This is a genomic window from Streptomyces sp. NPDC059443, assembly GCF_042750105.1.
GTDB lineage: Bacteria > Actinomycetota > Actinomycetes > Streptomycetales > Streptomycetaceae > Streptomyces.
Window position 1 is genome coordinate 12956 of record NZ_JBHYVM010000040.1, and the last position, 53865, is coordinate 66820.

At 70.9% G+C, this 53865-nt stretch carries 59 protein-coding genes and 1 pseudogene (1 of these 60 running past the window's edge); 35 read left to right on the top strand and 25 right to left on the bottom strand.

Going from position 1 to position 53865, the window contains the following annotated elements:
* Window positions 1–170 precede the first annotated feature (170 nt).
* From ACFXDJ_RS30505 to ACFXDJ_RS30530, 6 genes are all read left to right on the top strand, one after another.
* Entirely contained in the window at window positions 171–1988 is a 1818-nt protein-coding gene (locus tag ACFXDJ_RS30505; RefSeq protein ID WP_384850928.1) for a glutamyl-tRNA reductase, read from the top strand.
* Entirely contained in the window at window positions 1985–2953 is a 969-nt protein-coding gene (gene hemC, locus ACFXDJ_RS30510; protein WP_384663820.1) for a hydroxymethylbilane synthase, read from the top strand. Before ACFXDJ_RS30505 ends, hemC begins: the two co-directional genes overlap by 4 nt.
* Window positions 2950–4617, top strand: coding sequence for a uroporphyrinogen-III synthase (locus tag ACFXDJ_RS30515; protein WP_384663821.1), 1668 nt, complete (start codon window positions 2950–2952; stop codon window positions 4615–4617). The genes hemC and ACFXDJ_RS30515 overlap by 4 nt, the downstream gene beginning before the upstream one ends.
* Before the next feature lie 120 nt (window positions 4618–4737).
* Window positions 4738–5121: a hypothetical protein gene (locus ACFXDJ_RS30520; protein WP_384664170.1), complete on the top strand. Its 384-nt coding sequence runs from the start codon at window positions 4738–4740 to the stop codon at window positions 5119–5121.
* A 102-nt stretch (window positions 5122–5223) separates the two neighbouring features.
* Entirely contained in the window at window positions 5224–6225 is a 1002-nt protein-coding gene (gene hemB, locus ACFXDJ_RS30525; protein ID WP_384664168.1) for a porphobilinogen synthase, read from the top strand.
* A gap of 1357 nt (window positions 6226–7582) precedes the next feature.
* On the top strand, window positions 7583–7855 hold the full coding sequence (locus ACFXDJ_RS30530; protein ID WP_384649982.1) for a DUF1876 domain-containing protein: 273 nt from the start codon (window positions 7583–7585) through the stop codon (window positions 7853–7855).
* Here the strand turns inward: ACFXDJ_RS30530 and ACFXDJ_RS30535 are convergent.
* Window positions 7837–8076 carry a DUF397 domain-containing protein gene (locus tag ACFXDJ_RS30535; protein WP_384850930.1) on the bottom strand — a complete coding sequence of 80 codons (240 nt, stop codon included), beginning with the start codon at window positions 8074–8076 and terminating at the stop codon, window positions 7837–7839. The genes ACFXDJ_RS30530 and ACFXDJ_RS30535 overlap by 19 nt on opposite strands.
* The gene (locus ACFXDJ_RS30540) at window positions 8073–8897 is read right to left on the bottom strand and encodes a helix-turn-helix domain-containing protein (RefSeq protein WP_384850932.1); all 825 of its coding nucleotides are present in this window, start codon (window positions 8895–8897) and stop codon (window positions 8073–8075) included. The genes ACFXDJ_RS30535 and ACFXDJ_RS30540 overlap by 4 nt, the downstream gene beginning before the upstream one ends.
* Window positions 8898–9037: 140 nt before the next feature.
* On the opposite strand from ACFXDJ_RS30540, the gene ACFXDJ_RS30545 reads away from it, so the two are divergent.
* Window positions 9038–9400 (top strand): ATP-binding protein, encoded by a 363-nt coding sequence (locus ACFXDJ_RS30545; RefSeq protein ID WP_384650095.1) that lies wholly within the window; start codon window positions 9038–9040, stop codon window positions 9398–9400.
* Between the two features lies 1 nt (window position 9401).
* On the opposite strand, the gene ACFXDJ_RS30550 is transcribed toward ACFXDJ_RS30545, so the two are convergent.
* The 8 genes from ACFXDJ_RS30550 to argS form a co-directional block, all read right to left on the bottom strand.
* Window positions 9402–10907 (bottom strand): hypothetical protein, encoded by a 1506-nt coding sequence (locus ACFXDJ_RS30550; RefSeq protein ID WP_384649988.1) that lies wholly within the window; start codon window positions 10905–10907, stop codon window positions 9402–9404.
* Window positions 10908–11023: 116 nt separating this feature from the next.
* Entirely contained in the window at window positions 11024–11467 is a 444-nt protein-coding gene (locus ACFXDJ_RS30555; RefSeq protein ID WP_384649990.1) for an SRPBCC family protein, read from the bottom strand.
* On the bottom strand, window positions 11464–11988 hold the full coding sequence (locus tag ACFXDJ_RS30560; RefSeq protein ID WP_384850934.1) for an RNA polymerase sigma factor: 525 nt from the start codon (window positions 11986–11988) through the stop codon (window positions 11464–11466). The genes ACFXDJ_RS30555 and ACFXDJ_RS30560 overlap by 4 nt, the downstream gene beginning before the upstream one ends.
* Window positions 11985–12500: a DUF3995 domain-containing protein gene (locus ACFXDJ_RS30565; RefSeq protein ID WP_384649994.1), complete on the bottom strand. Its 516-nt coding sequence runs from the start codon at window positions 12498–12500 to the stop codon at window positions 11985–11987. Before ACFXDJ_RS30565 ends, ACFXDJ_RS30560 begins: the two co-directional genes overlap by 4 nt.
* A 101-nt stretch (window positions 12501–12601) precedes the next feature.
* A complete protein-coding gene (locus ACFXDJ_RS30570; protein ID WP_384649996.1) occupies window positions 12602–13105 on the bottom strand; it encodes a VOC family protein in 504 nt (167 codons plus the stop codon).
* Between the two features lie 141 nt (window positions 13106–13246).
* Window positions 13247–13747, bottom strand: a complete 501-nt coding sequence (locus tag ACFXDJ_RS30575; RefSeq protein ID WP_384649998.1) for a hypothetical protein — start codon at window positions 13745–13747, stop codon at window positions 13247–13249.
* Window positions 13744–14046 carry a hypothetical protein gene (locus tag ACFXDJ_RS30580; RefSeq protein WP_384650000.1) on the bottom strand — a complete coding sequence of 101 codons (303 nt, stop codon included), beginning with the start codon at window positions 14044–14046 and terminating at the stop codon, window positions 13744–13746. The genes ACFXDJ_RS30575 and ACFXDJ_RS30580 overlap by 4 nt, the downstream gene beginning before the upstream one ends.
* A 94-nt stretch (window positions 14047–14140) precedes the next feature.
* The gene (argS, locus tag ACFXDJ_RS30585) at window positions 14141–15916 is read right to left on the bottom strand and encodes an arginine--tRNA ligase (RefSeq protein ID WP_384650002.1); all 1776 of its coding nucleotides are present in this window, start codon (window positions 15914–15916) and stop codon (window positions 14141–14143) included.
* Window positions 15917–16098: 182 nt separating this feature from the next.
* On the opposite strand from argS, the gene ACFXDJ_RS30590 reads away from it, so the two are divergent.
* The 3 genes from ACFXDJ_RS30590 to ACFXDJ_RS30600 all read left to right on the top strand — a co-directional run bounded on the left by ACFXDJ_RS30590 (window position 16099) and on the right by ACFXDJ_RS30600 (window position 19135).
* A complete protein-coding gene (locus tag ACFXDJ_RS30590; protein ID WP_384650004.1) occupies window positions 16099–16656 on the top strand; it encodes a hypothetical protein in 558 nt (185 codons plus the stop codon).
* Window positions 16657–16743: 87 nt separating this feature from the next.
* Entirely contained in the window at window positions 16744–18474 is a 1731-nt protein-coding gene (gene lysS / locus ACFXDJ_RS30595) for a lysine--tRNA ligase (RefSeq protein ID WP_384650006.1), read from the top strand.
* Window positions 18475–18610: 136 nt separating this feature from the next.
* Window positions 18611–19135 (top strand): hypothetical protein, encoded by a 525-nt coding sequence (locus ACFXDJ_RS30600; protein ID WP_384650008.1) that lies wholly within the window; start codon window positions 18611–18613, stop codon window positions 19133–19135.
* On the opposite strand, the gene ACFXDJ_RS30605 is transcribed toward ACFXDJ_RS30600, so the two are convergent.
* The 3 genes from ACFXDJ_RS30605 to ACFXDJ_RS30615 form a co-directional block, all read right to left on the bottom strand.
* The gene (locus ACFXDJ_RS30605; protein ID WP_384650010.1) at window positions 19132–20664 is read right to left on the bottom strand and encodes a DUF2637 domain-containing protein; all 1533 of its coding nucleotides are present in this window, start codon (window positions 20662–20664) and stop codon (window positions 19132–19134) included. The genes ACFXDJ_RS30600 and ACFXDJ_RS30605 overlap by 4 nt on opposite strands.
* A gap of 109 nt (window positions 20665–20773) precedes the next feature.
* Window positions 20774–21559: a DUF3558 family protein gene (locus ACFXDJ_RS30610; RefSeq protein WP_384650013.1), complete on the bottom strand. Its 786-nt coding sequence runs from the start codon at window positions 21557–21559 to the stop codon at window positions 20774–20776.
* 159 nt (window positions 21560–21718) lie between these two features.
* Window positions 21719–22543 (bottom strand): DUF3558 domain-containing protein, encoded by an 825-nt coding sequence (locus ACFXDJ_RS30615; RefSeq protein ID WP_384650015.1) that lies wholly within the window; start codon window positions 22541–22543, stop codon window positions 21719–21721.
* A 170-nt stretch (window positions 22544–22713) separates the two neighbouring features.
* Between ACFXDJ_RS30615 and ACFXDJ_RS30620 the strand changes: the two genes are divergently transcribed.
* Window positions 22714–23907: an RtcB family protein gene (locus tag ACFXDJ_RS30620; RefSeq protein ID WP_384650017.1), complete on the top strand. Its 1194-nt coding sequence runs from the start codon at window positions 22714–22716 to the stop codon at window positions 23905–23907.
* A gap of 72 nt (window positions 23908–23979) precedes the next feature.
* On the opposite strand, the gene ACFXDJ_RS30625 is transcribed toward ACFXDJ_RS30620, so the two are convergent.
* Window positions 23980–24552 (bottom strand): Uma2 family endonuclease, encoded by a 573-nt coding sequence (locus ACFXDJ_RS30625; protein ID WP_384650019.1) that lies wholly within the window; start codon window positions 24550–24552, stop codon window positions 23980–23982.
* 383 nt (window positions 24553–24935) lie between these two features.
* Between ACFXDJ_RS30625 and ACFXDJ_RS30630 the strand changes: the two genes are divergently transcribed.
* On the top strand, window positions 24936–25502 hold the full coding sequence (locus ACFXDJ_RS30630) for a polysaccharide deacetylase family protein (RefSeq protein ID WP_384650021.1): 567 nt from the start codon (window positions 24936–24938) through the stop codon (window positions 25500–25502).
* 11 nt (window positions 25503–25513) lie between these two features.
* On the opposite strand, the gene ACFXDJ_RS30635 is transcribed toward ACFXDJ_RS30630, so the two are convergent.
* Window positions 25514–26290: an SDR family NAD(P)-dependent oxidoreductase gene (locus tag ACFXDJ_RS30635; protein WP_384650023.1), complete on the bottom strand. Its 777-nt coding sequence runs from the start codon at window positions 26288–26290 to the stop codon at window positions 25514–25516.
* Window positions 26291–26396: 106 nt separating this feature from the next.
* Window positions 26397–26732, bottom strand: a complete 336-nt coding sequence (locus tag ACFXDJ_RS30640; RefSeq protein ID WP_384650025.1) for a YnfA family protein — start codon at window positions 26730–26732, stop codon at window positions 26397–26399.
* Between the two features lie 94 nt (window positions 26733–26826).
* On the opposite strand from ACFXDJ_RS30640, the gene ACFXDJ_RS30645 reads away from it, so the two are divergent.
* Window positions 26827–27330: a hypothetical protein gene (locus ACFXDJ_RS30645; RefSeq protein WP_384650027.1), complete on the top strand. Its 504-nt coding sequence runs from the start codon at window positions 26827–26829 to the stop codon at window positions 27328–27330.
* A gap of 39 nt (window positions 27331–27369) precedes the next feature.
* On the opposite strand, the gene ACFXDJ_RS30650 is transcribed toward ACFXDJ_RS30645, so the two are convergent.
* Together ACFXDJ_RS30650 and ACFXDJ_RS30655 are read right to left on the bottom strand one after the other, a co-directional pair.
* Window positions 27370–28119, bottom strand: a complete 750-nt coding sequence (locus tag ACFXDJ_RS30650) for a Mut7-C RNAse domain-containing protein (protein ID WP_384650029.1) — start codon at window positions 28117–28119, stop codon at window positions 27370–27372.
* Window positions 28120–28184: 65 nt separating this feature from the next.
* A complete protein-coding gene (locus ACFXDJ_RS30655) occupies window positions 28185–28601 on the bottom strand; it encodes a winged helix-turn-helix transcriptional regulator (RefSeq protein ID WP_384650031.1) in 417 nt (138 codons plus the stop codon).
* A gap of 170 nt (window positions 28602–28771) precedes the next feature.
* Between ACFXDJ_RS30655 and ACFXDJ_RS30660 the strand changes: the two genes are divergently transcribed.
* Window positions 28772–29671, top strand: coding sequence for an NADP-dependent oxidoreductase (locus ACFXDJ_RS30660; RefSeq protein ID WP_384650097.1), 900 nt, complete (start codon window positions 28772–28774; stop codon window positions 29669–29671).
* A 51-nt stretch (window positions 29672–29722) separates the two neighbouring features.
* Here ACFXDJ_RS30660 and trpS read toward each other — a convergent pair whose 3' ends face one another.
* Entirely contained in the window at window positions 29723–30838 is a 1116-nt protein-coding gene (trpS, locus tag ACFXDJ_RS30665) for a tryptophan--tRNA ligase (RefSeq protein ID WP_384650033.1), read from the bottom strand.
* A 234-nt stretch (window positions 30839–31072) separates the two neighbouring features.
* Here trpS and ACFXDJ_RS30670 point away from each other — a divergent pair, with 234 nt between their 5' ends.
* From ACFXDJ_RS30670 to ACFXDJ_RS30680, 3 genes and pseudogenes are all read left to right on the top strand, one after another.
* Window positions 31073–32296, top strand: a complete 1224-nt coding sequence (locus ACFXDJ_RS30670) for a hypothetical protein (RefSeq protein WP_384650035.1) — start codon at window positions 31073–31075, stop codon at window positions 32294–32296.
* Window positions 32296–32421, top strand: a pseudogene (locus ACFXDJ_RS30675) (RHS repeat domain-containing protein); the annotation flags it as partial. The gene ACFXDJ_RS30670 and the pseudogene ACFXDJ_RS30675, both read left to right, overlap by 1 nt.
* Before the next feature lie 98 nt (window positions 32422–32519).
* Window positions 32520–34427 carry a hypothetical protein gene (locus tag ACFXDJ_RS30680; RefSeq protein WP_384650099.1) on the top strand — a complete coding sequence of 636 codons (1908 nt, stop codon included), beginning with the start codon at window positions 32520–32522 and terminating at the stop codon, window positions 34425–34427.
* Window positions 34428–34666: 239 nt separating this feature from the next.
* On the opposite strand, the gene ACFXDJ_RS30685 is transcribed toward ACFXDJ_RS30680, so the two are convergent.
* On the bottom strand, window positions 34667–35104 hold the full coding sequence (locus tag ACFXDJ_RS30685) for a hypothetical protein (protein ID WP_267724140.1): 438 nt from the start codon (window positions 35102–35104) through the stop codon (window positions 34667–34669).
* A gap of 292 nt (window positions 35105–35396) precedes the next feature.
* Here ACFXDJ_RS30685 and hemL point away from each other — a divergent pair, with 292 nt between their 5' ends.
* The 7 genes from hemL (at window position 35397) to ccsB (ending at window position 43083) form a co-directional block, all read left to right on the top strand.
* Window positions 35397–36719, top strand: coding sequence for a glutamate-1-semialdehyde 2,1-aminomutase (gene hemL, locus ACFXDJ_RS30690; protein WP_384650037.1), 1323 nt, complete (start codon window positions 35397–35399; stop codon window positions 36717–36719).
* Complete coding sequence (locus ACFXDJ_RS30695) at window positions 36716–37390, top strand: histidine phosphatase family protein (protein ID WP_384650039.1); 675 nt, start codon at window positions 36716–36718, stop codon at window positions 37388–37390. The genes hemL and ACFXDJ_RS30695 overlap by 4 nt, the downstream gene beginning before the upstream one ends.
* Window positions 37391–37495: 105 nt before the next feature.
* A complete protein-coding gene (locus ACFXDJ_RS30700) occupies window positions 37496–38734 on the top strand; it encodes a hypothetical protein (RefSeq protein WP_384650101.1) in 1239 nt (412 codons plus the stop codon).
* A 76-nt stretch (window positions 38735–38810) separates the two neighbouring features.
* Window positions 38811–39455: a TlpA family protein disulfide reductase gene (locus ACFXDJ_RS30705; RefSeq protein ID WP_384650041.1), complete on the top strand. Its 645-nt coding sequence runs from the start codon at window positions 38811–38813 to the stop codon at window positions 39453–39455.
* A gap of 4 nt (window positions 39456–39459) precedes the next feature.
* The gene (locus ACFXDJ_RS30710; RefSeq protein WP_384650043.1) at window positions 39460–40245 is read left to right on the top strand and encodes a cytochrome c biogenesis CcdA family protein; all 786 of its coding nucleotides are present in this window, start codon (window positions 39460–39462) and stop codon (window positions 40243–40245) included.
* Window positions 40246–40258: 13 nt separating this feature from the next.
* Window positions 40259–42004: a cytochrome c biogenesis protein ResB gene (locus ACFXDJ_RS30715; protein WP_384650045.1), complete on the top strand. Its 1746-nt coding sequence runs from the start codon at window positions 40259–40261 to the stop codon at window positions 42002–42004.
* Complete coding sequence (gene ccsB, locus ACFXDJ_RS30720; protein ID WP_384650103.1) at window positions 42004–43083, top strand: c-type cytochrome biogenesis protein CcsB; 1080 nt, start codon at window positions 42004–42006, stop codon at window positions 43081–43083. The genes ACFXDJ_RS30715 and ccsB overlap by 1 nt, the downstream gene beginning before the upstream one ends.
* Window positions 43084–43317: 234 nt before the next feature.
* Here the strand turns inward: ccsB and ACFXDJ_RS30725 are convergent, their stop codons facing one another.
* Window positions 43318–43803, bottom strand: a complete 486-nt coding sequence (locus ACFXDJ_RS30725; protein ID WP_384650047.1) for a MarR family winged helix-turn-helix transcriptional regulator — start codon at window positions 43801–43803, stop codon at window positions 43318–43320.
* Between the two features lie 115 nt (window positions 43804–43918).
* Between ACFXDJ_RS30725 and ACFXDJ_RS30730 the strand changes: the two genes are divergently transcribed.
* Window positions 43919–44284, top strand: a complete 366-nt coding sequence (locus tag ACFXDJ_RS30730; protein WP_384650049.1) for a cupin domain-containing protein — start codon at window positions 43919–43921, stop codon at window positions 44282–44284.
* A gap of 13 nt (window positions 44285–44297) precedes the next feature.
* Here ACFXDJ_RS30730 and ACFXDJ_RS30735 read toward each other — a convergent pair whose 3' ends face one another.
* Window positions 44298–44618 (bottom strand): PLD nuclease N-terminal domain-containing protein, encoded by a 321-nt coding sequence (locus tag ACFXDJ_RS30735; RefSeq protein WP_384650051.1) that lies wholly within the window; start codon window positions 44616–44618, stop codon window positions 44298–44300.
* 118 nt (window positions 44619–44736) lie between these two features.
* On the opposite strand from ACFXDJ_RS30735, the gene ACFXDJ_RS30740 reads away from it, so the two are divergent.
* The 4 genes from ACFXDJ_RS30740 (at window position 44737) to ACFXDJ_RS30755 (ending at window position 48228) form a co-directional block, all read left to right on the top strand.
* Window positions 44737–46194, top strand: coding sequence for a menaquinone biosynthesis decarboxylase (locus tag ACFXDJ_RS30740; RefSeq protein WP_384650053.1), 1458 nt, complete (start codon window positions 44737–44739; stop codon window positions 46192–46194).
* Entirely contained in the window at window positions 46191–46673 is a 483-nt protein-coding gene (locus ACFXDJ_RS30745) for a hypothetical protein (RefSeq protein ID WP_384650055.1), read from the top strand. The genes ACFXDJ_RS30740 and ACFXDJ_RS30745 overlap by 4 nt, the downstream gene beginning before the upstream one ends.
* Window positions 46670–47596, top strand: a complete 927-nt coding sequence (mqnP, locus tag ACFXDJ_RS30750; RefSeq protein WP_384650057.1) for a menaquinone biosynthesis prenyltransferase MqnP — start codon at window positions 46670–46672, stop codon at window positions 47594–47596. The genes ACFXDJ_RS30745 and mqnP overlap by 4 nt, the downstream gene beginning before the upstream one ends.
* A gap of 65 nt (window positions 47597–47661) precedes the next feature.
* A complete protein-coding gene (locus ACFXDJ_RS30755) occupies window positions 47662–48228 on the top strand; it encodes a Uma2 family endonuclease (RefSeq protein ID WP_384650059.1) in 567 nt (188 codons plus the stop codon).
* On the opposite strand, the gene ACFXDJ_RS30760 is transcribed toward ACFXDJ_RS30755, so the two are convergent.
* On the bottom strand, window positions 48225–48854 hold the full coding sequence (locus ACFXDJ_RS30760; protein ID WP_384650061.1) for a rhomboid family intramembrane serine protease: 630 nt from the start codon (window positions 48852–48854) through the stop codon (window positions 48225–48227). The two genes, ACFXDJ_RS30755 and ACFXDJ_RS30760, sit on opposite strands and share 4 nt — an antisense overlap.
* A 99-nt stretch (window positions 48855–48953) precedes the next feature.
* Here ACFXDJ_RS30760 and ACFXDJ_RS30765 point away from each other — a divergent pair, with 99 nt between their 5' ends.
* The gene (locus tag ACFXDJ_RS30765; protein ID WP_384650063.1) at window positions 48954–49658 is read left to right on the top strand and encodes a UbiX family flavin prenyltransferase; all 705 of its coding nucleotides are present in this window, start codon (window positions 48954–48956) and stop codon (window positions 49656–49658) included.
* Here the strand turns inward: ACFXDJ_RS30765 and ACFXDJ_RS30770 are convergent.
* Window positions 49655–49789 (bottom strand): hypothetical protein, encoded by a 135-nt coding sequence (locus tag ACFXDJ_RS30770; protein ID WP_384650065.1) that lies wholly within the window; start codon window positions 49787–49789, stop codon window positions 49655–49657. The genes ACFXDJ_RS30765 and ACFXDJ_RS30770 overlap by 4 nt on opposite strands.
* Window positions 49790–49919: 130 nt before the next feature.
* On the opposite strand from ACFXDJ_RS30770, the gene ACFXDJ_RS30775 reads away from it, so the two are divergent.
* Together ACFXDJ_RS30775 and mqnE are read left to right on the top strand one after the other, a co-directional pair.
* Window positions 49920–50375 carry an Lrp/AsnC family transcriptional regulator gene (locus ACFXDJ_RS30775; RefSeq protein WP_384650067.1) on the top strand — a complete coding sequence of 152 codons (456 nt, stop codon included), beginning with the start codon at window positions 49920–49922 and terminating at the stop codon, window positions 50373–50375.
* A gap of 56 nt (window positions 50376–50431) precedes the next feature.
* The gene (gene mqnE / locus ACFXDJ_RS30780; protein ID WP_384650069.1) at window positions 50432–51595 is read left to right on the top strand and encodes an aminofutalosine synthase MqnE; all 1164 of its coding nucleotides are present in this window, start codon (window positions 50432–50434) and stop codon (window positions 51593–51595) included.
* 5 nt (window positions 51596–51600) lie between these two features.
* Here the strand turns inward: mqnE and ACFXDJ_RS30785 are convergent, their stop codons facing one another.
* Window positions 51601–52386, bottom strand: coding sequence for a hypothetical protein (locus ACFXDJ_RS30785; protein WP_384650071.1), 786 nt, complete (start codon window positions 52384–52386; stop codon window positions 51601–51603).
* A gap of 211 nt (window positions 52387–52597) precedes the next feature.
* On the opposite strand from ACFXDJ_RS30785, the gene ACFXDJ_RS30790 reads away from it, so the two are divergent.
* The 3 genes from ACFXDJ_RS30790 to ACFXDJ_RS30800 all read left to right on the top strand — a co-directional run.
* Window positions 52598–52870 carry a DUF4229 domain-containing protein gene (locus tag ACFXDJ_RS30790; RefSeq protein ID WP_384650105.1) on the top strand — a complete coding sequence of 91 codons (273 nt, stop codon included), beginning with the start codon at window positions 52598–52600 and terminating at the stop codon, window positions 52868–52870.
* A 178-nt stretch (window positions 52871–53048) separates the two neighbouring features.
* Window positions 53049–53132, top strand: coding sequence for a putative leader peptide (locus ACFXDJ_RS30795; RefSeq protein WP_330301006.1), 84 nt, complete (start codon window positions 53049–53051; stop codon window positions 53130–53132).
* Between the two features lie 139 nt (window positions 53133–53271).
* Window positions 53272–53865 carry the start of a dicarboxylate/amino acid:cation symporter gene (locus tag ACFXDJ_RS30800; RefSeq protein ID WP_384650072.1) on the top strand. The gene runs 762 nt beyond the window's last position, so the window shows 594 of its 1356 coding nt (coding positions 1–594); it begins with the start codon at window positions 53272–53274; its stop codon lies off the right edge, out of view.

A 53865-nucleotide genomic window follows, 5' to 3' on the forward strand; every position in this document is an offset into this window, starting at 1 on the left:
ATGCCGTGTGTGTAAGGGCGGGCCCCCCGTCCCGCCGCGGCACGCGGGGGGCGCGCCGCCAGGGTCCCGGTGGCTGTACCGGCCCCCCCGGTGTGGCCCCCCGCTGGGCGGGCCGCCGCCGTCGCGCGCAAGAGCGGCCCGGAGGGTGACGTACCGGCGGTGATGCCGGCATGAGTCTGCTCGTCGTAGGGCTGAGCCATCGCAGCGCGCCCGTGAGCGTGCTGGAGCGGGCCTCGCTGTCCGCCGATGCCAAGATCAAGCTGCTGCACGACACGCTGGCCGCGGAGCCGGCGGCGGAGGCGGCGGTCCTCGCCACGTGCAACCGCATCGAGCTGTACGCGGACGTGGACAAGTTCCACGCGGGTGTCGCCGAGCTGTCCACGCTGCTGGCCCAGCACAGCGGGGTCGCGCTGGAGGAGCTCACTCCCTATCTGTACGTGCACTACGAGGACCGGGCCGTTCACCATCTCTTCTCGGTGGCGTGCGGGCTGGACTCGATGGTGGTCGGCGAGGGGCAGATCCTCGGCCAGATCAAGGACGCGCTGGCGCTGGGGCAGGAGCTCCACACGGCGGGGCGTCTGATCAACGACCTTTTCCAGCAGGCGCTGCGGGTCGGCAAGCGGGCGCACTCCGAGACCGGGATCGACCGGGCCGGGCAGTCGCTGGTGACCTTCGGGCTGGAGCAGCTCGCGGTGCACGTGCCGGTGGAGGAGTGGGCCGCGGGGAAGCGGGCGCTCGTCATCGGTGCGGGGTCGATGTCCTCGCTGGCGGCGGCGACGCTCGCGCGGGTTGGCGTCGCCGAGATCGTGGTGGCCAACCGGACCGCCGAGCGGGCGGAGCGGCTTGCCGAGATTCTGGTTGCCTCGGGCACCGGGGTGGCGGCGTCCGCCGTGCCGATGTCTTCGGTTGCCGATGAGCTGACACGAGTCGACGTCGTCGTGTCCTGCACGGGGGCCACTGGGCTCGTGCTGACTGGGGACGATGTGGCCGCCGCGGTGGCCGTGGCCGTGGGGTCCGGCCCTGCGGGGGCTGTCCCCTACCCGCCCTTCGACCGTTCCCCGGAGCTTCGCCCCGGACCCGATGCCGGTGCGGCGCCGTTGCCGGGGGCCAGCCCCCGGACCCCCGCGCCTCAAACTCCCCCAGCTACCGCTGGGAGGGGCCCCCGGGCGGGGCTGGAGATGGCCGGGCTGGATTTGGCTGCCGTCGCACGGCTCGCGGCCGCTTCGGCCGGTGGGCGGCGGATCGCCGATGCCGGGGCCGTGCGGAGCAAGGTTGCCGTTGAGGACCGGGACGGGTGTCCCGTCGGGCTCGACGCGCTTGCCGCCGATCCGGCGCGGACCGCCGACGGGCGGGCCGCGCTGACCGGGGTGGACGCCAGCTCGCTGGAGCTCCACGGGACCTGGGCCGACCAGGGCGAGGCCGCCGCGCAGCGGCAGCCGCGCAAGGGGGCCCGTAGCCAGGTGGACGGGCAGCCCGTACGGCTCGCGCTGCTGGACCTCGCCATGCCGCGCGACATCGACGCCGCCGTGCACCGGATCCCCGGGGTCCGGCTCGTCGACATCGAGTCGCTGGCCGAGGCCTCCGCCGACGCTCCCATGGCGGCCGATGTCGATGCCGTGCGCGGGATAGTCGCCGGGGAAGTGGCCGCGTTCGGGGCCGCGCAGCGGGCCGCGCACATCACGCCGACCGTGGTCGCCCTGCGCGCCATGGCCGCCGAGGTCGTCGCCATGGAAGTGGCGCGGCTCGACGGGCGCGTACCCGATCTCGACGAGCGGCAGCGGGCTGAAGTGACTCAGACCGTGCGTCGCGTCGTCGACAAGCTCCTCCACGCGCCGACCGTGCGCGTCAAGCAGCTCGCGAGCGAGCCCGGCGGCGCCGGGTACGCCGAGGCGCTGCGCGAACTCTTCGATCTCGACCCGCAGACGGTGGCCTCCGTCAGCCGGGCCGACGAGGCTGACAAGAACCACGACTCAGGACGGGCATCATGAATCCACGTCTCGACCAGCCGCTGAGGCTCGGCACGCGGCGCAGCAAGCTGGCCATGTCCCAGTCCGGGCATGTCGCCGAGGCGGTACGGGCGATCACCGGCCGGCCCGTCGAGCTCGTGGAGATCACGACCTACGGTGACGTGTCCCGCGAGAGCCTTTCGCAGATCGGCGGCACCGGCGTCTTCGTCACCGCCCTGCGCGAGGCCCTCGTACGCGGTGAGGTGGACTTCGCCGTGCACTCGCTGAAGGACCTGCCGACCACGCAGCCCGCCGAGCTCGTCATCGCGGCCATGCCGCCGCGCGAGGACTCCCGGGACGCGCTCGTCGCCCGCGACGGCCTGACCTTCGAGCAGCTGCCCGACGGTGCGCGCATCGGCACCGGCTCGCCGCGGCGGCTGTCGCAGATCCACGCGTACGCCCGGAGCCTGGGGAAGGTCGTCGAGACCGTCCCGATCCGCGGCAACGTCGACACCCGGATCGGGTTCGTGCGCAGCGGGGAGCTCGACGCCGTCGTCCTCGCCGCCGCCGGGCTCAACCGGATCGGCCGCGGAGACGAAGCCACCGAACTGCTGTCCGTCGACAACGTGCTGCCCGCACCCGGCCAGGGTGCCCTGGCCGTGGAGTGCCTCGCGTCCGACACGGACCTGATCGCCGCGCTCGGCGAGCTCGACGACCCGTTCACGCGGGCCGCCGTGACGGCCGAACGCGCCCTGCTCGCCGCCCTGGAGGCCGGTTGCAGCGCCCCCGTGGGCGCGCTCGCCGACCTGTTGGCCGACGGGCAGAATGTCAATGAGATGCGCCTGCGTGGAGTCGTGGGAACCCTCGACGGTTCCACGCTGGTGCAGCTGTCCACCACCGGTCCCGTGCCCCAGTCGTATGACGAGGCCATGGCGCTCGGCCGCGAACTCGCGGACGAGATGCTGGCCAAGGGCGCGGCCGGTCTGATGGGGGAGCGGTCGCTTTGAACCCCACAAGCCCAACCACCTCCGCACGTGCGGCCGTCGCCGTCCACGGGCACGTCACCTTCCTCGGTGCCGGCCCGGGCGACCCCGGACTGCTGACGCTTCGTGCCGTGGAGGCGCTGGCGGCCGCGGACGTACTGATCGCGGAGCCCGAGGTGCTCGACGTCGTACGTACGCATGCGCGCGCGGGGGTGGACACGCCTCAGCTGACGATCGCTGACGAAAGGTCAACGGCCGCCGGGGTCCCGGTGATCCGAGACGCCGCCAATCTTGTCATGGAGGCCGCGCGCTCCGGCAGGCGGGTCGTGCGTGCCGTCACCGGTGACCCCGGGCTCGACGGGAACGCGGCCGAGGAGATGCTCGTCTGCGCGACCGAGGGCATCCCCTTCGAGGTGGTCCCGGGCGTCGCGACCGCCGTCGGCGTGCCCGCGTACGCCGGTGTGCCGCTGAGCGGCAAGCAGGGGGCGGACGTGCGGTTCGTGGACGCGCGCAACGCCTCGCAGCGCTGCTGGAGCGAGGTGGGCGCCAGCGACGGCACCCTCGTCGTCTCCGCCACGCTGGAGACGGTGTCGGCGGCCGCCGCAGAGCTGGTGAGCGCCGGGCGCAAGCCCGACACCCCGCTCACCGTGACGGTGGCCGGCACGACCACCCGCCAGCGCACCTGGAGCGCCACCCTGGGGACCATCGCCCAGGTGTTCAAGCAGGGCAAGATCCTTCCCTCGCCGGAGGGTTCGCGGCCCGTCATAGCCGTGGTCGGGGAGAACTGCGCCGCCGCGCGGCGCGAGGACCTGTCCTGGTTCGAGTCGAAGCCGCTGTTCGGCTGGCGCGTGCTCGTACCTCGCACCAAGGAGCAGGCCGCCTCGCTCTCCGACCAGCTGCGTTCGTACGGCGCGGTGCCCCACGAGGTGCCGACCATCGCCGTGGAGCCGCCGCGCACCCCGCAGCAGATGGAGCGCGCGGTCAAGGGCCTGGTGACCGGCCGCTACGAGTGGATCGCCTTCACCTCGGTGAACGCGGTCAAGGCCGTACGGGAGAAGTTCGAGGAGTACGGGCTCGACGCCCGTGCCTTTGCGGGCATCAAGGTCGCCGCCGTGGGCGAGCAGACCGCCGCCGCGCTGGTGGAGTTCGGGGTCAAGCCCGACCTCGTACCCAGCGGGGAGCAGTCCGCCGCCGGGCTGCTGGAGGACTGGCCGCCGTACGACCCGGTCTTCGACCCGATCGACCGCGTCTTCCTGCCGCGCGCCGACATCGCGACGGAGACGCTGGTCGCGGGCCTGATCGAGCTGGGCTGGGAGGTCGACGACGTCACCGCCTACCGGACCGTGCGCGCCTCGCCGCCGCCGCAGGACACCCGCGAGGCGATCAAGGGCGGCGGCTTCGACGCCGTGCTCTTCACCTCGTCCTCGACCGTGCGGAACCTGGTCGGCATCGCCGGCAAGCCGCACAACGTCACCGTCATCGCGTGCATCGGCCCGGCGACGGCGAAGACGGCCGAGGAGCACGGGCTCCGGGTCGACGTGCTGTCGCCGGAGCCGAGCGTAAGCAAGCTGGCGGAGGCCCTGGCGGAGTACGGGGCCGCGCGCCGCGAGGCCGCGAAGGAGGCCGGGGAGAGCGTCTACCGGCCGAGCGAGCGGCGCCCGGGGGCGCGGCGTCGCCGTACGACCTGAGGTAGCCGGTTCCACCGCGGGGGCCCGGCGCGCAGCGCGCCCGGGCCCCGCGGCGTACCCAGGCGGGTCTGAGTAGCAGCGCGGGTTCCGGGGGCCGGGCGGGCGGGGTTGAGTGGTCCCATGACCGCCTACGAGTTCGTCCCCGGCGCCGGTCCCGATCGCGACTCCGACCCCGACCGGGACCGTCGGGCCTACGTGGCCCCGCTGGCCTCCACCCTGCTGACGCTGCCGCTCGCGTTCCTGTCGCTCCTCTACGCGGGGCTGTCGCCGATGGCCTGCGACTCCTGCGGCACGGAGGCCGCCCACGCGTTCGACGCCAGCTTCAAGGTCGCATGGCCGGTGTTCTGGGTGGGGCTGCTGGCCGCGTTCGCCCTGCTGGTGTGGTGCTGGGCCCTGCCGTGGCGGACGGCCAACGCCGCCCGCCGCGTGGGCATCGCGATCGCCGTGCCCGCGGTGGTGCTGCTGAACGCGGTGGTGTTCTGGGGCCTGCTGGAGCTGCCGTAGCGGCGACGTACGGGGCGGTCGCCGAAGGCGGGGCGGGTCCGGGCCGGGGAGGGCTCTAGGCTTGTCCCGACTGCTGTCGAAGCTCGAAGAGGCGACTACAAGATGAGCGCGTACGGATCCTTCCCCGGCTCGCGGCCCCGCCGGCTGCGCACCACCCCGGCGATGCGGCGCATGGTCGCGGAGACCCGGCTGCACCCCTCGGACCTGATCCTCCCGGCGTTCGTCCGGGAGGGCATCAGCGAGCCGCTCGCCATCTCGGCGATGCCGGGCGTGGTCCAGCACACCCGGGACACGCTGCGGAAGGCCGCCGTGGAGGCGGTCGAGGCGGGGGTCGCGGGGATCATGCTCTTCGGCGTCCCGGCCGACGAGAACAAGGACGCGCGGGGCACCGCCGGCACCGAGCCCGACGGGATCCTCCAGGTCGCGATCCGCGACGTGAAGGCGGAGGTCGGCGACGATCTCGTCATCATGTCCGACCTCTGCCTGGACGAGTACACCGACCACGGCCACTGCGGGGTCCTGGACGAGCACGGCCGGGTGGACAACGACGCGACGCTGGAGCGTTACGCCGAGATGGCGCAGGTCCAGGCAGACGCAGGCGTCCACGTGGTCGGCCCGAGCGGGATGATGGACGGCCAGGTCGGCGTCATCCGCGACGCGCTGGACGAGACGGGCCACGAGGACGTCTCGATCCTGGCGTACACGGCGAAGTACTCCTCCGCCTTCTACGGGCCCTTCCGCGAGGCCGTCGCCTCCTCGCTCCAGGGCGACCGCAAGACGTACCAGCAGGACCCGGCGAACGCCCGCGAGTCGCTGCGCGAACTCGCCCTCGACCTGGAGGAGGGCGCCGACATGGTGATGGTCAAGCCGGCCGGTCCCTACCTCGACATCCTCTACCGGGTCGCGCAGTCCGTGGACGTCCCGGTGGCCGCGTACCAGATCAGCGGCGAGTTCGCGATGATCGAGGCGGCGGCGGAGAAGGGCTGGATCGAGCGCGACCGCGCCATCCTGGAGACCCTGCTCGGCATCAAGCGCGCGGGCGCGGACACGATCCTGACGTACTGGGCCACGGAGGTGGCGGGGTGGCTGCGGGCTGAGGGGTGAGGTGAGGTTGGCTTCGAACGGCGGGGCCGGGTGCGGGGGTTGGCCTTGGCTGCGGGTGGGTCGGTGGCTTTGGGGGGTGCCCGTGGGGCTCCCTCCAGTCCAGTGTCCTTCCGTGCCGGGCCGGTCCCTCAAGGGCGCTCCTGCGTCGCGTCGCTACGCGATGGCCTGCGGCCACCCTTGACCGACCGACCCGTCCCGGAACGCCACAAGACTTCCGGGATCCCCCCGGGGGATGGTCGGGGGGTCGGATACGGAGGAGCGGCCGTGGTCGCAGCCCCCGGGCCCGGTCCCGCCGGTCAGCCGACGTCCGGACGGTCGGGAGAGGCCCGCTGCCCCCGATTGGGGGCGCGGGGAGTCCGGACACCCACCCGACACCGATCGAGGACCCTTCCCGAGGCCGTCGCCCGCCAACCCGCACCAAAGGACGATGACCAGCCCCTCCCACGCTTCGAGGCGCGTCAGATCGCTACACACTGCCACTCGGCTTAGCGACTGCGGCCCGTCTGGGGCTGGCCATAGGCCGCCCACAGAGTGGGAGGGGCTGACGTCGTTGGGCGACGATCAGACCGTCCGTAGTAGGGGTACAGGCCGCAGACGGCCGCTTCCCGCACCCCCAGAGGGGCGGGTGCGGGTCTCACGTCACCTCAGGGGGCTGATCTCGTCCTCAGACTCCGAGAACTGATCGTTTGACTCCCACCCGGCCGCCAAAATGGGACAAATGCACCCCACGGGTGGGGCTGGACGTCGATGGTCCGCAGGCGCGCCCAGAGAGACGCACGGGATGGTCGTGGGCGGCCTATGCCCAGCCCCAGACGGTCGTCAGTCGCTAAGCCGAGTGGCAGTGCGTAGCGATCTGTTGCGCCTCAGGGCCTTGGAGGGGCATCTGGTCATCTTTGGGTGCGGGTTGGCGGGCGACGGCCTCGGGAAGGGTCCTCGATCGGTGTCGGGTGGGTGTCCGGACTCCCCGCGCCCCCAATCCCGACCAGGCGGCCTCTCCCGGCCGCCCGGGCGTCGGCTGACCGGCGGGACCGCCCCCGCACATCCCTGGCCATGGCCGTCCCTCCCCACTCGACCCCCCGGCCATCCCCCGGGGGGATCCCGGAAGTCTTGTGGCGTTCCGGGACGGGTCGGTCGGTCAAGGGTGGCCGCAGGCCATCGCGTAGCGACGCGACCGAAGGGAGCGCCCTTGACGGACCGGCCCGGCACGGAAGGACACTGGACTGGAGGGACGCCCCCAGGGCCCGTCAACGCCACCGCCCCACCCGCAGCACAAGCCCACCGCACCCCGCCGAGTCGCGTCGTATCCCGCTCAGGCGCACCCTGGAGGGATAGGGGCGACCCCTGGAGGTGATGCACCATGTCCACGCTGGTCGGGTGGCATGTGGAGATCGAGTTCACCGAGGAAGGCCACCGTACGAGTGCGGCGGCCATGGTCAGGCTTGGGGACGGCGAGGAGATCAGGGCGCACGGCTACGCCATGCGGCACCCCTCCGACCCGGACCAGCTCAAAGTCGGCGAAGAGATCGCCGGCGCGCGGGCGCTGATGGACATCGCGTCCCAGATGCTGCAGAAGGCCCACACCGAGATCGACGCGGCGACGGGCCGGCACTCCTATCCGCTGACCCACTGAGCGAGCCCCGCCCACGCGGCGGGGGTCAGGTCGAGTACGGGCCCGTGCGGGACCTTCGAGTCCCGCACGTGGACGGTGTGGGGGCAGGTGGCCACCTCGACGCAGTTGCCGCCGTCGCTCGCGCTGTACGTGGACTTCCGCCAGGCGACGGCCACTTCCAGGCAGTCGCCACCGTCGCTGCCGCTGTAACTGGACTTGAACCACGCGAGTTGGGTGCTCATGGATCTCCTAGCAGCCGGTTCAACAGGTCCCTGGTTTCCTCGGGGTTGAGGGCCTGTGTCCGCAGCATCGCATACCTCTGGGCGAGGATGCTGATCTCGTCGAGGTCGGAGACGACCAGGCTGCCGCGCTGGCTCTCGATGTAGGCGATGTGCTGGTAGTTCGGGGTCTCCAGCAGGACAAATGGGCCGTCCAGCGCCGGATGACTGGGGCGCTCCAGCGGCAGGATCTGGATCGAGACGCCGACCCACTCGGAGCAGACCATTAGGTGGCGGAGCTGTTCCTGAAGGACCGCCCGGCCGCCGAGCGGGCAGGCGAGGGCGGGCTCCCAGATCACGAAGCTGGCCTGCATGGGCTTCTCACGGCGTAGCGTTGTTTGTCGGTCGAGCCTGGCCGTCGTTTGGTCCGTAACCTCGCCGTCGGTGTAACGCGGGGTCCGGCTGCGGAACACCGCCCGGGCGTACGCCTCGGTCTGGAGCAGGCCCGGAATCACCTGGTTCTGGTACGAGGACAGCGCGACGGCCTTTTGCTCCAGGTTGATCAGTGGCTCCGCCCAGGGCGGGATCACATCGATCTGCGGCATGTTGCGCGCCGCGACCGTGAGCACCCCGGGGAGCCCCAGGACCTCGTCCAACAGCTCCGCGATATTCGGCATCAACGCCCGCCGCCCCTGCTCGATCGAGGCGATGGTTTCCGCGTCCAGGTTGACCAGCTCTCCGAGCTGCTTCTGGGTCAGGTTCTTGGCGATCCGGGCTGCGGCCACCATTGCGCCGACCATCTTCATCGTCGTCGCGTTCGGCCGTGCGCGTTTCCTCGGTGGCATGACAGCGGACTCCCCACCTTCGCGGCTGTACTACCCCGTGCCGACCCGTACTCATCACTGAGTACGGGTTGGCGCTCAGCAACACGTTAGTCACGTAACGCGACGATCGGCGGGTGAATCTGCATACTCAACCCGCCCTCGTGCACGAGCGCCTCTACCTGCGCTCGCCCCAAACCGTCGCAGCTGCGCGCCACTTCACACGTGACACCTTGGAGGTGTGGGGGAGGGGCGACCGCGACGGCGAGGTGTTGCTCTGCGTGAGCGAGTTGGCGACCAACGCGCTGCGGCACGGGGTCCCGCGCGGCCGGGGGTACCTGGTGCGACTGCTCGCCTTCGACGGGACCGTCCGGATCGAGGTGCACGACAGCGGGCCCGGGCTGTCGCGGATCGGGGAACGGCCGCCGGGGCGGGGGTTGTTGCTCGTGGACGCCCTCGCCGACGCCTGGGGCGTGCTGCCCCGGGCGCCGGGCAAGGTCGTCTGGTGCGAGTTCCGCCTCCGCTGACTCAGGCGGTCGTGCGGCGGCGGTGGCGGCCGGTGCCGGCGACGAGGGCCGCGCCCAGGGTCAGGGCCACGCCGGCTCCGCCGATGGCCCAGGTGGTGGCGGGGCTGCTGCCGGTCTCGGCGAGCTGGCCGCCGGTCTGGCCGCCGGTCTGCGTGCCGGTGCCGGTGCCGGTGCCGGTCTGGCTGATCGGCTGCGCGCCGCCGTTGGGCTTCGGCTGGTTGGTGTCGCCCGTGTTCGTGTCCGCGGCGACGATCGTCGACAGTCGGCCCTGGCTGGGGCTCTGCACGTACACGTGGTTCTCGCCGGACCCGAAGTCGTCCTCGGCGCCGCCGGCCGGACGCAGCACGATGTCGCCGAGCGGGGCGTCCTTGGTGAAGCGGACGCGCAGCTTGACGTCGGTGACCTGTCCGGCGGCGATCGGGTGGGTGTCTCCGATCAGGAAGTAGACGACCCCTGCGTCGCTGTAGACGTGGTGCACCCGCTGCCAGCCGTTCGGGCCGTAGACCTCGGCCTCGATGTGCTTGGGCGCCAGCTTGTCGAAGTCCGGGCGGGCCACGACGAAGGCCAGGCTGAACCGCTCCAGGGACTGCTTGCCGGTGTTGTCGACGTGGAGGGTGAGTTCCTGCCAGTCGCCGCCCGCCTTGAAGCCCCCGGCGGGCACGCCGTTCAGCGAGAGCGAGGGGCCGTCGAGAAGGACGGGGTTCGTGGGGTTGGCCTTCGCACCGGCGATGCTGGTCTCGTACCAGGTGGAGCCGGACCAGGCGTTTCCGCCGTCCGAGCGGATGCTCAGGCCTTCGGAGGACAGCTGGAAGGGGACCACGGCGGTGTCGGCGGCGAAGCTGATCCGCACGTCGATGGTGGAGACCGACTCGCGGGCGACGGACGGCTTCGTGCCGAGGCCGAAGGCGAAGTAGTGGTCGTTGTATCCGCCGATGAACGAGGCCGGCTTCCAGGACTTGTTGCCCGCCGCGTCCGTGGCGAGGTACTCGACCTTGACCTGGTCGGCCTTCAGCTTGCCCTCATCCTGGGAAAGCGTGATCCGGGGTGTGTAGTTGGTGACCTCGATGTTGGCCGAGTTGTCGACCTTCACGGTCAGCGGGGTCCAGCTGCCGTCCGCCTTGAAGCCGCCGTCCGGGATGCCAGACACCGTGACGTCGGGGCCCATGAGGATCGAGTCCGCCGGAGCGTTCTTGACCTCGGCGACCTTCTCGGCCGCCGGGGCCGGGGCCGGAGCCGGGGCGACCGGGGCGGGCGCCGGCGCGGCGGCCTGCGCGGCGGGCTGCGCGACGGCCGGGGCCACCGGCGTGACCGGGGCCGTCTCGGGCGCGGGCTTGGCCTCCGGCTTGGTCTCCGGCCCGGGGGCGGCGGCGGGTGCCGCGGCCTCCTTCGGAGCCGCGTCCGGCACGGTCGCGGCCGGCTGGTCGGCGGCCATGGCCGGGGTGGCCGCGAGCAGGGTCGGGCCGACCATCGCCGCGGCGGCCACGAGTGTCATGCGCTTGAGCTTCATTTGTTGTCCCCCTCTGCTGGCTCCGAACGGCGCACGCGCCGTCCGGCCCCCCAGCACAATTAATTTTGAACACGATCAGATTAGAGGGGGCGGTGAGGTTTGGGAGCTGCGAGAGATCACGAAAGCCTTTCTTTCAGCCGGGAGGCGGCCTGCTCAAGCTCCGATTTCGCACCGAACGGGACGATCGCCCCGCGTCCCGGGACCCGTACGCCGCCCGTCAGGGCGATGCGGGTGCCGCCGCCCGGCTCCGGGGTTGCCGCCATGCCGATGATCAGGAAGCGGCTCTGGAGCCAGCACCAGCCGGGGCGCAGGACGCCGCGGAAGTGGGCCCGTAGGCCGTACTTGCTGCGGGCCAGGGCCTCCACCCGGTCGCCCGTCATCCGGAGGACGCGGACGGTGCGCATGTCCGGCTGGAAGCGGCCGAACTCGCCTTCCAGGTCGGACATCACCGCCCAGACGGATTCGAAGGGGGCGGGGAGGGTCGCCTCCACGACCTCGGCGCCGGGGATCGCGGCGGCCATGATGCGGAGCCGACCGACGGGGTCCACCGCGTGCGTCATGAGAACCACGCCTTCCTGAAGCTCGTACGGGCCCGGTGAAGCCGGGACTTGGCGGTGCCCGGCGGGACGCCGAGCAGGGCGGCCGCGGACTCCTCGTCCAGGCCTTCGATGTCGCGCAGTACGAGGACGGCCCGGTGCGCCGGCGAGAGCCGGGCCAGGACGTCGTCGATGTCGGCGGCGAGCTGGGGGTCGCCGCGACCGGGTACGTCGGCCAGTTCGGCCGGGCGGTCGCGGGCCGCGCGCCGGGCGGTGCGGACGGCTTCGCGGACCGCGATGGACCGGACCCAGCCGTACAGGGTCTCCGGATCCCGCAGGGAGCGCAGGGCCCGGAAGACGGCGAGCAGGGCCTCCTGCGTGGCGTCCGGGCCGTCCGCGAGGGCGATCGGCACGCAGATCCGGGAGATGTACGGGGTCAGGTGGTCGAGGAGGTCGTGCAGGGCGAGGGTGTTGCCGCCCAGGGCCGCGCGGGCGAGGGCGACTCCGCGGTCGCGGTCGCGGGGGGTGAGGGGGCGGCCGGTCACCGGGCTCTCGCCAGACGGGCCGCCGCCCAGCCGAAGCCGAGGCAGGCGGGGGTGTAGAGGGCGAGGTTGAGGGTGCGGAAGGGGCTGTCCGGCGGGCTGTCGAGGAGGCCGGCGGCCCAGCCCAGGCCCGCGAGGCCGCGTACGGCCAGCCCGGCGGCGACGGCGCCCGTCACCAGGCGGGTGGCGCGGCGGGTGGCCGGGCCGCCGCGGCCGTGGGTGTGGGCGAGTACGGCGGCGGCGCCGGTCAGCGTGAGCGCGGCGAGCGGCAGGACGACGGGCGGGCCGAAGGAGACTTCGGTGCCGAGGACCGCCAGGGACAGGCTCCGCTCGTCGGCGGCGGGCCAGGTCAGGCCCGTGGCCCAGTACAGGTGGACCAGCCCGTCGGCGGCGAGCAGCGCGGCGACCGCCCGCCCGGCGCGCAGCCGGGTGGTGTCCTTCAGCGTGCCGGTCAACGGGCCGGTCAACGGGCCGGTCAACGGGCCCTTCAGCGCGCCCTTCAGCGTGTTCTTCATGGTGTGCCCCCTCGGTGGTGAAGCGCTCTGACACACCAAGGAGGGGGCACGCCGGGGAAAGGTTCCGTGTGAGCCCCGTCACGTCGGTGGCGGCGGCCCGGTCAGGCGCCGCGCCCCGGCTGCGCCGTGATCACCGCGAAGACCGCGCCCTGCGGTTCGGCCAGGACCGTCATGCGGCCGGCCGCCATGTCGAAGGCCGGGGCCAGGACCGGGGCGCCGGCCCGCGCGGCGGCGGCCTGGATCGCGTCGACGTCGTCGGCGCCGTCGGCGCCGAAGTAGGGGACCCAGTGCGGCGGGGTGCCCGGCGGGAGGTACCTCGCGTCCATCAGCCCGGCCACCGCGCGGCCGCCGACCCGCAGTTCCGTGTACTCCCCGGCCAGCGGCATCTCGAACGCGGCCGTGGTGACCGGCAGGACGGAGGTGTAGAACGCGACCGCGGCGGGGACGTCGCGGGTGTTCAGCTCGTTCCAGATGAGCGCGCCGTGCTCGTTGACGATGCCCGCGCCGCCGAAGGTGCCCGCCTGCCAGAGGCCGACGGCGGCGCCGGTCGGGTCGGCGACGACGGCCGTCCGCCCGAGGTCCATGACGTCCGTCGGACCCGTCACGACCGTGCCGCCCGCGGGGTTCCGGGTTCGTAGGGGCCGTTCATGTCGGGCACGGGGCCCTCCGCGGGGGTAGGGGCGGGGAAGGACAGCCCGCCCCTACCCGGCTCGCACCGCCCGAATCGGCCCGTCCGGGTGAGCGGCTCAGTGCAGCACGCGTTTGCCCGCGAGGAAGGCGGCGAGGTCCTGCACGTCCAGTACCCGGATCGACTCCGCGGCTCCCGGGAGCGCGTCCCGGCACGCCGTGATGTCGCGCGGGTCGGAGGTGGCGATGACCGCCTCGGGGTGGCGGGCGGCGATGACCACGACCAAGGCGTCCACCGCGTCCGGTCGTTTCTCGGGAGGGATCGCGGCGGAGGCCAGGAGGCGGCCGGCCCGTTTCGCGTCGTCCTCCGTGTGGCCCGCCAGGCATACGCCGCACGAGGGTGGAGCGGAGGCGTGGGCCCCGAAGACGACGCACTGGGGCACGGCGCGGGTCAGGGGCGTCCACTGGCCGGGACGCCAGGCCTGGGCCAGGACCGGCAGGGGGACGATCGGTGGGTGGCCGCCTTCGGTGAGGACCTTGTGCAGGAGACCGCCCGGCCTGTCACCGCGGTCCAGTGCGATGAGCATCCCCGTGTCGTACACGAAGACGGGACTGCTCACGCGGCGGATTCCCTCGCGTCGGAGGCCAGCGCCTGTGCGATGCCTGCTCGCGCGGCCGCGAGGTCGGCCTCGTCGAAGTCGTCGCCCTGACCGGGCGGCGCGGTCATGGCCTCGGTCGCCGCGATGTCCGCGTCGATGTTCGCGAAGCGCCGGGCGACGGTGACGTCCTCGTCGATCTGCCGCAGTACGGCTGCCGTGACGTACGAGGAGACGTCGAGGCCCATGGCGTCGGCATGCTCCTTGACTCTCGCGCGCAGCGCACCGTCCATGCTGATGCTGAACCGCTCCTTGGAGGCCATGCCACGAACGTAGCACGGCGTGTTACGCGGCGTCCCGGGAAAACGCGACGGCCCCCGGGGCGGGTGCGCCGGGGGCCGTCGGTCTGGTTGAAGGTCAGAGCTTCTCGGGGGTCCGGATGCCGAGGAGGGACATGCCCTTGGTGAGGGTGCGGGCGGTTAGGTCGCACAGGAACAGGCGGTTCTCGCCGACGACGAGCTCGGGCTCGGGCTTCACGACCGGGCACTGCTCGTAGAACGTCGCGAACAGCGAGGACAGCTGGTAGAGGTACGCCGCCACCTTGTGCGGGGCGTACTCGGCGGCCGCCTCGGCGATCAGCTCGCCGAAACCGTCCAGGTGCAGGCCGAGCGCGCGCTCCGCCGGAGCCAGCTCCAGCTCCGGGTGCGCGACCGGCTTGCGGTCGCCCGCCCGACGCAGGATCGAGCCGATGCGGGCGTACGCGTACTGGAGGTACACGGACGTGTCGCCGGTCAGCGAGACCATCTGGTCCAGGTCGAACTTGTAGTCGCGCGCGGCCGAGGTCGACAGGTCCGCGTACTTCACGGCGCCGATGCCGACGTACTGGCCGTTCTCGACGATCTCCTCCTCGGTCAGGCCGACCTTCTCCGCCTTCTCGCGCACGACGGCCGTCGCCCGGTCCACCGCCTCGTCCAGCAGGTCCACCAGCCGCACCGTCTCGCCCTCACGGGTCTTGAACGGCTTGCCGTCCTTGCCCAGCACGGTGCCGAAGGCCAGCTGCACGGCCTTGGTGTCCTCGTTCAGCCAGCCGGCCCGGCGGGCCGTCTCGAAGACCATCTTGAAGTGGAGGGACTGGCGGGCGTCCACGACGTAGAGGAGCGTCGTGGCGTCCAGCTCGCCCACGCGGTCGCGGATCGCCGAGAGGTCGGTGGCGGCGTAGCCGAAGCCGCCGTCGGACTTCTGGACGATCAGCGGGGTCGGGTTGCCGTCCGGGCCCTTGACGTCGTCGAAGAACACGCAGAGCGCGCCGTTGGAGCGGACGGCCACGCCCGAGTCCTCCAGCAGCTTGCAGGTCTCGGCGAGCATGTCGTTGTAGCCGGACTCGCCGATGACGTCGGGGTCCTGGATGTCCATGTCCAGCTTGTTGAAGACGGAGTAGAAGTAGATCTTCGACTCGTCCACGAACCGCTGCCAGAGGGCGAGGGTCTGCGGCTCGCCCGCCTGGAGGTCCACCACCCGGGCGCGGGCGCGGGTCTTGAACTCCTCGTCGGAGTCGAAGAGGCCGCGCGAGGCCTTGTAGAGGCGGTTGAGGCTGGACATGGCCTCCTCGCCGGAGACCTCCGCGCCGTCCTCCGCCTTGTGGTCCAGCTCGTGCGGGTGCTCCATCAGGTACTGGATGAGCATGCCGAACTGGGTGCCCCAGTCGCCGATGTGGTGGCGGCGGACCACCTTCTCGCCCGTGAACTCCAGGATCTCCACCATCGCGGCGCCGATCACGGCGGAGCGGAGGTGGCCGACGTGCATCTCCTTGGCCACGTTCGGCTGCGCGTAGTCGATCACGGTCGTACCGGGCTTCGCGGCCAGCGGCACGCCGAGGCGGTCGTCGGCGGCCCGGGCGGCCAGGGTCTCGATGATCGCCCGGTCGGTGATGGTGATGTTGAGGAAGCCGGGTCCGGAGACCTCGATCTCCTGGATCAGGTCACCGGTGGGAATGGACTCGACCACGGTGGTCGCCAGCTCGCGCGGGTTGGCCTTGGCCTTCTTGGCGAGCGCCAGGATGCCGTTGGCCTGGAAGTCGGCCCGGTCGCTTCGTCGCAGCAGGGGGTCGCTCGCACCGGCGTCCGGCAGGGCGGAGGCGAGTGCGTCGGCGACGCGCTGGTTGACGGAAGAAGCGAGGGAAGGGACCGAGGCCATGAGCTGCCGTTCCTGTGAGGATGCGTGTGCCGGGTGCCTGTGCCGGGTGCGTGCCCGGTTCGACAAACCCCGAGTATCCCATGGGAGGGCTGTCCGGCATCCGAGATTTCCCGGCCGCCCAAGGGCCTTCCGCTCCACCCAAGGGCCTTCCGCTCCCCGGGAGCGAGGTCTAGGTTGCGATCATGACGTCGATCGCCCCGCGCCCGTCCGCCGGGACCCCGTTGGAGCTCCGTTGTGCGGGGGTGCCCCTGCAGGCCCTCTTCATGGCAGGGTTCGGGACCCAGGGCGTGCTGCGGCTGATCCACCCGCACGACACGGGGGACATCGTCCTGGGCGTGTTCAGCATCTCGGTCGTGGTCGCGGGGCTCGTGCTCGTGTTGTTCGTGCGCCGGCGTGCGAAGGCCCTGGGATGCGTGGTCCGCCTCGACGGGGAAGGCGTCACCGTCAAGGGCGCGCCCACCGTCCCGTGGGCCGATCTGAGCGCGGTCCACTGGGGCAAGGCCCCCGGCAAGCGGTACGCGGCCCTGGCGCCGCTGGTGTTCGTGCCCCGGCCCGGGGTGGAGCTGCCGCTGGTGCCCGGACCGCTGTTCCGCGCCCGGAGCGAAGGCCGGACCGCCCGTAACCTCAAGCGCTACGGCAGCCCCCTGGTGTTCGCGCCCGTGCAGCTCCGTACGACCGGCCCCGAGGTGCTCGCCGCCGTGCAGCGGCTCAGCCCCGACACTCCGCTCACCTCCGCCTGACGGGCGACCTCGACCAGGCAACCTCAAAGGGCCCGCTTCCGTCTGGGAGAATGGCGGAAGCCAGCATTCGAGATAGAAGGACGTGTCGTGGCTCAGAGCAGCACCGAGACCGACTGGGTCTCCCGTTTCGCGGACGAGGTCATCGCCGAGGCGGAGCGCCGAGCACCCGGCAAACCTGTCGTCGTCGCGTCCGGACTCTCCCCCTCCGGCCCCATCCACCTGGGCAACCTCCGCGAGGTCATGACCCCGCACCTGGTCGCGGACGAGATCCGCCGCCGGGGCATCGAGGTGCGCCACGTCCTGTCGTGGGACGACTACGACCGCTACCGCAAGGTGCCGGCCGGCATCCCCGGCGTGGACCCCGAGACCTACGGCCAGTACATCGGCATGCCGCTGACCGCCGTCCCCGCGCCCGCCGGTTCGGCGTACGCGACGTGGGCCGAGCACTTCAAGGCCGCCATGGTCGAGTCGCTGGCCGAACTGGGCGTCGAGTACGACCCGATCAGCCAGACCGAGCAGTACACGACCGGCGTCTACCGCGACCAGGTCCTGTTCGCGATGAAGCACCGCGCCGACATCGACGCGATCCTCGACCAGTACCGCACCAAGCAGAAGCCGGGCGGCAAGAAGCCCCAACAGAAGCCGGCCGACGAGGCCGAGCTGGAGGCCGCCGAGGGCTCGGGAGCCGCCGCCGAGGACGACGGCAGCGTCGGCGAGGGCGGGTACTTCCCGTACAAGCCGTACTGCGGCCAGTGCGGCAAGGACTTCACCAAGGTGACGTCCTACAACGACGAGACCACCGAGCTGACGTACGTCTGCACCGAGGACGAGTACACCGAGACGGTCAAGCTCAGCGAGTTCAACCGCGGCAAGCTGGTCTGGAAGGTCGACTGGCCCATGCGCTGGGCCTACGAGGGCGTGATCTTCGAGCCCTCGGGCGTCGACCACTCCTCGCCCGGCTCCTCGTTCCAGGTCGGCGGCCAGATCGTCGGCATCTTCGGCGGCGAGCAGCCGATCGGACCGATGTACGCGTTCGTCGGCATCAGCGGCATGGCCAAGATGTCCTCCAGCAAGGGCGGGGTCCCGACCCCGGCCGACGCGCTGAAGATCATGGAACCGCAGCTGCTGCGCTGGCTGTACGCGCGCCGCCGCCCCAACCAGTCCTTCAAGATCGCCTTCGACCAGGAGATCCAGCGGCTCTACGACGAGTGGGACAAGCTGGAGGCCAAGGTCGCGGACGAGTCCGTGCTGCCGGCCGATGCCGCCGCGCACGCGCGGGCCGTACGGACCGCCGCCGGTGAACTGCCGCGCACGCGGCGTCAGATGCCGTACCGGACGCTCGCGTCCGTCGTCGACATCACCGCCGGGCACGACGAGCAGACCCTGCGGATCCTGACCGACCTGGACCCGTCGCAGCCGCTGACCTCGCTCGACGAGGTACGGCCGCGACTGGACCGCGCCGAGAACTGGATCACCACGCAGGTGCCGGCCGACCAGCGGACGCTGGTGCGCGACGAGCCCGACGTCGAGCTCCTGTCCTCCCTGGACGACGAGGGCCGCGAATCGCTGCGGCGGCTCGTGGACGGGCTCGACTCGCACTGGTCGCTCGACGGGCTGACCACGCTCGTCTACGGCGTGCCGAAGGTGATGGCCGGCCTGGAGCCGGACGCCAAGCCGACGCCCGAGCTCAAGGTCGCGCAGCGCACCTTCTTCGCGCTGCTCTACCGGCTGCTCGTGACCCGGGAGACCGGGCCGCGGCTGCCCACGCTGCTCCTCGCGGTGGGGGCGGACCGGGTGCGCAAGCTGCTCGCCGTCTGAGGTTCCTCCTGTGGAAGGGCCCGTACCCCTTGGGGGTGCGGGCCCTTCCCGCGTCCGGGTTCACGTCCACGTTCACTGCGTCCTACCGATTGGTAGGTTGGCATCCGCAACGAGCTGGGCTGGTCAGGGGGAACTGGTGGAGACACGAAGCGGGCGCCGGGGCGCCGGGGCGCTGTGGGCGCGGGGTGCGGCCGCTCTGGCGGTCGTGGGCGGAGTCAGCTGGCTGCTGGCGCGCGCGGTGGCCCCGCCGGAGGGGTCCATGGAGGCGCTGACGGGGCGGGGGGCCGGAAGCCTCGCCGCTTCGGTGCTGGGCGCGGCCGCCACCGGGTCCTGGATGGCCGCGTCCGGCGCGCTCGGGATCGCGCTGATCATCGGGGCCCTGGGGACCGTACGGGGCTGGTGGCGTGCCGGCCGCCGGTCGGGGATGAGCGCCGGGAGCCTGCTGGTAGTGGGCGTGGCCGGTGTGGCGATCCTGGCGTGGGTGCGCGGGCTGCTGGCGGGCGCCGTCCCGGAAGGCTCCGTCGAGGTGCGGTCGCACCCGGGCGCCGCGGGGTTCATGGAGCTTTCCTACGGGCCCGACCTGGCCGTGATCGTGCTGCTGGTCGTGGCGGTGGCTCTCGTACGGGGCTGGCGACGGGTCGGGCGCCAGCCCGGGTCCTAAGCGATGTGCTCGCTCTCCAGGTCGCGCTGGTAGCGCTGCTTCAGCTCCGGCATCAGGCGGCGGATCATCGAAGCGCTGCGCGGGTGCACGATTCCGTGACGGTCCGAGAGGTGTATGTCCACCTGCTCCGGGGTCGGGAACTGGGAGAACTCGTCGAGGAACGCGCGGAAGACCTCGTACGCCGCCTCCGCGAACTTCACGTCGTCGATGTCGGGTTCCGACTCCGGCCCCAGCTCCGAGTCCGGCTCCGGCTCGGCGAGGTCTTCCTCGTGCCGGTCCTGGCGGGGAGCCGGGACCGGGAGCTCCTGCGGGCCCTGCTGCTCCGGGCCGGGGCCGGCCGGGGGCATGACCGGGGTCGGCTCCAGGCCGTCGACGTACTGGGGGTTGTAGCCACCCTGGTACGCGGCCTGCGGGGCGAGGGGAGCCGCGAACCAGGCGCTGTTGTGCGCGGCGGGCATGGCGGTCGGGTCCACCGCGAAGGGGGCGTGCGCCTGGGACCGCGCCGCGGCCGCGGCCTCGGTCTCGGGGCCGAAGGGCAGCCCCGGGCCCACGGCGGGGAAGCCCGCCGCCTGGGCCTGGGCCTGCATCTGCGCTTGCAGCTGCGCCTGCATCTGAGCCTGCGCCTGCGCTTGCATCTGGGCCTGCGCCTGCATCTGAGCCAGCTGCGACTGAGCCGACAGCGACTGCGCCGGCTGCGATTGAGCCGTGCCCGCGACCTCGCCCAGGGCCTCGCCCTTGGCCGTGCCGTCCATCAGGGTGCCGGGGACGACCGCGCCGCCGGCCGCGGTGAGCGCTGGGTGCGTCGGCCCCGACACCTCAGCCACCGGAGGCAGGAGGAGGGGGTCGATGCCGGCCGCGGCCAGACCCTCCGGGGCCGTCTGGGCGAGGGGGACGCCGATGCGGGCCAGCCGGAGCGGCATCAGGGCTCCGACGGGGGCCTTGCGGCGCCAGAAGCGGCCGTAGCGGGCCTGGAGGCGGGCCTGGTAGATCAGCCGGTCCTGCTCCATGCCGACGGCCTGCTCGTAGGAGCGCAGCTCCCACAGCTTCATCCGGCGCCACAGCTTGAACGTGGGGACCGGGGAGAGGAGCCAGCGCGTGATGCGGACGCCCTCCATGTGCCGGTCGGCGGTGATGTCCGCGATCCGGCCCACCGCGTGCCGGGCCGCCTCCACGGTGACCACGAACAGGATCGGGATCACGGCGTGCATGCCGACGCCCAGCGGATCCGGCCAGGCGGCCGCGCCGTTGAACGCGATCGTCGCGAACGTCAGCAGCCACGCCGTCTGGCGCAGCAGCGGGAACGGGATCCGGATCCACGTCAGCAGCAGGTCCAGCGCGAGCAGGACGCAGATGCCCATGTCGATGCCGATGGGGAAGACCAGCGAGAAGTTGCCGAAGCCCTTCTGCATCGCGAGCGCGCGCACGGCGGCGTACGAGCCCGCGAATCCGATCCCGGCGATGACGACGGCACCGGCGACCACCACACCGATCAATATCCGGTGCGTACGAGTCAGCTGCATCGCGGCCACCCGCGATCCCCTCCCCTTGTCGAGCTACGGCAGGCACAGCGTACGCGCGTACGGGTGACCGGACGTCAGCGGTCCGCCGCCGCCCGGGGAGCCGGTCCGCGCGCGACGGCTACGAGGCCGAAGGGGAAGGGGAGGCCGAGGGGGAGGGCGACTGTTCCGGCTGCTTCTCCTTGTTCGCGGCGTCGACCGAGGCCACGGCCTCCTTCGCCGCCGCGATGGCGTCCTGGAGCAGCTTCGCCTGGTCCGGGGCGTCGGCGCCCTCGTAGGCCGCACCGTTGTAGTCGAGGGTGACGACGACGTTCTGGGTGCGGGCGAGGATCGTGTTGTTGAAGAAGTCGCCGTCCTTCTTCGTGGTGAAGGTGATGGAGGTGGCCTGGTCGCCGATGCCGCCCGCCGCCTCCGGCTTCACGTTCTCCGCGCCCTCGGTGACCTTCGCCTTCTCCACCTGCTTGGCGTACTCGTCCTCGGCGCGCTTGTTGCCGGTGCCGACCGAGGCGAGCGAGTCGTAGCGGACGAGGGAGATCGAGAGCCAGCGGTACTGCGAACCCTTCAGTCCGGCTTCGTCCAGGCCGTTCCAGGTGCAGCTCGCGATGGAGGCCAGGTCGTTCGACTTGGCCGCCGTGCCGTTGGAGTCCTTCGCCTTCGGGACGAGCGACTCCACGGTCTTCGCGGAGACCGCCTTGCACGGCTCGGGCAGCTTGGCGTACACGGCCTTCTCCAGCTTCGCGGAGGGCTTGCCGCTCGGCTTGGCGGAGGAGGAGGACGCGTCGGACTTCTTGCCGCTGCCGGCGCCCGAGTCCTTGCCCGAGTCGGACGAGCAGCCGGCGACCGTGAGGATCACCGGAACGGCTGCGCAGGCGAGGACGCGGGTGAGACGCGAGGCTGATCGGTGCATGATTCCTTCAGACGTTGTGGGGCTTCGTGCGGGCTTCGTGCGGGCTTCGTGTTTCGGGCGCGGGACCCGGCAACGGTAGCCCGACCCGGCGCCCGGCTGCTGTGCGCGCCGTCACGCCGGGCGGCCGTGGCCCCCGTATCCCCCGGTCGGCGGACGCGGCTAGTCGTTGAACCGCTCGACGAGGGCCTGGGCCAACTGTCGTGCTTTGTCCTGGGTTTCGCCGCTCGGCGGGACCGCGCCGGGGAGCGCGGGCTGAACGCTGTACTCGACGGTGACGATGACGTTCGAGGTACGGAACACAATCCGGACCGTTCGCGCCTGGGCGGCGGTGGCGCCGGCCGCGCTGAGCTTGTCGTCGAGGAAGGCCTCGTTGCCGAGCCCTTCGAGCACGCGGGAGCCGAGCTCGGGCGGGGCGGAGGGGGACGGGGAGGCGGACGCGGAGGGCGGGGCGCCGGTGCCCGCGCTGGGACTCGTACCGCCGCTCGGCGAGGGGGCGGTGCTTGGGCTCGGGCTGCTGACCGGGCCGGGAAAGGGCAGGTGGGCATCGGTGAGCTGGCGGATGTAGACCTGCCGCGCCTTGTCGTCGTCGCTGGTGGTGGCCCGGTTGTACGAGACCACGCGCTCGAAGCCGACCGACAGCAGCCTGGTCTCGGTCGGAGTCTGCGCGGTCCACCGGCAGCCGACGCGCCGGTCGGCGTCGTACGAGGCGTCCGCGACGCCGGCGTAGAGCGCGTCGCGCTGCTCGGGGGTGAGGGCGTCGGCGGCCGGGAGCATCGCCTTGAGCTTCTTGGCGTCCACGGCCTTGCACGGCATCGGCAGGACGCGGTACTTGCCGGGCTGCGCGACCGCACCGGAGCTGTCGCCGGCTTTGGAGTCGCTGGTGATCCCGACCCCGCCCCCGTTGGTGCACGCGGTGAGTCCGGCCGTCAGGAAGGTCAGGACCGCGATGCCTGGCAGGACTCCACGTACCGTCTTGCGCTGCACGTTCCACCGGCTCCCTTCGGGAAATTGCGTTGCCGCGGCTGGGGCGCGGATGGAAACAATGTCTATCGCACACGCTGGTGCCGGCGCCGGTCCCCTGTCGTATTTGGGCCCATGAGCGAGGCTTTTGCGTATTCAGACTTTTCTGTGGTTAACGGGGCGTTGAGGCCGATATGTCATATGTAGAAGTGCCCGGGGCGCAGGTCCCGATCCGGATGTGGACCGATCCCGCGTCGGTCGAAGACAGCGCGATGCGCCAGCTCCAGAACACCGCCGGCCTGCCCTGGATCAAGGGCCTGGCCGTCATGCCGGACGTCCACTACGGCAAGGGCGCCACGGTCGGCTCGGTCATCGCCATGAAGGACGCGGTCTGCCCGGCGGCGGTGGGCGTGGACATCGGCTGTGGCATGTCGGCGGTGAAGACCTCCCTGACGGCCAACGACCTCCCGGGCGACCTCTCGGGCCTGCGCTCCCAGATCGAGCGGGCGATCCCGGTGGGCGCGGGGATGCACCGGGAGGCGGTGGATCCGGGGCGGCTGTACGGGTTCTCGGACAAGGGGTTCGGGGATCTGTGGGAGCGGTTCGACTACCTCGCTGACGAGGTGAAGTTCCGCCGTGAGCGCGCTTTGCGGCAATTGGGAACTATGGGCGGAGGCAACCACTTCTGGGAGCTTTGCCTGGATATGTCTGGTTCGGTATGGATCATGCTGCACTCCGGTTCCCGGAACATCGGCAACGAACTGGCCGACTTCCACATCGGAGTGGCGCGCGGACTCGCGCACAACCAGGGGCTGGTCGACCGGGATCTCGCCGTATTCCTCGCGGCCACGCCCGAGATGCGGGCCTACCGCGAGGACCTCTTCTGGGCTCAGGAGTACGCCAAGTACAACCGCGCCGTGATGATGAGCCTGTCCAAGGAAGTGATCCGCAAGCAGTTCCGCAAGGCCAAGGTCTCCTTCGAGCAGGAGATCAGCTGCCACCACAACTACGTGGCGGAGGAGCGGTACGACGGCATGGACCTGCTGGTCACACGGAAGGGTGCGATCCGCGCCGGCAGCGGTGACTACGGGATCATCCCGGGCTCGATGGGCACGGGCTCGTACATCGTGAAGGGCCTCGGCAACGAGAAGTCCTTCAACTCGGCCTCGCACGGCGCGGGCCGGAAGATGAGCCGCACGGCGGCGAAGAAGCGCTTCTCGGTACGGGATCTGGCGGAGCAGACCAAGGGCGTGGAGTGCCGTAAGGACTCGGGCGTCGTGGACGAGATCCCGGGTGCGTACAAGTCGATCGAGCAGGTCATCGACCAGCAGACCGACCTGGTCGAGGTCGTGGCCAAGCTCAAGCAGGTCATCTGCATCAAGGGCTGAGGCCGGGGCGCAGTCGTCGCAGGAGTGGAGGGGCTCGGACCGTGATCGGTCCGGGCCCCTCCATGTGATCGGTCAGTCGAGCAGCATGTCCACCGGTAGTTCGATGGTCACCCCGAGGTAGTCGGGAAGGGGGAGCGTCGTGCCTCGCTTGAAGGTTCTGCGCAGGCGGTAGCACGTGCCGCGCGGGTCCGTGTAGATCACGACTTCGTCGTGGTGCCGATCTGCGATCACGTAGACGGGGATGTCGGCCCGGGCGTAGCTCTCCACCTTGGTGCCGGTGTCGTCCGCCCAGTTCGAGGAAGTGACCTCCAGGATCATGCGGAAGACGTCGGGCCGGTAGCAGTTCTTTGCGACCTTGTGGTCCAGGAAGTCCTTCTCGACGAGCGAGAAGTCCGGGACGGCGTAGTCGTCCTCTCCGGTGGGCAGCCAGATGCCGATGCCCTGGAGGAATTCCAGGCCGGCCTTTTCGGCCCCGGCCTCGTGGAAGGCCACGGTGAGCCGGGTCAAGGTGCGGGCGTGCCGCCCGTCGGCAGGTGGTGTCACGGTGAGCCGTCCCTGGAGGATCTCCACTCGGTGCCCGGGAAGCTCCTTGGAGAGACGATCGGCGGCTTCCGCGATCGTGGTCTCGTGCTGTGTCACGGCCATAGCTTCCTCCTTGTCGAGGCTCACGCTTCCGGAGCGTAGTCGTGCCTGCCGGGATTTCGCCCGAGTTCACCCGTAAGGGTCTTCGTGGCCCCGGAGGGGGCGTCTGCCGAAGTGCCGGCCGAGGTGATGTTCGCCAACTCCCGCTGTCTTCCGTCTCGTTCGACGCAAGGAACTCCCGACTAGGGGATTGACGGGGGGAGTTGGTCTAGACCAAGGTGTGCGGCATGTGGAGATCCCGCGTGCTTCTTGCCGCGTTCGCGTCGTTGTCGCTCACCCTGGGGGCCGTTGGTACTGCCGGTGCCGTGGTGGGGGATCCGGCTCCCGCTGCCGCGGCTCAGGCCGCCGCCGGGCGGAGTGTGGGGCTGCCGCCCGTTGTTTCGCACGTGCCGACCGACGAGAAGGTCGTGTTCATCACGATCGATGACGGGTGGGTGCACGACCCCGCCGTCGCGAAGACCCTCGTCGATCAGCGGATTCCCGCGTCGCTGTTCCTGCTGCCGGGGGCGACCTCGTACGACACCTCGTACTTCACCGACCTGGTCGGGCAGGGGCGGGCGAGTGTGGAGAACCACACGGTTAATCACCCTGATTTGACCACGCTCGACGCCGCCGGCAAGGACGCGGAGGTGTGCGGGGCCGAGGACCAGCTGACCGCGACCTTCGGGCGGGCGCCGAAGCTGCTGCGGCCGCCGTACGGGGCCGTCAACGACGAGGTCCGGCTGGCCGCCAAGGCGTGCGGGGTCAAGGCGCTGATCACCTGGACCTATGACTTCACGACGTGGAGCGAGACCCCCGCCACCCCGCAGCTGCACTCCGGGGACATCGTGCTGCTGCACTTCACGCCGACGCTCGGGGCGGACCTCCAGCGGGCCCTGGACGCGGCGAAGGCCGCCGGGCTGAAGCCGGCGGCCCTCGTGCCGCACCTGAAGGCGGCCGGGATCGTCCCGTAGGGCGAGCTGGACTAGAGCTCGCGGTGGAGCTTCGTGTTCGAGGCCTGGGCGCGGGGGCGGACCACCAGGAGGTCGATGTTGACGTGGCTGGGACGGGTCACCGCCCAGGTGATGGTGTCGGCCACGTCGTCGGCGGTGAGGGGTTCGGCCACGCCGGCGTAGACCTTCTCGGCCCGCTCGGCGTCCCCGCGGAAGCGGGTCTTCGCGAACTCCTCGGTCTTGACCAGGCCGGGGGCGATCTCGATGACGCGGACGGGCTGGCCGACGATCTCCAGGCGGAGGGTCTCGGCGAGGACGCGGGCGCCGTTCTTGGCGGCCACGTAGCCGGCGCCGCCCTCGTACGTGGCGTGGCCGGCGGTGGAGGACAGGACGACCACCGTGCCGTCGCCGGAGGCGGTCAGGGCCGGGAGCAGGGCCTGGGTGACGTGGAGCGTGCCGATGACGTTGACCTCGTACATCGTGCGCCAGTCGGCGGGGTCGCCGGTGGCGACGGGCTCGGCTCCGATGGCGCCGCCGGCGTTGTTGACCAGCACGTCGCAGCGGTCGAGCGAGGCGGCGAGGGCGTCGACGGCGGCGCGGTCGGTGACGTCCAGGGGGTAGGCGGTGGCCCGGTGGCCGGCCGCCGTGATCTCGGCGGCGAGCTCTTCGATGCGGTCCTTGCGGCGGGCGGTGAGGACGACGTGGTAGCCGGCCGCGGCGAGCTGCCGGGCGGTGGCCGCGCCGATGCCGCTGCTCGCGCCGGTGACTACGGCGGTTCGGATGGAGGCCGGGGCCGTGGCCGTGCTCATGAGCTGGCTCCTCGTGTGATCGTGGACCACTTGTTCGGGTGTTCGTACGGGTGAATACCCGCCAGCATAGGCCGGTCGCGACGGCGGTCGCCGGTGGTGACGGCCGTCACCGGCCGCGCGGGGCGTACATGATCACGGCCATGCCGGCGAGGCAGACGAGCGCACCCGTGATGTCCCAGCGGTCGGGTCGGTAGCCGTCGGCGACCACGCCCCAGAGGAGGGAACCGGCTACGAAGACCCCTCCGTAGGCCGCCAGGACGCGGGCGAAGTCTCCCGAGGGCTGGAGGGTGGCGACGAACCCGTAGAGGCCCAGTGCGATGACGCCGGCGCCGATCCAGGCCCAGCCCTTGTGTTCGCGGACGCCCTGCCAGACGAGCCAGGCGCCGCCGATCTCCAGGAGGGCGGCGAGTGCGAAGAGGGCGGCGGAGCGGGCGATCAGCATGGCTGGAAGCCTACGCACGCAGATGGGGGGAGGGCTCGCCCTCATTCGTGTGATGGTCCGACCGGCGGTCGGGCGGGGTGGCTAACGTCCGCGCGTGGAGGTGGTCACGGTGCGCCGAGGTGCCGTACGGAGTGTGGTGATGGCCGGGCTGCTGGTGCTGCTCGGCGGGGCCGGTGGTGTGGGTGGTGCGGGTGCGGCCTACGCCCAGTCCGGCCCGGAGACCGGCCTGGCGTACCACGGGCGGGTCGCCCTGGTCGGCGGGAAGCTACGGATCCTGCTGGTTCCGCAGAACGACGGCCCGGCGGCGCTGGCGAACGCCACCGTACGGCTGCGCCTGTCGGCGGAGCTCGCGGACCGGCAGCAGCTGGCGGAGGGCTGCGCGCGGGTCGGGCTGCGCGAGGTGATGTGCGAGACCGGGGCGCTGCCGCCGCACGGGCGGGGGCGGCACATCGGGCTGGTGCTGGAGCTGAGGGAGCGGGCGCCGGAGGTGGTCGTGCGCGTGGACACGTGGTGGAACGGCGGCGCGACCGACCGGAACCACACCAACAACGAGCACGTGGTGCTGGCGCTGGACACGGGCGACGCGTACGCGTTCTGAGGCCCGTGGCCCCCGGACCTGGGCCCCGGGGCTACCGGCCTACGGAGCGCCGACGCCGCCGAACTCGGCGAGGGCCTCGTCCACGATCCGCTCCAGGCGGGCGTGGTGGGCGCCGCGCCAGTAGACGCGCTCGCAGTCGGAGCACTGAGCGAAGACGTCGTACGAGCGCTGCGTGCCGCGCTCCAGCCGGTCGCCGACGCTGTCCTTGTCGGCCTCGCGCAGGGTGCCGTTGCAGGCGGTGCAGCGGGTCCAGGGGGCGAGGTCGGGGGCGAACCGGCCCAGGATGTCGCGTACTTGCTCGTCGGGGTTGTCGCTGTAGACGTAGGCGCCGGCGAAGAGCTCGCGGCGCCGCAGCAGTCCGCGGTCGCGGGAGAGCAGGACGCGCTGCTCGGCGGCGGAGCGGGTGGCCAGTGCCGGGTCGCCGATGTCCTCGTTCTCGTAGGCCGCGTCCACGCCGAGCAGGCGCAGGCGGCGGGCGAGGGTGCCGAGATGGACGTCGAGGAGGAAGCGCAGCGGGACGGTGCCGGGAACGCCCGGGACCTGCTGGGGGCGGTCGACGCCGAAGACCTCGACGGATTCCCCGGCCCGGGGCACGTGGGAGACGGGCGCCTCGGCGCCGTCGACGAGGATCCGGCCGACCTCGGTGAGCGGGATGCCGGCCGATTCGACGACGTGGCCGAGGCTGGAGGCGCCGTCGGTCGTGGTCGGCACGCGCGTGCCGCGCCGGCTCGGCGCGGCGAACACGTGCAGTTCGGGGGCGAGGGTGAGCTGAATCCCGGGTCCGTTCACGGGGCCAGCATGCCATTGCGGGGCGGGCCCCGGCAGGGGTTTTAGGCGACGCCCCGGCCCGCGCTCTACGGGGTCGCCGCGGCCCGGTCGTGGAGCTCGCGATGGGCGCTGACCTCGTCGAAGTGGTTCTCGGCCCACTGCTTCAGGGAGGAGAACAGGCAGCCGAGGCTGGAGCCGAGCTCGGTGAGCCGGTAGTCGACGCGGGCCGGGACGGTGGGGGTGACGGTGCGGGTGACGAGGCCGTCGCGTTCGAGGGAGCGGAGGGTCTGGGTGAGCATCTTCTGGCTGACGGCGGGGATCTTGCGGCCGAGGTCTCCGTAGCGCAGGGACTGGTCCTCGGCCTGGGCGAGGGCGCTGAGGATGAGGCCGACCCATTTGTCGCTGATGCGCGCCAGGAGCTGGCTGGTGGGGCACTCCTTGAGGAAGGCGTCGTAGGCGGCGCGCGCCTCTTCGCGGCGGTCGGCGGCGGTTCGGGTGGCCATGGGTGCTCACTTCCGGGTGGGGTACGCACCCCGAAGTGCGTACTTACGAATCGACAGTACCTCTCCTTAGGTTAGTGCTCATCGGAACGCACCGATTGAACGCGCCGATTGAACGCACCGACCAGCGAGCGGGAGAAACGATCATGAGCAACAGCGACACGAACCAGACCATGAAGGCCGTGGTCGTGGACGGTTTCGGCGGGCCCGAGCGGATCGAGGTCGTACGGGTGCCGGTCCCGCGGCCCGGCGCCGGACAGGTCCGCGTCCGGGTCCTGGCGGCCGGTCTGAACCCGGTCGACGGCGCCGTCCGCGCCGGGGTCTTCGGCGGCGAGGGGCAGCGGCTCGGCTTCGGCTGGGACGTGGCGGGCGAGATCGACGAGCTCGGCGAGGGCGTCGCGGACCGGGCGGTGTCCGACCGGGTGGTGGGCCTGCACTACGGCCCGGTCAAGCCGCTGGGCACGCACGCGCAGTACGTGGTCCTCGACGCCTCCGCTACGGCGCCGGCCCCCGCCTCGGCCGACCCGGTCGCCGCGGCCGCGCTGCCCCTGAGCGGGCTGACCGCCGCCCGTGCGGTGGACCTCCTGGGGCTCGCCGCGGGCTCCTCGGTCCTGGTCACCGGGGCGGCGGGGGTGGTCGGCGGACTCGCCGTGCAGCTGGCCGCCCGGGCCGGGTACGTGGTGACGGCGCTGGCGGGCGAGTCGGACGAGGCCCTCGTACGCTCCCTCGGCGCGGCCGCCTTCGTCCCGAGGGGCTCGGCCCCGGCCGGCCCGGTGGACGGGGTGGTGGACGCGGCGGTACTGGGCGCGGCGGCCCTGGCCCACGTCCGCGACGGCGGGGTCTACGTGGGCCTGCGCCCCGGCGGCGCCCCGGCGGCGGAGCGGGGCGTCCGCGTGGTGGAACAGGAGGTCGCGGCGGACGGCGAGCACCTGGCCCGGCTGGTGGCGCTGGTCGACGCGGGGGAGCTGACGCTCCGGGCGGGGGAGACCTTCCCCCTGGCCGAGGCGGCCAAGGCCCACGCCCGCCTGGCGGAGGGCGGAGCCCGCGGCCGCATCGTCCTGACGCTGTCCTGAGGACACCGGCTCGACGGCACCGGCCCGGCGGCGCCGGGGGACCGGCAGACGTCAGTACCGGGTGCCCATGGCCTCCCGGACCTCGTCCAGGGTGGCCTCGGCGACCGCGTTCGCCCGCTCGTTGCCCTCGCGCAGGATGCGGCGTACGTGGCCCAGGTCGCGGGCGTACTCGGCGCGGCGGGCCCGCAGCGGGGCGAGGTGTTCGTTGACGGACTCGGTGACGACCCGCTTGAGCGCGGCCGCGCCGCCGTCGCCGATCTCCTCCGCGACCTCCTCGGGGGTGCGGCCCTGGCAGAGCGCCGCGAGAAGCAGCAGGCTGCCCACCTCGGGCCGGGCGGCCGGATCGTAGGAGATGTGCCGCTCGCCGTCGGTCTTCGCGCCCTTGATCAGGCGGGCGGTCTGGTCCGCGGTGTCGGCGAGGGCGATGGAGTTGCCGCGGGACTTGCTCATCTTGGTGCCGTCGGTGCCCAGCAGCAGCGGCGCCGCCGAGAGCAGGGCCTCGGGCTCGGGGAAGACCTGGCGCCCGTCGCGCCCGTAGCGGTCGTTGAAGCGGCGGGCCACCGTCCGGGTGAGCTCCAGGTGGGGGAGCTGGTCCTGGCCGACCGGTACGAGGTTCGCCTTGCAGAAGAGGATGTCGGCGGCCTGGTGCACCGGATAGGTGAACATCAGGCCCGAGACCGCCGCCTGGCGCGAGTGCTCGATCTCGTCCTTCACGGTCGGGTTGCGCCGCAGCTCGGCCACCGAGACCAGGGACAGGAACGGCAGCAGCAGCTGGTTGAGGGCGGGCAGCGCGCTGTGCGCGAAGACGGTGGAGCGCGCGGGATCGATCCCGGCGGCCAGGTAGTCGAGGAGCAGGTCCTCCACGTGCTCCGACAGCCGCTCGGCGACGTCCCGGTCGGTGAGGACCTGGTAGTCGGCGATCACCAGGAAGGTGTCCACGCCGGCGTCCTGGAGCCGGACCCGTGACTGGAGGGTCCCGAAGTAGTGGCCCAGGTGCAGTCTGCCCGTGGGCCGGTCCCCGGTCAGGACCCGGAACCGCCCGGGATCCCGCCGGATCTGCTCTTCCAGTTCCGCGCTGCGGCGCCGGGCCCCGCCGATGATGTCCAGGGGGGTCTGCTCGGTGGTGTCGGCGGTCTCGGTCGTCGTCTTCGCCGTCGTGGTCGTCATGCGTGCTCTCCTGCTGCTCGGTCGAAGACCGCCGAACGGGTCGGCCGGCGACGGCGGCAGCGTACGAGCGCATACCGGTGGGCCGTCCGTTCGGCGGCCCAGGGGTACGTGAATGCCGTGGCCGCTCCTAAGAGGAGCGCCACCAGCAAAGGCAAGACATGTCAGACATGCTTCGAGCGTAGCGAATCGGCGCGGCCCGCACCGCCGTCCCTTCGGCCTCGATCACCGGGCCCAATGGCCGGATTTCGACGGGTCGAGGGTGACGCAGAGGACGAGGCCAAGGATCTCCTGCTCACGCTGGGCCTGTGGTGGCCGGATGCCAATTCCGGCACCCTGCGGCACGCCGCCGATGCCTGGCGGACCTTCGCCGACGCCGTCGACGACGTACGTACGCCCGTCAACAACGCGGCCTCCTCGCTGATCACCAACAACTCGGGTGAGGCGATAGAGGCGTTCGGGACCTTCTGGGGACGGTACGCCAAGGGCAACGAAGCTGGCTGGCTCAGCGACCTCGCCAAGTCGTCCCGACAGATGGCCGAGGCGCTGGACAAGTTCGCCGGGGCCGTCGACGACGCCATCAACAAACTCTGGACGCAGATCGGCATCGATGCCGCGATCATCGTGGGTGGCATCGCGCTGGCCTTCGTGACCGCGGGTGCTGCCGCGGGTGCTGCCGCCCTGGCCACCGAGGCCCTCATAGAATTCGGCGCCACGATGGGTGTCGCCATCACCACCGCGGTCGCCGAGATCGCCGCAGGCACGCTGGTCGCGGCTGTCTTCGGCAGCATTGAGTCAGTCACCATCGACCTCGCGGTCGCCCAACCCCTGAAGATCGCCACAGGCATGCAGAAGGGCTTCAGCCTCGACGAGGTCAATGCCGCGGCCGAGGACGGCATGATCTACGGCGGGGCGTTCGGCGCCGCCGGTGGTGTGGCGAAGGCCGGCATCGAGGGGAGCCTGTTCACCAAGGCCGACGGTGTGCCGCTGATGCTGCGGCCGCCGACGCTCCGCCCCGACCTGGTCGAACTCGGGCCGGCGGCCCGGCAGTGCAAGAGCGCCGCCTCGGACGGCATGCGCCTGGTCTACCCCGTTCCTCAGCCCGGCGAGCCCGTCCTGCCGGTCAAGGGCGCCCGCTGGCCGCTCGAATGGGACGGCAAGCCCGACGGCGTCATGACCATCACCGACCCGGTCTCCGGTGTCGTGCGTACCTTCAATACCCCCTCCCTTCCGGCACCTTCGGTGTCTTCCACCTCCCCCTGGACAGCTGGCACGACCACAACGGCGCCCGCATCGACATCGAGCGCACGCACGACGGCATCCCCACCGCGCTCCGCCACTCCGGCGGCTACTACCTCGCCGTCGACACCCAGGGGCCGCGCATCACCGCCCTGCGCCTGCTGGACCAGGCCCCGTCGCGGTACGAGCCGTCGCTGGGCGAGGACGCCGGTACGGTCGTGATGCGGTACGGCTACGACGAGGCTGGCAACCTCACCGAAGTCGTCAATTCCAGCGGTGAGCCGCTGCGTTTCACCTACGACGCCGAAGGACGGGTCACCTCGTGGACCGACCGGAACGGCACTTCCTTCGCGTACGTCTATGACGCCCGTGGTCGAGTCGAGCGCACCGAAGGCAGACACAGTGGGCACCGAGGGGCGACAAGCGCCTCTCGGTCACGGACCCGCTGGGCCGTACGACGCGATACGCCTATGACGGCGCGGGCAACCTCGTCGCTGTCACCCTGCCGGACGAGTCCGCCGCCCGGGCGACGTACAACGCGTTCGGCCAACCGACCGAGGTCGTCGAACCTGGTGGTTCCACGTGGCGGCACACCTACGACGAACGCGGCAACCTCCTCACCACGACCGATCCACTCGGCGCCGAAACGCGCCGCACGTACGACGCGAGAGGTCATCTGGCGACCGCCACCGACGCCCTGGGCCATACCCGCACGGTGACATCGGACGCGGCCGGGCTGCCCGTCGCCGTCACCGACGAACTCGGACACACCACGGTGGCGCGCAGGGACGCCTTCGGCCGCATCGTCGAAGTGGTCGACCCCTTGGGCCGGACCAGCCGCATGGCCTGGACGACCGAGGGCAAGCCGACGTGGCGCGAGTACGCGGACGGCAGCCGGGAGTCCTGGACCTGGGACGGCGAGGGAAATCTGCTCACCCACACCGACCGGGCGGGCAATGTCACCCGCAACACTGCCACCCATTTCGACGTCCCGGCCAGCCGCACGGACCCGGACGGCGCGGAGTACACCTTCGCCTACGACACCGAACTCCGACTGGCCGAAGTTTCCAACCCGCAGGGTCTGACCTGGTCGTACACGTACGACGAGGCAGGCCGGCTGGTCGCCGAGACCGACTTCAACGGCCGGACGCTGACGTACGCACATGACGCGTCGGGCGCCCTGATATCCCGCACCAACGGCGCGGGCGAAACGCTGCGCTTCACCAGGGACGCGCTCGGCCGCGTCATCGAACAGCGCACTGACACAGGTGACGCCACCACGTACGCCTACGGCACATCGGGTCATCTGATCCACACGGCCAACGCGGACGCAGAGGTCTCCATCGAACGGGACGCCCTCGGCCGGACACTCAAGGAGACGGTCAACGGGCGCACGACCTCCTACGCCTACGACGTGCTCGGCCGTGTCCTCCGGCGAACCACGCCGTCCGGTCTGAGCTCCGACTGGAGCTACGACCGGACCGGTCGCCCCATCGGACTCACCACTGACGCGGGCTCGCTGGGCTTCACCTATGACGCTTCCGGGCGCGAGACCCAGCGCCACCTCGACGATGGCGTCACGCTCACCCAGAATTGGGACATCGCCGACCGCCTCAGCGAGCAGAGCATTTCATGCCGTGCGGACGGGACCGACCGCCTCGTCCAGCACCGCAGCTACGCCTATCGCGAGGACGGGTACCTCACCGAGATCCGTGAACTGACTTCAGGGACACGCCGATTCGACCTTGACGCGATGGGCCGTGTCACGGGCGTGCGCGCCCATGGGTGGACGGAGACATACGCCTATGACGTGTCGGGCAACCTCACCCATGCCGCGGCACCCGCCCATGAGTCCGCCGGTGTCCGCGAGTTCAGCGGCACCCTGATCCGCAATGCCGGCCGTACGGCCTACGAACACGACGCCCAAGGCCGCCTGATCCGCAAGTCGCGCAAACTCCTCAACGGTCAGCGGCTGACGTGGACGTACACCTGGAACGCGGAAGACCGCCTGACCGAGGCGGTGACACCGGCCGGCGAGCGCTGGCAGTACGCCTACGACCCGCTGGGCCGCCGAATGTCCAAGCAACGCTTGACGGACGACGGATCGGCCGTCGATCGCACGGACTTCACCTGGGACGACACCCGTCTGGCCGAACGGCAGACATCCCGAGGCCGCGCGACCACTTGGGACTACGCTCCTGGCGCCCATCGTCCACTCACCCAGACCGACCACGAGCCGTTGATCCGTGAGGCGGGTGTGTCCCTGCTGGCCAAACTGGCTCAGGAGACATCCACCGACTTCAGCACCCGCTTGTGTGCCGTGATCACTGCTTTTCCGAGGAGTTGGAATTGATGGAGAAGGTGGCGTGTGTACATTGCGGCCAGGATTGGGTGCGATGTTACAAGCGTAAGGATTCTGGCCAGATCTTCTTCATGTGTCCGGAGTGTGAATCACTGTGGCTAAAGGAAGAGGATTTGCACGATGAGACGGATATGTACCTGAGTGAATTTCTTCTCACGGGAGACTCCGCGAAGGACTGGGAAGCGATCGTCCTTGTGTCGAACCCGTAACCCACCTGCTGCCTGGTCAGCTCAGGGCCAGACCAGGCAGTACGGCTGGTGGCCGGCCTCGTGGAGGCGGTGGGAGAAGTCCTGCCACTCGTGGAGCAGCTGGTAGACGTTGAAGGCGTCGCGGGGGCCGCCGCGGTCCGGGACCGTGGACCAGATGAAGGCGGCCGCGCCGACCGACTCCTCGCCGATCCCGCGCAGCGGGTCGACCACGGTCATCGGGAGTTTGACGACCGCGTAGTCGGGGTGGAGGACGACCAGCTCCAGCGGGGGCACCTTGTGCAGGGGTATGCCCTCGATGCCGGTCAGGACCATCGCCGCGACCGTTTCTGGCTTGATCTTGCTGAACAGGCCGCCCATGCCTAGCTCGTCGCCGCCGAGCTCCTCCGGCCGCATCGTCACCGGGACCCGGGCGGCGGTGGCGCCGTCGGGCGCGCCGAAGTACTTGTACGTCACGCCCATGCCGCGGCCTCTGGGGAGGCCGTCCGGGTCCTGCGTGGGGCCCGGTACGGGCTCCGCGGCGTCCGTGACGCGGCGGCGGTGCTTGCCGCGGCGACGTTCGCGGGCGCGCTGCGGATCGAGGTCGTCCGTGCCCTCGCCCGGTCCACCACCGCGTTGCATATCTCCACCCGACTGGTCTTGCCTGCCCCGGCCCCGCGGCCCCCGCCACGCAGCCTGATCATCATGGCAGTGACCTCCCCCGGGGCGGCGCGGTGAAACGCCCGTCCGCAAGTCAGTCGCGGCCTCTGAGACCATGGCTGGTGTGAGCTACCCGTACCCGTATGAAGCCAAAGTCTCGCAGACTCTCTTTGACCGCGCGTCCCTCGTGACGCCTGGCGGCGTGAACTCTCCCGTGCGCGCCTTCCGCGCCGTGGGCGGAACGCCCAGGTTCATGGTGTCCGGTACCGGTCCGTACCTGACCGATGCCGACGGGCGCGAGTACGTCGACCTGGTCTGCTCGTGGGGGCCGATGATCCTCGGTCACGCCCACCCGGCCGTGGTGGAGGCCATCCAGGCCGCCGTCGTCCGCGGCACCTCCTTCGGTACCCCCGGTGAGGGGGAGGTCGCGCTCGCCGAGGAGATCGTCGCGCGGATCGAGCCCGTGGAACAGGTCCGCCTGGTGTCCTCCGGCACCGAGGCGACCATGTCCGCGATCCGCCTCGCCCGCGGGTTCACCGGCCGCGCCAAGATCGTGAAGTTCGCCGGCTGCTACCACGGGCACGTGGACTCGCTGCTGGCCGCCGCCGGTTCCGGGCTCGCGACCTTCGCGCTGCCGGACACCCCGGGGGTGACGGGCGCGCAGGCCGGGGACACGATCGTGCTCCCCTACAACGACCTCGAAGCGGTACGGGCGGCCTTCGCCGCGCACCCCGGCGAGATCGCGTGCGTGATCACCGAGGCCGCGCCCGGCAACATGGGCGTCGTGACCCCGGGCGAGGGCTTCAACCAGGGCCTCGCCGACCTGTGCCGGGCGAACGGCGCCCTGTACATCTCCGACGAGGTCATGACGGGTTTCCGTACCTCCCGGGCCGGCTGGTACGGCGTGGACGGGGTCAAGCCCGACCTGATGACCTTCGGCAAGGTCATGGGCGGCGGCTTCCCGGCTGCGGCGTTCGGCGGCCGCGCGGACGTGATGGGCCACCTGGCTCCGGCCGGTCCGGTCTACCAGGCGGGCACGCTCTCCGGTAACCCGATCGCGACCGCCGCCGGTCTCGCGCAGCTGCGGCTGCTGGACGAGGCGGCGTACGTCAAGGTCGACGCGGTCTCCAAGGAGATCCAGGGGCTGGTGACGGCCGCGCTGACCAAGGAGGGCGTGGCGCACCGGCTGCAGACGGCCTCCAACATGTTCTCGGTGTTCTTCACCGAGAACGAGGTCCGCAACTACGACGACGCGAAGACCCAGGAAGCGTTCCGCTTCAACGGCTTCTTCCACTCGATGCTGGCGCAGGGCGTCTACCTGCCGCCGTCGGCGTTCGAGTCGTGGTTCGTGTCCACCGCCCACGACGAGAAGGCGATCGAGCGCATCGCGGCCGCGCTGCCGGCCGCCGCCCGAGCCGCCGCGGAGGCGACCGCATGAGCGAGATCACCGTCGTCCACGTCGTGCGCCACGGCGAGGTGCACAACCCGGAGGGGGTCCTCTACGGCCGCCGCCCCGGCTACCACCTCTCCGACCTGGGCCGCAAGATGGCGGACCGGGTGGCCGAGCACCTGGAGGGCCGGGACGTGACGTACGTCGTGGCGTCTCCGCTGGAGCGCGCGCAGGAGACCGCGGCGCCGATCGCCAAGTCGCACGGGCTGGACCTGGCGACCGACGGCCGCCTCATCGAGGCGGGCAACGTCTTCGAGGGCAAGACCTTCGGGGTCGGCGACGGCGCGCTGCGCAAGCCGGAGAACTGGAAGCACCTGACGAACCCGTTCAAGCCGTCCTGGGGCGAGCCGTACGTGGAGCAGGTCGTCCGGATGATGAGCGCGATCGAGACCGCCCGTGACGCCGCCCGCGGCCACGAGGCGGTGGCGGTCAGCCACCAGCTGCCGATCTGGATCGTACGGAGCTTCGCGGAGAAGCGGCGGCTGTGGCACGACCCGCGCCGCCGCCAGTGCACGCTGGCTTCGCTGACCTCGTTCACGTACCAGGGCGACAAGCTGGTGTCGGTGGGCTACAGCGAGCCGGCCCGGGACCTGGTCCCGGCGCACCTCCTCGCGGGGGCGAAGCCGGTGAAGGGCAAGTCCAAGGCGTTCGGGGCCTAGGCATCGCCGCAGCCTTGTCCTAATTTCATACAAAATGATCGGGAGTTGTCGCGTGGCGCGGCAGCTCCCGGCCGTATGTCCGCTTATGTGACTTTCATGAGCGATGTGCGCGACTTCAGTCGCAGGGGAGCGATCGGCCTCGGCCTCGGGGCCGCCGCCGCGATGGGTATCGCGGGGTGCGGCTCGGTCGGAGGCCCCGACCAGGGCAGCCCGGGCCCGAAGACGGTCGAGGGCGGCGCGACCCCCAAGCCGGGCAAGCCCGCGGTCAGGCTGATCGGCGACGGCTCCACCGCCGACACCGGACCGCAGCCCCACCAGCCGCCCGCCCCCGTACCCCTCCAGCCGGGCGAGACCCCGCCCCAGTTCGTGGTGTTCAGCTGGGACGGCGCGGGCGAGATCGGCAACGGCCTCTTCCCCCGCTTCCTCAAACTCGCCAAGGACCACGGCGCGGGGATGACCTTCTTCCTCTCGGGCCTCTACCTCCTGCCCGAGTCGAAGAAGGAGCTCTACCGGCCGCCGAACAACCCCGTCGGCGCCTCCGACATCGGCTACCTCAAGGACGAGAACGTCCGCAACACCCTCAAGTACGTGCGCGAGGCCTGGCTGGACGGCCACGAAATAGGCACTCACTTCAACGGCCACTTCTGTGGCGGCTCCGGCTCGGTCGGCAAGTGGACCCCGGAGGACTGGCAGAACGAGATCGACCAGGCCGTGTCGTTCGTCACCAACTGGCGGACCAACACCGGCTGGACCGACCTCGAACCGCTGCCCTTCGACTACCGCAAGGAGCTGACCGGCTCCCGCACTCCCTGCCTGCTCGGTCAGGACAACCTGCTGCCGACCGCCCGGAAGCTGGGCTGGCGCTACGACTCCAGCTCGCCCGGCGGCCTCCAGCAGTGGCCGGTCAAGCGCGGCGGCCTGTGGGACCTGCCGCTCCAGTCGATGCCGTTCCCCGGGCACTCCTTCGAAGTGCTGTCGATGGACTACAACATCCTCGCCAACCAGTCCAAGAACACCACCAGGGGCGTCGCTTCCAACTACCCGGCCTGGCGCTCCCAGGCCACCGCCGCCTACCTCGGAGGCTTCAGGCGGGCCTACGAGACCAACCGCGCGCCGCTCTTCATCGGCAACCACTTCGAGGAGTGGAACGGCGGGATCTACATGGACGCCGTGGAGGAGGCGCTCAAGGGGATGGCGGACAAAAAGGACGTACGGCTCGTATCCTTCCGGCAGTTCACCGACTGGCTGGACGTCCAGGACCCCAAGGTTCTGGCCAGACTGCGCACGTTGGATCCCGGCCAGTCGCCGACCGGTGGCTGGGCCACGTATCTCGCGGGCGCCTGACCTGACCTGACCAGCGGCTTAACACACCTTCGGGGGGCGCGGAAGATCGGCAAAAGGCTCATGCGAAACTTTTCACATGAGCCTTAGCCGCGCGCGTGCCCGTCGACGAAGCCGCCGCTCGACCAGCGGCCGCGCCATCCTGCTGACCGCGGTGACCCTCGCGAGCGCCCTCACCCTTACGGCGTGCGGAGATTCGGGCGGCGGCGGTGGCAAGGCCTCCGGTTCCGCCGGAGGCTATGTGACCGGTTCCAACGGCGTCTCCACCGTCGCCAAGGCGGACCGGGTCGACGCCCCCAAGCTCGACGGCGAGACCGTCGACGGCAAGACCCTGGACACCACCACCCTCAAGGGCAAGGTCGTCGTCCTCAACGTCTGGGGCTCCTGGTGCCCGCCGTGCCGGGCCGAAGCCGCGAACTTCGCCAAGGTCTCCAAGGAGATGGCGGACGCCGGCAAGGACGTCGCCTTCGTGGGCATCAACACCCGCGACAACAGCAAGCAGAACGCCGTCTCCTTCGAAGAGACCTACGGGATCACCTACCCGAGCCTCTACGACCCGGACGGCAAGCTGATCCTGCGCTTCCCCAAGGGCGCGCTGAACCCGCAGGCCATCCCCTCCACGATCGTCCTCGACAAGGACGGCAAGATCGCCGCCCGTACCCTGGCGGCCGTCAACGAGGAGCAGCTGCGCTCGATGATCGAGCCCTTCCTCGCGGAGAAGTGACCTCGTGGTCACCGAGCTCTCCCAGGTCGTCCTCGCCGCCGAATCGACCGGCGTGAACACGACCGTCCTCAACGGCGCCCTGCTGCTGGCCCTGCCGATCTCGCTGCTCGCCGGGCTGATCTCCTTCTTCTCGCCCTGCGTGCTGCCGCTGGTCCCGGGCTACCTCTCCTACGTGACCGGCGTCGGCGGAGCCGACCTCGCCGAGGCCCGGCGCGGCCGGATGCTGGCCGGCGCGAGCCTGTTCGTCCTCGGCTTCACGGCCGTGTTCACCTCGACCGGCGCGCTGTTCGGCTACTTCGGGCGGACCCTGGACGCCAACAAGGGGATCATCTCCCAGGTGCTCGGCGGGCTGGTGATCCTGCTCGGCCTGTTCTTCATGGGCGCGATCCCCGGCCTGACGATGCGGGAGTTCCGCTTCCACAAGAAGCCGGCGGTCGGCCTGATCGGCGCGCCCGTGCTCGGGGTGCTCTTCGGCCTCGGCTGGACCCCCTGCATGGGCCCGACCCTCGCGGCCGTCGGCACCCTCTCCCTCGACCAGGCGACCGCGGGCCGCGGCGCGCTGCTGACCGTCGTGTTCTGCCTGGGACTGGGACTGCCCTTCATCGCCACCGCCCTCGCCTTCCGCAAGGCGCTCGGCGCGTTCGGCTGGGTGAAGAAGCACTACGCGTGGGTGATGCGCATCGGCGGCGGCATGCTGATCCTGACCGGCCTGCTGCTCGTCACAGGAATGTGGAGCAGCATCGTCAGCGACATGCAGAGCTGGACCCAAGGCTTCACGGTGGGGATCTGAGGACTACACGGACATGAGTACGACCGACAACGCGCCCTCCGGGGCGCCGCAACAGTCCGCCGAGGATTCGGCGGAGGCCTCCGCCGAAGCGGCCGCCGGCGCGCAGCTGTCCACCGCACCCCTGGAGGACGCCCCCGGCGCACCCGTGGGCATCGGTGTGCTCGGCTGGGTCCGCTGGTTCTGGCGGCAGCTCACCTCGATGCGGGTGGCGCTGATCCTGCTCTTCCTGCTGTCGCTGGCTTCCATCCCGGGCTCGCTGGTCCCGCAGAACCAGGTCGACCTGATGAAGGTCGCCGTCTGGAAGAAGGAGCACGCCTCCTGGGCGGGCGTCGCGGAGAAGCTCCAGCTCTTCGACGTCTACACCTCGGTGTGGTTCTCCGCGATCTACCTGCTGCTGTTCATCTCGCTGATCGGCTGCATCCTGCCGCGCTCCTGGCAGTTCGTGGGCCAGCTCCGCGGCCGCCCGCCGGCCGCGCCGCGGCGGCTCGACCGGATGCCCGCGTACACGACGTGGCGTACGGACGAGTCCCCGGAGCAGGTGCTCGCGTACGCCGGGACCCTGCTCGGTGGCCGGCGCTTCCGTACGGAGGCGGGCAAGGGGTCCGTCTCCGCCGAGAAGGGCTATCTGCGCGAGGCCGGGAACCTGGCCTTCCACATCTCGCTGATCGTGATGCTGATCGCCTTCGCCTGGGGCCAGTACCTGAAGTCCGAGGGCGGCAAGCTCGTCCTGCGCGGCCAGGGGTTCTCGAACACGCTCACCCAGTACGACGACTTCAAGTCCGGCAGCCTCTTCGACCCCGAGGACCTGCCGCCGTTCTCCTTCACCCTGGACAAGTTCGACGCCACCTACGAGCGCAGCGGCCCGCAGAAGGGCACCCCGCGCGACTTCAAGGCGTACGTCACCTTCAGCGACGGCGCGCACGGCAAGCCGGAGAAGCGCGAGATCCAGGTCAACAAGCCGCTGGAGGTGGACGGGACCAAGGTCTACCTGCTCGGCCACGGCTACGCGCCGGTCATCTCGGTGACCGACCCCACCGGCAAGGTGATCTTCAAGGACGCCGTGCCGGTGCTGCCGCAGGACGCCAACCTGACCTCTTCCGGAGCCGTCAAGGTCACCGACGGCTACAAGAACAAGGAAGGGAAGTCCGAGCAGCTCGGCTTCCAGGCCAGGTTCCTCCCGACGTACGCGGGCGAGGGCCAGGGCACGATGGTTTCCCAGTTCCCGGAACTGGACAATCCGGCGCTGGCGCTCAACGCGTACCACGGCAGCCTCGGCGTGGACTCGGGCCTGCCGCAGAACGTCTACCAGCTCGACACGTCGAAGATGGAGAAGTTCAAGGACGAGAAGGGCGAGCCCTTCAAGCAGCTGTTGCTCCCCAACCAGTCGATGGAGCTGCCGGGCGGCGAAGGGACCGTCAAGTTCGAGGGCATCGAGCGCTGGGCCACCTTCTCGGTCACCCAGCAGCCCGGCAGCGGTCTCGCCCTCGCGGGCGCCATCGGCGCCATCGGGGGCCTCGCGGGCTCCCTCTTCATCCAGCGCCGCCGGATCTGGGTCCGGGCGGTCACCGGGAAGGACGGCGTGACCGTCGTCGAGATGGCGGGCCTCGGCCGCAGCGAGTCCGCCAAGCTTCCCCAGGAGCTGTCGGTGCTGGCCGGCGCGCTCCACGAGCAGGCGCCGACGGCGGCGTCCGCCCCATCTGTCGCACCTGTCGCACCACCTGCCGAAGCAGCCGAAGTAGTCGAAGGGGAGCGCGCGTGATGCAGCTCGCGGCCGCAACCAACGAGAGTCTGGCCCACCTCAGCAACAACCTGATCTATGCGTCGATGGCGGTCTACACCCTCGCCTTCTTCGCCCACATCGCCGAGTGGATCTTCGGTAGCCGCAGCAAGGTGGGCCGTACGGCCGCCGCGCTCACGGCGTCCGCGGCCGGTGCGGACGCCCCCGCCGTCCAGGTACGGAGCAAGGGGGGCACGGCGGTCCTCGACAAGCCGAAGATCGTCACGCGCGGCGCCGCCGGCACCCGCGACGTCCCGGACGGCCCCGGCGCGGCCGGCGGCACCGTCCAGGGCGACCTGTACGGGCGGATCGCGGTCTCGCTGACCACCCTCGGCTTCCTCCTCTCGACGGGCGGCGTCCTCGCCCGCGCGCTCTCGGTGGAGCGGGCCCCCTGGGGCAACATGTACGAGTTCTCGATCACCTTCTCCACGGTGGCCGTCGGCACGTACCTGGCGCTCCTGGTGCTGAAGAAGAACGTCCGCTGGCTCGGCCTGTTCCTGGTCACCACGGTCCTGCTCGACCTGGGCATCGCCACCACGGTGCTCTACACCGACAGCGACCAGCTGGTCCCGGCCCTGCACTCGTACTGGCTGTACATCCACGTCTCCACCGCGATCTTCTGCGGCGCGGTCTTCTACATCGGCGCGGCCGGCGCGGTCCTGTACCTGTTCCGCGACGCCTACGAGGGCAAGCTCGCGGGCGGTGGCACGCCGGGCCGCTTCGCGACCTCGGTCATGGAGCGGATGCCCTCGGCGGCCTCGCTCGACAAGTTCTCGTACCGCATCAACGCGGCCGTGTTCCCGCTGTGGACGTTCACGATCATCGCGGGCGCGATCTGGGCGGGCGACGCGTGGGGCCGCTACTGGGGCTGGGACCCCAAGGAGGTCTGGTCCTTCGTCACCTGGGTCGCCTACGCCTGCTACCTGCACGCCCGTGCCACGGCCGGCTGGAAGGGCCGCAAGGCCGCGTACCTGGCGCTGTTCGCGTTCGCGTGCTGGATCTGGAACTACTACGGCGTCAACATCCTGCTGAACGGCAAGCACTCGTACGCGGGAGTCTGACCCGGAGCCCCGACGGGGCCGCAGCTGCCCCTCGGGGCGGCTGCGGCCCCATTGGCGTTTCCTGGCCGTCGAGCAGGGCGGCGTCGAGCACCGCGTAAGCGAGCAGGTTGCGCAGGACCGTGTCGAGGATCCGCGGCCTGCCGCCGTGCTGCGAGAAGGCTTCCCCCATGGCCGCATTCTGCCAGCAGCCTTGAACGCGTTCAATTGTGTCGCCGGTCACACGGGTCGGCCGGGTTACCAGACGGGGCGCAGCGCCGGTAGCGGCCCGTCGCCGTTGAGCGCGCCGACCAGCCGCCCGAGTTCGGCGCGCAGTGCGCCTAGGTCGACGCTGCCGCGGCCGAGTTCGGCCTCCAGTCCGTGCAGGATCCGCCCGGCGGCGTGGAGGTGGGCGCCGGCCGCGTCGGTCAGGACGACCAGCTTGCGGCGGCCGCCCTCGGGGTGCGGCTCGCGCCGCACGTACCCGCGCCGCTCCAGGTCGTCGACGATCTGCCCGGCCGCCTGCTTGGTCACCCCGAGCCGCTCGGCGAGCTCGGTCGCGGTCGCGCCCCGACTTCCCAGGGCCTGGAAGACCATGCCGTGCAGCGGGCGCAGCCCGTCGGCGTGGCCGGCCTCCTCCAGGCGGCGGGTGAACTCGCCGAGCAGCAGCTGGAAGCCGAGGCCGAGGAGGAAGGCCAGCTCGATGCCGCCGCCGTCGCCTTCGCCGCTTCGTTGGTTGGTCACGGAAACATGGTGACACAGGTGAGTAAAGCTGCTTTACTCGTAGCGAGTAAAGCAGCTTTACTCACCGCCGTTGTCGTTGCCGCCGCCCCGAGAAAGCGAAGGACCCGCCTTGCGCGTGATCACCACTTCTCCCGAGCACGTCATCACCACGCCGAACGCCACGATGACCGGCTTCGCCTCCCCCAGCCGGGGGAGCGCCGAACTGAGCACCTGGCACGCCGCCATCCCCGCCGGGGCCACCGGCCCGGAGCACTCCGTCAGCCGCGAGCAGGTGTGGACGGTCACCACCGGCGCCCTGGACGTCACCTGCGACGGCCGCACCGAGAAGGTTGCCGCCGGTCAGGCCGTGGTCCTGCCCCCGGACGTCCTGCGCCGCGTCCACGCCCTGGAGGACACCGAGGTGTACGTCGCCATGCGCGCGGACGGCCTCGTATCGGTCCCGGGCACGGAGGGTTCCCGCCCCCTGCCGTGGGCGCAGTAGGGCGCGGCGGGACTCAGTCCTTGTCCTTGTCCTTCTCCTTGGCGTCCTTGCCGTCCTGGTCCTCGCGCAGGGACTTCAGGAACTCCGGGTTGTCGTCCGGCGCCACCCACGTGCCGCGGCCCGCCCGGGACCGGCCGACGCCGCCGACGCCCGCCGTCCGCTTCTTGCCCGCGAACAGCCACACCACCGGCCCGACGATCGAGAAGAGCAGGATGATCAGGACCCAGACCACCTTGGGAAGGTGCTTGACCTCTTCCTCCGGCGTGTTCAGGCAGTCGATGAAGGCGTAGATGGTCAGCCCGATGATCAGCAGGAAGGGCAGATAGCGCAGCACGGTGTGGGACCGACCCCCGTAAGGAGAGGCGCGGACCGGGCAGGCCCGCGGTGGACTGTTCCAGGGTAGAGGGCCCGCCCGCGTCCGGGCTCTGAGCGGGGATGCCACAATTGCCCGCATGGCTTACGACGATCTCCGCTCGCTGCTCCGGGCTCTGGAGCGGGAGGGCGACCTCAAGCGCATCAAGGCCGAAGTGGACCCGTACCTAGAGGTCGGGGAGATCGTCGACAGAGTGAACAAGGCGGGCGGACCCGCGCTGCTCTTCGAGAACGTGAAGGGCTCGGCGATGCCGCTGGCCATGAACGTCTTCGGGACCGACCGCCGGCTGCTCAAGGCGCTGGGGCTCAAGTCCTACGCCGAGATCAGCGAGAAGATCGGCGGCCTGCTCAAGCCGGAACTGCCGCAGGGGTTCGTCGGCGTCCGCGAGGCCTTCGGCAAGCTCGGCTCGATGGTGCACGTGCCGCCGAAGAAGGTGAAGGGCGAGTCCGCGCCCGTCCAGGAGGTCGTCCTCACCGGGGACGACGTGGACCTGGACCAGTTGCCGGCGCTCTTCACCTGGCCCAAGGACGGCGGCTCCTTCTTCAACCTGGGGCTCACCCACACCAAGCACCCCGAGACGGGCGTGCGCAACCTCGGTCTGTACCGCCTCCAGCGCCACGACAAGCGCACCATCGGCATGCACTGGCAGATCCACAAGGACAGCCGCAACCACTACGCGGTCGCCGCGGCCCGCGGTGAGCGGCTGCCGGTGGCGATCGCCTTCGGCTGCCCGCCGGCCGTGACGTACGCCTCGACCGCGCCGCTGCCGGGCGACATCGACGAGTACCTCTTCGCCGGGTTCGTGGCGGGCAAGCGGATCGAGATGGTGGACTGCAAGACGGTCCCGCTCCAGGTCCCGGCCAACGCCGAGGTGGTCATCGAGGGCTGGCTGGAGCCGGGCGAGACGCTGCCGGAGGGTCCGTTCGGCGACCACACCGGTTTCTACACCCCGCAGGAGCCGTTCCCCGCGCTGAAGATCGACTGCGTGACGATGCGCAAGCGTCCGCTGATCCAGTCGATCGTGGTCGGCCGCCCGCCGACCGAGGACGGTCCGCTGGGCCGCGCGACGGAGCGTTTCTTCCTGCCGCTGCTGAAGATCATCGTCCCGGACATCGTGGACTACCACCTCCCCGAGTCGGGCGGCTTCCACAACTGCGCGATCGTCTCGATCGACAAGAAGTACCCGAAGCACGCGCAGAAGGTCATGCACGCCATCTGGGGCGCACACATGATGTCGTTGACCAAGCTGATCATCGTGGTGGACAAGGACTGCGACGTCCACGACCTCCACGAGGTCTCCTGGCGGGCCCTGGGCAATACGGACTACTCCCGCGACCTCACCGTCGTGGAGGGTCCGGTGGACCACCTGGACCACGCCTCGTACCAGCAGTTCTGGGGCGGCAAGGCGGGCATCGACGCCACGAAGAAGCTGCCGACGGAGGGTTACACCCGGGACGGCGGCTGGCCTGACATGGTCGAGTCCGACCCCGCGACGGCGGCCCTGGTGGACCGCCGCTGGAAGGAGTACGGCCTGTGAGCCCGATCGGCATGGAGGGCCCGGCCCTCTTCATCGGCACCGACACGGTCTACGTGGCCCTGGTGCGCCCGGAGCTCGACCCGTCGGACCCCGGGGTCCGGCTGGCCGCCGAGGAGGCGGGCGTGAGCCCCGAGGAGTTCGCGGGGCCCGGCAACGTCTGGGCGCTGATGCTCGACGAGGACGGCGAGGGCGACGGCTTCGAACTGCCCGGCGCGCGGGACATCGAGGCGGACGACTTCGCGGAGCAGCTCCAGCGGGCCCTGGCTGCGGCCGAGCCGTTCACCGCCGAGGCCGGGAACTTCCTGCGTCTCGACGCCCGTCCGTCCGGCGACGCCTGGGTGGTCACCGCCCACGTCACCCCGCCCGAGGGCCACGAAGACGGCGCCGCCCGGAGCCCGGAGCAGACCCTGGAGCTCGGCGCGCTCCCGGCGGCGGAACTGCTGGCCGACCTCGAAGAGTTCCGGAGAGCCCTCGCATGATGACGACCGCCGACGAACTGATCGGCTCGTCCGGCCCGGCGCCGCAGCCGACCGGCAAGGTCAAGGCCTTCCTGCGGCTCGTGATGATCGAGCACTCGGTCTTCGCGCTGCCCTTCGCCTACATCGCCGCGCTCACCGCCATGTTCACGCTCGACAAGAGCATGCACTGGGGCAAGCTGCTGCTCGTCACCGTCTGCATGGTGGGGCTGCGGACCTTCGCGATGGCCGCCAACCGGATCATCGACCGGGAGATCGACGCGCGCAATCCGCGCACCGCCGGGCGGGAGCTGGTGACGGGCGCGGTCTCGGTGCGCTCGGCGTGGACCGGCGCGGGGGTCGCCCTCGTGGTCTTCCTCGGGGCGGCGGCGCTGCTGAACCCGCTCTGCCTGATGCTGGCGCCGATCGCCGTCGTACCGATGGTGGTGTACCCGTACGGGAAGCGGTTCACGAACTTCCCGCACGCCATCCTGGGCGTCGCCCAGGCGATGGGGCCCATCGGGGCCTGGCTCGCGATCACCGGCGAGTGGTCGTGGGACGCGGTCATCCTCGGCCTGGCGGTCGGCGTGTGGATCGGCGGCTTCGACCTGATCTTCGCCTGCCAGGACGTGGCCGCCGACCGGGCGGAGGGCGTCAAGTCCGTCCCGGCCCGCTTCGGCATCCCGGCCGCCCTGTGGGGCGCCCGCGGCGCGCACGTCGTCACCACGGCCCTGCTGGCCTGGTACGCCGTCGCGACGCACGCCGGTCCGGGGTTCTGGTTCGGCCTGCTGATCGTCGTCGGGGCCTTCCTCTACGAGCACACCATCGTCAAGCCGCACGACCTGTCCCGTCTGAACAGGGCGTTCTTCACGGTGAATGGTTTCATCGGCATGGCGCTCTTCGTCTGCGCCCTGGCGGACCTGGTGGCCCGCGGCCTGTCCCTGTAACTCGATCGTGTGTGCCCGGTCCGGTACGGCGGTTCGCGGCCTGCCAGGGCGGTTAGCTTGTCACCGTGACCGCCTCGGAGGGTGACCGCCCGCACTCACGGCTCAGCCGGTTCGAGGACATGTTCCCGGGGTACCGGGTGGAGCTCGTCGAGGGCGCCATCGTGATGTGTCCGCTGAGGCCGACCGACAGTCGCACCGTCCAGGTGGTGTGGACCGCGCTGTCGGCTCAGCTGTCGGATGACTGGGACTTCCTCAGCGATGTCGCCATCCCCTTCGACGGTGACAACGAGTTCTGCCCGGATCTCGCGGTGGTCCCGGAGGCGGAGGTCGCCAAGAACCTCAGCGCCTACCCGCCCGAACTGATCGAGCTCGCCATCGAGGTCGTCTCCCCGAGCAGCGCGCGCAACGACTACGAGGTCAAGGACCGGGCCTACGCCCGGCGAGGCATCCCGCACTACCTGATCTTCGACCCGTACAAGGCGCAGTGCACGACCCTGTGGAACCCCGGGCCCGACGGCTACTTGGGCCGCGACGTGATCCCGTACGGGGGGACGGTCACCGTGGAGACCGGGATCGGGAGGGTCGCCGTGGACACGGCCGCGCTCCCCGTGGACCCCGGCAGCGCCGCCTAGAGTGCCGCCACCTCGGGGCGCGGGCGGGACAGGAGGGCTACGGTCGCGCCCGCGACGAGGCCGAAGAGGTGGGCCTGCCAGCTGGTCGTGGAGTCCGTGGGGAGGGCTCCGGCCAGGAACGTGGTGCCCCAGACCGCCGCGATCACCACGGCCACCGTGACGCCGAGCGGGCTGCGCTCCACGAAGCCTCGTATCAGCAGGTAGCCGAAGAGGCCGAAGATCAGGCCCGAGGCGCCCGCGGTGATGCTGTGGGACGGGGATATCAGCCAGACCGCCAGCCCGTCGGCGAGGACGATCGCGACGCAGACGGCCAGGAAGCGGCGTATCCCGCTGAGGGCGGTGACGAAGCCGAGGACCAGCAGCGGGATGCTGTTGGAGGCCACGTGGTCGAAGCCGAAGTGCAGGAACGGGGCCAGCGGGATTCCGGTCAGGCCGTCCGCTTCGCGCGCGGTGATCCCGTAGGCGTCGAGCGCGTGGCCGGTGGCGTAGTCGACGAGCTCGATCAGCCAGAGCAGCGCGACCCAGCCCAGCATCAGCAGCCCGGCGGCCTTGGCCCGGTCCGTGGTCCGGGTCCGGCCTGTGGTCCGGGTCCGGCCCGTGCCGCGTGTCCCCTGCCAGTCGGTCATGACGCCCCCCGCCCCGCTCTCACCCGCATGTGTCCACCCCTTGAACGTCCGGCCACCTTAGCCAGTGCCCATTCGCGGTGGCCGGATAGTCTCGGAGGTATGACTGAGGGCAAGCGCACCCCGTGGGTGGTCGGGGTTTCCGGGGCGTCCGGGACGCCGTACGCGGCGGCCGTGCTCCGCGGGCTGCTGGCGGCGGGCGAGGGCGTGGACCTGGTGGTGAGCCGGGCGTCCAGGCTGACCCTGCTCGACGAGACCGGGATCGCCTTCCGCGACGCGCACTGGCGCGACGACCTGGGGGAGTGGCTGGAGCGGGGGGCCGACGGCAAGCCCGCGACCTTCGCGCGGCCGGAACTGGACGGCGTCCGCTACTGGGGCGCCGGCGACCTGGCGGCCGGACCGAGCAGCGGCTCGTACCCCGTCAAGGGGATGCTGATCGTGCCCGCGTCCACGGCCTGTGTGGCCGGAGTGGCGCTCGGGCTGTCGAAGGACCTGCTCCAGCGGGTGGCGAGCGTGACGCTCAAGGAACGGCGCCGGCTGGTGGTCGCGGTACGGGAGACCCCGCTGAGCGGGCAGACGCTGAAACATCTGGTGACGCTGGACGAGGCGGGCGCAGTGGTGCTGCCCGCCTCTCCGGCGTTCTACGCGGGTGCGACGCACATCCAGGATCTGGTGGATTTCGTCGCCGGGCGGGTGCTCGACGCGGCAGGGGTGCCGCACGGGCTGTACCGCCGGTGGGAAGGGGAGCTCGGAGGCTCCCGGCTTCCCGTTCCTGGGAAGGCCCAGGGTGCAAGCGGGGGTGCTTAGTGCTTCTTGCTGCGCCCCGGCTTGCGGGTCTTGTCGACGCGGTGCGCGGCGACGGGCTGGTCGGTGCGGGATCGGTTGGCCAGCTCCTGGAGCTGTCGCATGTGCGCGTAGGCCATCTCGATCGTGTACACGGTGAACCACTCCTGAAGATTGTCAGATCGTCATTGATCTGTTGAAAGATTCACAGGGTGTCGACCCTGTGCGCCTTTGATTCTATACGTAAACTGGTGGGATCGCCGAATAATGGAAGGCTCCAGGTATATGGACGCGGTGGACAAGCAGCTCATCCAGGCACTTCGTGAGAACGGACGTGCCTCGTACGCGGAGCTGGGCCGGCTCGTGGGCCTCTCCGGCCCCAGCGTCACCGACCGGATCAACCGGCTGGAGACGGCCGGAGTCATCACCGGCTACCGGGCGACCGTGGACGCGGCCTCGCTCGGCCTCGGCGTCACGGCGCTCATCGGCATCTCGCTCTCCGACGCCGCCGACCACGAGGACGTGGCCCGCCGGCTGCGCGACCTCACGGAGATCGAGGACTGCTGGTTCATCGCCGGCGACGACTCGTACATGCTCAAGGTCCGGGCCGGCGATGTGGACGGGCTGGAGAAGATCATCCGCAAGCTCTCCAGCACCAAGGGCGTCTCGCGCACGCGCACCACGATCGTGCTCTCCACCAAGTGGGAGAACCGGGTCGGGGGGCTGCCCGAGGAGGGCTGAGAGTACGGTGGGGACGGTCGAGGGCACGAGGACGAAGGACAGAGGAGAGGACCGGCATGGACGCTGGGCTCAAGCGTGAGCTGGAGGAGAAGGTTCGCTCCGGCGAGCGGCTGACCCGTGAGGACGGCATCGCCCTCTACGAGTCGGACGACCTGGCCTGGCTCGGCGGCCTCGCCCACGAGGTGCGCACGCGCAAGAACGGCGACGTCGTCCACTTCAACGTCAACCGTCACCTCAACATGACGAACGTGTGCACCGCTTCGTGCGCCTACTGCTCGTTCCAGCGCAAGCCGGGCGAGAAGGACGCGTACACGATGCGCATCGAGGAAGCCGTTCGCCTGGCCAAGACCATGGAGAACGAGAACCTCACCGAGCTGCACATCGTCAACGGCCTGCACCCCAGCCTGCCCTGGCGGTACTACCCGCGCTCGCTCTCCGCACTGAAGGAGGCGCTGCCGAACGTCTCGCTGAAGGCGTTCACGGCGACCGAGATCCACCACTTCGAGACGATCTCCGGCATGTCGGCCTCCGACATCCTGGACGAGCTGATCGAGGCCGGCCTGGAATCGCTCACCGGCGGCGGCGCGGAGATCTTCGACTGGGAGGTCCGCCAGCACATCGTCGACCACCGCACCCACTGGGAAGACTGGTCGCGCATCCACCGCCTGGCGCACTCGAAGGGCCTCAAGACCCCGAGCACGATGCTCTACGGGCACATCGAGGAGCCGCGCCACCGCGTGGACCACGTGCTCCGGCTGCGCGAGCTCCAGGACGAGACCGGCGGTTTCCAGGTCTTCATCCCGCTGCGCTACCAGCACGACTTCGTGGACATGAAGGACGGCAAGGTACGCAACAAGCTCCAGGCGCGCACGACGATGGCGACGGGCGCGGAGGCCCTCAAGACCTTCGCGGTCTCGCGCCTCCTCTTCGACAACGTCCCGCACGTCAAGGTCTTCTGGGTGATGCACGGCGTGCAGACCGCCCAGCTGGCGCTCCAGCACGGCGCGGACGACATGGACGGCTCGGTCGTCGAGTACAAGATCACGCACGACGCCGACAACTACGGCACCCCGAACAAGCTGGGCCGCGAGGACCTGCTGGAGCTGATCCGCGACGCGGGCTTCCGCCCGGTCGAGCGCAACACGCGCTACGAGATCATCCGCGAGTACCCGGGCCCGGACGCGGGTCTGCGCGAGACCCCGCAGGCGATGCGGGTCTGATCCGGTCAGTCCTGGCCACGGAAGTCGTGAGCAGGCCCCGGTCCTCGTCGAGGACCGGGGCCTGACGCGTGCGGCGGCCGGGTCGCGAGGACGGCGCCGGCGGCGAGGAGCACGGCGAACACCGGCAGCCAGAGCCAGAGCAGGCTCAGGACGGGCCGGTCGTGGTCGTCCACGAACAGGATGAGCGTGACCATGGCGGCGAGGCCGCCGTATCCGGCGAGACGGAAACCGTCCCGGACCCGGTACCGGCGTTTGGAGCCGGGGTGGGCGAGCAGCCAGCCGTGGGAGACGAGCAGGACGCCGCCGAAGCCGAGCGCCGCGAGGCCGGATCCGAGGATGGAGATCGTGTTGATGCGCGGGTGGCGGTCGGTGCGCTGGGTCGCGCCGTGGGCGGAGACGAGGATGGGCTTGCCGCGCCAGAGCGTGACCGACACCGTGTCCCCGCGCTTCAGTTCGCTGACGACGGGGTGGGACTCGCCGAAGAGCAGCCTCACCTGCTCCGAACCGTCGGCCGGGGTCGCCAGGATCCAGATGGAGTCGTTCTTGCTGCGCCTCATGTGCGTGCTGTCGACGGTGAAGTCGACCGGCCGCAGGCAGTCCGCCTCCGGCCGGGTCTCCTGCCCGGCGGGGCAGGCGACGGCGTGCGCGAGCGCCGCGTACTCCCGCTGCCTGGGCGGGAAGTCGACGAAGGTCAGCCAGGTGCCGAGGCCCAGCAGGGCCAGGCCGAAGAGCACGCCGAGGGCGTACGTGGTGCGCGGGTGGGACTCGAAGGGCGAGCCGAATCGGTACACGCCGCAGATCGTATGGCCGGTTGATCGGATGCGGCAGTCTCTGCCGCACTGACCTGCGGGGCTGCCGGACGGGCGACCCCGGCGGGCCGGAGCGGGGGTCCGGCGTGCTTCACTGGACGGGAACGAGCCGACGTAAAAGCGGCGAACGGACGAAGAGAGAGTAGGGGTCACCGTGTCCCTCAAGCCCAACGCGACGATCCGGTACACCGCGATGCGCCTGGTGATCTTCGTCGGGTCCCTCGTCTTCGTCGCGGGCATGGTCCGGCTGGGCTGGGTGCCCGCCGGTCTCGGCGACGCCAACCCCGCCTGGGTCGTGCTGCTCGCCCTCGTGATCTCCGCCCCGCTCTCCTTCGTCCTGCTGCGCAAGCAGCGCGACGAGATGTCCGTCGCGATCTCAGGACGCGTCGCGGGCGCGAAGGAGAAGCTCGCCGCGAACCGCAGCCAGGAGGACGTGGCCGACGACGCCGCGCGCGCCGGCCAGTAGGGCCGCAGTTAGTTTCATCACGCACCGAAATGCCTCGGCTCCGGGCCCACCGCCCGCGATGCCGGGGCTTTCGGCGTTTTCGGGCGGCTTCGCACCGCCCGATCCCAAAGGGACTCTTTGAGATTCCCAAAGAAGAAGTGTTAGCGTGTTCAACATGTTGACCGCAGCTGCGCACCCGATGACCACGAGCGTTCCGCTCGTGGCGCGCCTGCACGTCGACCTTTGCCGCCGCGCGTCCGCGGCCTGTTGCTGCTGTCGCTGAGTCCCGCGACCAGCCCTGGCACGTCGTCAGGGCACAGCAGCGGTCCCGCCCGCCCGGCTCTTCGCGTTTCCGGGTGCCGTCGCACCGCAACACCACCCCACCCCACCGCACACACCGCAGAACCACCCGGAGAGTGTCCGTGTCCGCGTCACCGCAGGCCCCTGCCGCCGAGGCCCCCGCCAAGCCGAAGCCCTCGTTCAAGTTCCCCTTCTGGGCCCAGATCGTCACCGGCCTCGTGCTCGGTGTCCTCCTCGGCTGGGTCTCCCGCAGCCAGGACATCAGCTGGCTCGGCACCACCCTGGAGCAGATCGGCGACATCTTCGTCCAGCTGTTGAAGCTGGCCGTCGCCCCGCTCGTCTTCTTCGCCATCCTGGTGTCGATAACCAACCTGCGGAAGGTGAACAACGCCGCGCGGCTCGCCTCCCGCACGCTGCTCTGGTTCATGATCACGTCGCTGATCGCGGTGGCCATCGGCCTCGGCATCGGCCTGCTCACCAACCCGGGCTCCGGCACCGGCCTCACCCCGCAGGACGGCAAGCTGCCGAAGCGCCACGGGTCCTGGCTGGACTTCCTGACCGGCATCGTGCCGAAGGACATCATCACGCCGTTCACCGAGCTGAACGTCCTGCAGATCGTCTTCCTCGCCGCCGTCGCCGGTATCGCCGCCCTCCAGCTCGGCAGCAAGGCCCAGCCGGTGCTGACCGTCGCCGAATCCGTGCTGGAGCTGCTCCAG

Coding starts and splice junctions, on each gene's coding strand:
- ACFXDJ_RS30505 (WP_384850928.1), top strand. CDS start 171: ATGAGTCTGCTCGTCGTAGGGCTGAGCCATCGCAGCGCGCCCGTGAGC.
- hemC (WP_384663820.1), top strand. CDS start 1,985: ATGAATCCACGTCTCGACCAGCCGCTGAGGCTCGGCACGCGGCGCAGC.
- ACFXDJ_RS30520 (WP_384664170.1), top strand. CDS start 4,738: ATGACCGCCTACGAGTTCGTCCCCGGCGCCGGTCCCGATCGCGACTCC.
- hemB (WP_384664168.1), top strand. CDS start 5,224: ATGAGCGCGTACGGATCCTTCCCCGGCTCGCGGCCCCGCCGGCTGCGC.
- ACFXDJ_RS30530 (WP_384649982.1), top strand. CDS start 7,583: ATGTCCACGCTGGTCGGGTGGCATGTGGAGATCGAGTTCACCGAGGAA.
- ACFXDJ_RS30535 (WP_384850930.1), bottom strand. CDS start 8,076: ATGAGCACCCAACTCGCGTGGTTCAAGTCCAGTTACAGCGGCAGCGAC.
- ACFXDJ_RS30540 (WP_384850932.1), bottom strand. CDS start 8,897: ATGCCACCGAGGAAACGCGCACGGCCGAACGCGACGACGATGAAGATG.
- ACFXDJ_RS30550 (WP_384649988.1), bottom strand. CDS start 10,907: ATGAAGCTCAAGCGCATGACACTCGTGGCCGCCGCGGCGATGGTCGGC.
- ACFXDJ_RS30555 (WP_384649990.1), bottom strand. CDS start 11,467: ATGACGCACGCGGTGGACCCCGTCGGTCGGCTCCGCATCATGGCCGCC.
- ACFXDJ_RS30565 (WP_384649994.1), bottom strand. CDS start 12,500: ATGAAGAACACGCTGAAGGGCGCGCTGAAGGGCCCGTTGACCGGCCCG.
- ACFXDJ_RS30580 (WP_384650000.1), bottom strand. CDS start 14,046: ATGGCCTCCAAGGAGCGGTTCAGCATCAGCATGGACGGTGCGCTGCGC.
- argS (WP_384650002.1), bottom strand. CDS start 15,916: ATGGCCTCGGTCCCTTCCCTCGCTTCTTCCGTCAACCAGCGCGTCGCC.
- ACFXDJ_RS30590 (WP_384650004.1), top strand. CDS start 16,099: ATGACGTCGATCGCCCCGCGCCCGTCCGCCGGGACCCCGTTGGAGCTC.
- ACFXDJ_RS30610 (WP_384650013.1), bottom strand. CDS start 21,559: ATGCACCGATCAGCCTCGCGTCTCACCCGCGTCCTCGCCTGCGCAGCC.
- ACFXDJ_RS30620 (WP_384650017.1), top strand. CDS start 22,714: ATGTCATATGTAGAAGTGCCCGGGGCGCAGGTCCCGATCCGGATGTGG.
- ACFXDJ_RS30625 (WP_384650019.1), bottom strand. CDS start 24,552: ATGGCCGTGACACAGCACGAGACCACGATCGCGGAAGCCGCCGATCGT.
- ACFXDJ_RS30635 (WP_384650023.1), bottom strand. CDS start 26,290: ATGAGCACGGCCACGGCCCCGGCCTCCATCCGAACCGCCGTAGTCACC.
- ACFXDJ_RS30640 (WP_384650025.1), bottom strand. CDS start 26,732: ATGCTGATCGCCCGCTCCGCCGCCCTCTTCGCACTCGCCGCCCTCCTG.
- ACFXDJ_RS30655 (WP_384650031.1), bottom strand. CDS start 28,601: ATGGCCACCCGAACCGCCGCCGACCGCCGCGAAGAGGCGCGCGCCGCC.
- ACFXDJ_RS30660 (WP_384650097.1), top strand. CDS start 28,772: ATGAAGGCCGTGGTCGTGGACGGTTTCGGCGGGCCCGAGCGGATCGAG.
- trpS (WP_384650033.1), bottom strand. CDS start 30,838: ATGACGACCACGACGGCGAAGACGACGACCGAGACCGCCGACACCACC.
- ACFXDJ_RS30670 (WP_384650035.1), top strand. CDS start 31,073: ATGGCCGGATTTCGACGGGTCGAGGGTGACGCAGAGGACGAGGCCAAG.
- ACFXDJ_RS30685 (WP_267724140.1), bottom strand. CDS start 35,104: ATGGGCGTGACGTACAAGTACTTCGGCGCGCCCGACGGCGCCACCGCC.
- hemL (WP_384650037.1), top strand. CDS start 35,397: ATGGCTGGTGTGAGCTACCCGTACCCGTATGAAGCCAAAGTCTCGCAG.
- ACFXDJ_RS30695 (WP_384650039.1), top strand. CDS start 36,716: ATGAGCGAGATCACCGTCGTCCACGTCGTGCGCCACGGCGAGGTGCAC.
- ACFXDJ_RS30705 (WP_384650041.1), top strand. CDS start 38,811: ATGAGCCTTAGCCGCGCGCGTGCCCGTCGACGAAGCCGCCGCTCGACC.
- ACFXDJ_RS30715 (WP_384650045.1), top strand. CDS start 40,259: ATGAGTACGACCGACAACGCGCCCTCCGGGGCGCCGCAACAGTCCGCC.
- ccsB (WP_384650103.1), top strand. CDS start 42,004: ATGCAGCTCGCGGCCGCAACCAACGAGAGTCTGGCCCACCTCAGCAAC.
- ACFXDJ_RS30740 (WP_384650053.1), top strand. CDS start 44,737: ATGGCTTACGACGATCTCCGCTCGCTGCTCCGGGCTCTGGAGCGGGAG.
- mqnP (WP_384650057.1), top strand. CDS start 46,670: ATGATGACGACCGCCGACGAACTGATCGGCTCGTCCGGCCCGGCGCCG.
- ACFXDJ_RS30760 (WP_384650061.1), bottom strand. CDS start 48,854: ATGACCGACTGGCAGGGGACACGCGGCACGGGCCGGACCCGGACCACA.
- ACFXDJ_RS30765 (WP_384650063.1), top strand. CDS start 48,954: ATGACTGAGGGCAAGCGCACCCCGTGGGTGGTCGGGGTTTCCGGGGCG.
- ACFXDJ_RS30775 (WP_384650067.1), top strand. CDS start 49,920: ATGGACGCGGTGGACAAGCAGCTCATCCAGGCACTTCGTGAGAACGGA.
- mqnE (WP_384650069.1), top strand. CDS start 50,432: ATGGACGCTGGGCTCAAGCGTGAGCTGGAGGAGAAGGTTCGCTCCGGC.
- ACFXDJ_RS30790 (WP_384650105.1), top strand. CDS start 52,598: ATGCGCCTGGTGATCTTCGTCGGGTCCCTCGTCTTCGTCGCGGGCATG.
- ACFXDJ_RS30795 (WP_330301006.1), top strand. CDS start 53,049: ATGACCACGAGCGTTCCGCTCGTGGCGCGCCTGCACGTCGACCTTTGC.